Below are 46089 nucleotides of genomic sequence, written 5' to 3' on the forward strand. Positions count from 1 at the left end.
CCACACCATCACCGTCCGCGGCCTGGCCCCCGCATCAGGCCCGGCCAAGCTCGACAACTGCGTGAGCGTCACGGGCAACGAGACCGACCCCAACCTGCAGAACAACAACTCCTGCGTCACCACCCAGATCCCCGGCATCCCGCTGATCGACCCGGCCGTAGGCAGCGCCGCAGCAGGACTGCTCACCCTCGGCGGATTCCTCTACCTCCGCCGCCGCAACACCACCGGAGCCGCCCTCTAAAACAACCCCATAACCCACCTCGGCAACAACGAACGGTCCCTCCCGCGCAACCAGCGGGGGAGGGACCGTTCCCTTTGGGCGTGCGGGGCGGCCACCACCTGGGACCGGCCGGGATCGCCCACCGGCCAGGCGTTCCCACGGTGCCGCTGATGGCCCGGTCGACGAAAGGACGGCGCCTCGCCGCGTTCAAGGCGGACGCGGTCGCGTTGTACCAGTGCGTGGGCCAGGGCGACGATCAAGGCGTTCGCCGAGGACCTCGGGGCTCACACTGAGACGCTGCGCAACCGCATCCGGGCCGCTGCCGGACGCAGCCCCGGCGCTACTCCGAGCCGCCCGCCGCGATGCCCGGCCGGGCTCAGAACCCGGTGGACGCGGCTGATCCGCTGCCGTTGGGTTGGCGGCGTGCTTGCGTGCCGTGTTTACGAGTGTTCTTCGTCACACAAAAGGTTCGGGATATTTGCGTAACGGGGTTGGCTGTTCGCGGGTCCAACCGCCAGACAACAACGCGGCCGGTAGAGGAAGGGAAACCCGAGTTCCTGTCAGGGTCGCGATGCGGCAGAAATTACACCTGCCTGCACTCAAAAAATCCCGGTGATTCCCTGCATGCAGTGGATACCTGGCTCTTCTTTTCTACGCCTATGGAGTTATGACATGGCTGCACGACACAAAAGGATACGCAACCGTAACGTGGCAACGGCGGTAGCAAGCCGATATGCCGCAATTTCTCTGGGGCTTGCGCTTGGGGTAGGCGGCGCCGTTGGTGTAGCCGCACCGGCCATGGCTGCCGAGAAGAATGCGCCCGTCTCCACCCTTGGCGCGGACTCCGTGACGCCTGCCTCGGAAAGTATTGTCAGCGTCGCTCTTCCTCAAATCCCCCTCAGGCATCAAACTTTTACAGCGGCCGACGGGTCCAAGATTGACATCGGGATTGGCGCAGTCGACGCTTCCTTAGATTTTGGTTACCCGAAATTCGACCCGCCCAAGACATTTTGGGATTACGTAGGCTACACCTCGCCTATGTATACCCTGTTCAATAGCATGCTGCGTGGGGCTCACGGTAAGGTAGCAGTCGCGCCGGAGGTGAAGATAACGCGTCCAGATGGTTCAGTCATCCAGTTCTCGGGATTGAGTGCCAATACTGAATTTGACTGGAAGAACGGGGGCGGGCTGGACATCAAGGGTGAGATCGGCCTCAACCCGAGGGCCAAGATTTCCACCAAAGGCAAGAACGGCGTGGATCTCGAGCTGTCGGGTCTGAACGCGAATACTAAATTTGAGTGGTCTTCGGACACGGGACTGAAAAGCGTCGAGGGGACCGTTGGTGCCGAGCCGAAGCTCAAGGCGACCTACAAGGGTTATGGTGTTGACATATCAGGCCTGAAGGCTGGGGCCACGATCGGCTGGTCCGCAGAGAACGGACTGGAGGTCAAGGGCAACCTCGATGGCCATCCGTCGGCGATGATCAATATTCCTAAGGTCGGCAATTTCGAGGCCGCAGGGCCGAAGGCCGGTGGTGAATTCAGTTGGTCGGAGAAGCAGGGCTTCGCGGGCAATATTAAATTCGGGGTCGACCTGAAGGCGGCCTTCCCCCTTCAAGGCGTCAACATCAAGCTCGAAGGCGTGAACGTTGAAGGCAAGGTGTCGTACTCGACGAAGGATGGGGTCAAATTTGAAGGCGATGCCAAGCTCGAACCTCAGGCGACGTTCGGGACGATCAATGGTGAGGGACCCACAGTCACCGTCGCGGGAACGAACACCCATGGTCATGTGGAGTGGACTCCCGAGGGAGGGTTCAGAGTCACCCACCTCGATGTGGGAGGCGACGGGAAGTTAAGGGTGGAGCACGAAGGCTACGCCATGCAGGTCGAGGGGCTGGGCAGCCACCTCAACTTCGACATGTCGAAGGAAGGCGACGTAAAGGTCGGCGCTGACTCCCATTTCAACCCAAAGGTGACGTTGACGGTGCCTTCCCCTGATGGTCAGGGTGCATATACTGCCGAGCTTGAAGGGTTGAAAGTCAACGGCAACCTGGAATGGTCGCCGAAGGAGGGATTCAAGGTCGGAGCTGGTGTCACGTTTGCGCCGCACGCAAAGCTGAGTGGGCCCCAGGGGAGTCTGGAATTCGGCGGAGTGACGGCCGGAGTTGAAGTCAGTGGCTCGTCGAAGGAGGGGTTCGTGATCAAGGGGACGGCGGGTTTGCACCCTACCTTCACGGCGAACGATGTTGCTGGCGACAAGGCCGTCGTCGTGGGGCCGCAGTGGGACGGTAGCGTGAAGTACACGCCGCAGGGTGGAATCGAAGTCACCACCCCCTCTGGGACCCGGAAGTTGAATACCTTCGGGGACCTTGTGCGCGAGATGGTGCCGGAAACGCATGCTACCGATTCAACTTCGGCGGATTCCAGGAGAGCGCCCGAGCAGAAATCTGGAGAAGGGGCGTCGACTGGCGGCCAGGGTGCCGGCCACTCGGTGACGGAGCGGGGCAAGGAGACGAGGAAGGCCTCGGACAGTCTCGCGGATAGGTTCATCGAGATTCCCGTCGAGCATTCCGGCTATGAGCCCGACCGGACCAAGTCGCGGCTTCCCGATTGGGGGGCGAAGGAGGACGCCCATTCCAACGACGGCAACCAGTCTCAGCAGGAGGAACAGGAGCGTGAGCGGTCCAAGCGTGAACAGACCCAGCGTGAGGACCAGCTGCGTGAACAGTCCCAGCGTGAGGACCGGTCGCGTGAGAACCGGTCGCGTGGGGAGCGGTAGTCCTCTGCTTGGGCGTCCGGGAAACCGGTGACCGGTCGGCGGGTTGGTTGAGGTTCTTGTGGTACTCACCTGCTGCTGGTCATCTCCAGCGATCGTGGGGCTCGTGGCGGGAGCGAGGGGCGGCGCTTCCGCGACGGGCCCTTCTGACGGGCGAATCTCGGGCCCGTGAGCCCGGCGGACCTGGGCGCCGGAAGCAGACAGGTTCCCGTCATGGTCACCTCGTGATGCCGGGATTGCCGGCCGGCTCTGTGTATTGGGGGGCGTCGCTCCGCACAGAACAGGGTGAAGCCTTCGGCCAGGTCGGCCAGGTCTGGCAGGAGGGGAGTGAGGGCGTGTTGCCCACTTCCTGGTCGCAGGCTTTGCCAGCGTAGCGGAGTGTTCGCACCAGTCGGCCACGCGGGACTTGTACGCGGCGCAGCAGGGCTTCGCCGGTGCGCTTCTACGCGTCGCCTAGGGCGCGGAGCGAGCGCTGTCGCACCGCGGACGGAGGGTCTGCGGAGTCGACGTCGGGAGTTGATACTTGCCGGGAGGAGCGCTGGGGGCACAGGAACGAGGAGAAACCGTGATCCGAAATGGCGCGAGAGCTTTCACCCTCCTGTTATCCATGGTGGCCCTGTCCCTGACCGGAACCGCCCACGCGGGACCCCGCCCGGCATCCGCGTCGTCCGCCGCTCCGGCCGTGGGGACGGATTCCTATCGGGCAAGTCCGGGAGCCGTCGTCGGGGATTCCGCGTACGACTACGCGCCCACCGTCATGCTGGACGGCGTGTACAAGATGTGGTGGTGCGGCCAGGCCCCCGAACAGAAGGTCCCGGGCGACGACATCCTGTACGCGGAGTCGTCCAGCCTGGACGGTCCCTTCCACGCCCCGGGCAGTACGGCACCCCACCAGATCGTCTTCGAGGGAACCGGTAACGGCAGCTTCGACAACGAGCACACCTGCGACCCCTCGGTCGTGCGAGTCAATGGCACGTACTACCTGTACTACGGCGCCGAACGGCACGACGGAGAGCCGACCACGATCGGTGTCGCCTCCAGCCCCGACGGCATCCACTGGACCCGGCTGAACAACGACCAGCCGATCATCACCCAGGCCAACCAGCAGAACACGGGGAACACCTACGGTGCGGGTCAGCCGAGCGCGATCTATCTCAACGGCATGTTCTACCTGATGTTCACCGACACCACCGGTGCCGGGGCACTGGGCAACGGAGCCGGCCAGTTCGCTTGGCGCTCGCCCGATCCAGCTTTCCAGTCCCAGGTCGAGGTCTACACCGCCGCCGGCTGGCAGGCCAAGACCGATGCCAACTCACGCAGCTTCTCCATCGCCAACGCCTTCTCGGCGGACTGGCAGTACTCCGACGCCCTGGACGCGTTGATCATCGCCCACGACAACGCTCCGGGACAGACCACACTGACCTTTCTCGACCCCGGCAATCTCGCACGGCAAAAGTTTGCTGACGTGAACATCCCCGGTCAGTGGACGGAAGGACCGGGCATCGCCTCGCGCCCGGACAAACACTCCGTTGTCTCAGCGACCAATGACTGCGGACGGATCCCCGTGGACGTGATCCGCTCGACCATCACCTACCCCCCGCGGAAGCTGGCCCACATCGGTCTCGACCTGCTCAGCGGCACGAGCTGCGCGGCCATGTCGCCCAGCCGGATCGCCGCGATGTACGAAGGATACGGGCTGCAGTTCCCGGGGCTGCCCGCCGCTGTCGTGGTGAACGGCACGCGCCTGCAGATCCAGGACGTCACCGCCTACACCGACCTCACCCACAACGAGATGTTCGTGCCGAAGTCGATCTACTACACCATTCCCTACGGCGCGTCCCTGCACGTGAGCCAGACGGTACTCGGAGCATCCGGCCTGCTGGCGGCCTTCGAACTGGACAACAACAGCCTCTGGCCCGTCAGCTGCCTGCGGCTGATCACCGACAACCACTCGTCCATCACCATGGTGGACCGCGCAAACTGGCAGTCCCATCCACAGGGACCCAGCCTCTTCTGCCTCGACTCCGGGCCGGGTACCGGCTCTCGCATCCTCTACCGCTGCTACAACCCGGGCAGCGGCGACCACATGGACACGACCGATCTCGGCTGCGAGGGCTACCCCCGCCGGGACGCCCTCCTCTGGCACGTCTACCCCAGCCAACTCCCGGACACCGTGCCCCTTTACCGCTGCTACAACCCGGGCAACGGCGACCACATGGACACTACGAACCCCGGTTGCGAGGGCTACCCCCACCGGGACGGCGTGCTCGGCTACCTCCTGCCCCGCCAGGCGGAGGACACCGTTGCCCTGTACCGCTGCTACAGCCCCGTCAGCGGCGATCATCTCACCACCTTCATCCCCAACTGCGAGGGGTATCCGGTGGGGGACGGCGTCCTCGGTTACACAACCCCTTGAACGGGACACCATCGAGGCCGGGCGGCGAAGCCTTCGGGCCGGTACTGAACTTCCGTCCACGGCAGGGCGGATGCGTCAAGGCGCCGCATCTTGTGGGCGGGCCGCATTCATGAAAGGAGTGAGAGCGGCTCGAAGCTCGGATGCTTGTCTGGCACTGAGGGCGATCTCGTACGCGACACCGTCGAGTCCGAACGCCACGTTCCTCACGTTCTCAGCGCTTCGCTCGTCGTCCGTGCAGGCGGGAGTCTCCTGGGGCGCGGCAGCATGGCATGGGCAGTCGCAGGTGATGCCGCTCGTCGTTGCGATGGGACAGGAGTGGTGATGCCCCGTCATGCACCACCCGAGTCTGCTCAATATGCTCACCAGCCATGGGTAATCGGGTATGCCTGGAGCATACAGAGCAGCGTTCCGGCGCGGTTGAGGCCCCCGGACTCAGGTGGCTGCGCACAGCAAGCCGGGTGTGACGGGTCCGGGTCCCCGCGCGGGCGACGGCTGCAGCGGTGACCGGAGTTGCTCGGCTGCAGTTCCGGGGCGGAGCCTCGGTCGGCGCTTTGGTGCGGACACGAGGGGCCTGCCCCCGTGCGGAACGGTCGCGGGGGCAGGCTGGTGGGGCCCGGACGCCCCGGGAGTCAGGCGCAGATGCTGCCGACGCAGACCTTCACGTTGAGGGGCAGCAGTGTGATGCGGAGGTCCGCTAAGTAGGTGTTCACCACCGAGGTCTGCAGGTTGGCGAGTTGCACGGTGACGGACAGCGCCGCGCCGCTGCCGTAGATCTTCGCCAGCGCAGTCTGCAGCGTGATCAGCTGGGTGTCGGTGAGCACGTGGTCGTCCTTCACTGAGATGGTGACGATTTCGTCGGGAAGGATGTGGAGGGGGTCGACCGCGATCGGGCCGGAACATACGACGGTGTGGCCCGCTGCGGTGTCCTGGTTGGTGCAGGTGTAGGCAGGGGCCGAGTCGGCAGAGGCAGGAGTGGCTATGGCTCCGCCGGCGGTGATGAAGGCGATCGAAGCGGCTGCGGCCAGACGTGCCAGCTTGGACATGGTGTGTCCCTTCTTCAGATGATGAGTCACCCGACGGCTGACCGGCACACGGCAGCCCGCCGGGATGCGCTCGGCGGCGTAGAGCGAGATGTGACGGGTTCCACATACCGAATTCGCCCACGCCCACTGCACAGGGATACAGCACCTTCAAGAGGTTGGCATCTTGTGAGCTCCCCGATCCGTTAGGCCGCAGTCCTCGGCATCGATATCGCGAAGGTCCAACGCACGAACGAAAAAGGGCAATTCGGCTCGCCCGCCAAGGACGTAACCATGTCGGGGCTTGCGGGTGGCCATTTTTACCGCGGCGTCACCGACGAGGCGGTCGGCATTCGATGCGGACCGTCCGCGTCAACCCACCGAGGTCAGCAGCGGACGGGCCGTCTGGCCTGAGCCCGAGCGCTGGATTGCGCGGCAGAGCCGGCGGCATCAGGCTGTGGGCCATGGACATCAACGATTACGGCGGCGGTCAGGGTCCCGAGCCGGACGTGCTGGTCGTCACGACGAACGGCTTACCCGGATACCGGGTGGAGCAGGTGATCGGCGAGGTCTTCGGGCTCACTGTGCGCTCCCGGCACCTCGGCAGCCAGATCGGTGCCGGGCTGAAGTCGATGATCGGCGGCGAGCTGAAGGGGCTCACCAAGACCCTCGTGCAGACCCGCAACCAGGCCATGGAACGTCTGGTGGAGCAGGCACGCGCGCGTGGTGCCAACGCGGTGCTGGCGTTCCGGTTCGACGTGACCGAGGCCGCGGACGTGGGCACCGAGGTGTGTGCCTACGGCACGGCGGTGGTCCTCGTCCGAGAGTAGCCGCAGTAATGCGCCGGCCCTCAACCACAGGGCTCCGACCGCCCATGACCGAATGACGACCGGCCCGAGCAACTCCATAAGCGGCGGCATCGGTCGGCGCTGCTGCGCACCCGTACCGCTGGGCGTGGGCGGCCGTCAGGCACACGGGCCGTGCGTGCTCGTCACTAGCTCCGAGGCGAACTGCGCGTGAAACGACACAGGGGAATGGAGCTGTCGGCGCGTCCTTTGACCTCTGTTTCTCACTCGGGTTCCGCTGCGTTCAGATCGAAGAAGTAGCCGGGACAGTTGTTTCTCTTCACGAAGAGTACGAGCGGGCCCAGCCGGTTTGTGATCAGGGGAATGGAACCCGTCATTAAAGTGCCTTCGAAGGTCCGGTCAACCGGTCCACGCCATGTCCTGCCGCAGGCATGTGATCTGCTGCTGTCGCGACAAGCAAGGCTGGTGCGCACCGACGACACCGGCCCGGTCGACGCCCCGTCGGCCACCCTGCGCCTCCCGCACGCGGCGCGGGAGGGCGGCGGGGGCATACCTGGGGGCAACGTGTGATGTTCCTGCGGACAGTCCGGGGCCCGACGTCGTCAGATCAGTCCGTTGCGCAGGGCGTAGCCGACCGCGTGGGCACGGTTGCGCAGGTGCAGTCGCGTGAGGATCTCATGCATGACGTTCTTGACGGTCCGCTCGGAGTACGACGTCTTGCGGGCGATCTCCGCGGTGTCCAGCCCCTCGGAGACCAGGCGCAGCATGTCCGCCTCCCGTGTGGTCAGCGTGCCCATGGACGGACCCGGCGGGCTTGACACCGAGCGCTGTAGGCTGCCCACGTGGGTGAGCAGCTTGCCCAGCAGGTCGCCGGGCAGCACCCCCTCGCCGTTGGCTATCGCCAGGACCACTTGAAGCAGCCGGTCCTGGTCGGCTTCGGTGCGTCGCAGCACCGCCGCCACTCCGCACTCGATGACGCGTTGCAGGCCACCCGACCCGAGACTGCTGACCACGAGGCCCGTGCGGGTGCCGGAGTTGCGCCGCAGCCGGCGCAGTAAGTCGGCGACGTCGTCGTCGACGCTGTCCACGACCACCAGCGACACCTGGGCCCGCCGCGCCGCATCGGGTAAGTCGAGTATGTCGAGCTCCGGGCGCTGGCGCAGCTGGTGGACGACACCGACACGCAGCACCGGATCGGCCGCGTAGACAGCCACCGTCACCCGGTCCGGCCGGCCCGTGCACGACGCCCGGTGCGTGGAGCCGGCGCCTGCGGGGTCCGATGAGATGGCGGCGGACACAGCTTGTCTGTTGTGCGGTGTGCGGGGCATGAGGCGTTACCTGTTCATGATCTCTTGGACATGGATGTGCTTGCGGGCGAACACCAGAGGACGACGCCCGCGAGGTGGCGGCCGTATCTACATCTCGCGTCGGCACGTGAGTTGACCAGGCCTTCCTGGGCACCATAGCTGCCCGGACGGTGCCCTGATGCTTCTCGTGACGCCCCCGTGGTCACACCGGCACGACCGCTCTGACTGACCGCGACGGCAGTAGCGTCATCGAGGCGTACGGCCTGAAGGTCCTCGAAGGCCGCGTCCCGTGGACGTGGAACGCCGGGCGGACCTCTCCCGGATCCGAGGCGGCGTTGAAGACCGATTCGGGGAGACCGCGGGAAACGTGGATTACAGCAGGATCGAAGCGGAGGCAAGCGTCACTTGTCTGTCAGACATGAACGGTGATTGGGCCACACTGCGGCCTCTCGTTGACGGCTACTTCTCAGTAGCACCAGTCTGATCCGAGCCGATCGGCTTCACCATCCGGAAGCGCCCCTGTCCGCCCTGAGAACCCGCTTGCGCGAGGAGTGTCCTTTGTTCTATTGGTTACTCAAATACGTTCTACTGGGCCCATTGCTGCGACTGGTCTTCCGACCTCGCGTCGAGGGACTCGAACACGTCCCGCCGTCGGGGCCAGCCATCGTCGCGGGTAACCACCTCTCATTTTCCGATCACTTCTTGATGCCCACGATTCTCAAGCGCCGCATCACCTTTCTCGCAAAGGCCGAGTACTTCAACGCTCCTGGCATCAAGGGCAAGCTGACCGCGCTCTTCTTCCGTGGCGCCGGACAGATCCCCGTCGACCGCACGGGGAAGGACGCGGGCCTGGCCGCTATCCGGGAAGGGCTTGGCGTACTGCGCAAGGGCCAGTTGCTCGGTATCTACCCCGAAGGGACGCGCTCGCACGACGGCCGGCTCTACAAGGGCAAGGTCGGCGTCGCGGTGATGGCGCTCAGGGCCGGTGTCCCGGTGATTCCCTGCGCGATGATCGGCACCTTCGAGGCACAGCCCCCGGGCCAGGTGATCCCCCATGCGCACCCCGTGATCATCCGTTTCGGCAAGCCGCTCGACTTCTCCCGATACAGCGGAAGGCAGCACGACAAGGCGATCCTGCGGACCGTCACCGACGAGATCATGTATGCCATCCTGTCCTTGTCCGAGCAGGAGTACGTCGACCAGTACGCGGCTCTCGTCAAGAGGGAGCAGACGGCCACGATGGAGAAGCAAGCAAGGCCGTGATGAAGGAGCGACGGGCGACGGGCTCATACCGGGACCCGTAGGCGGCCCGAGCCCCCCGGCCAGGCCTCGTCACCACCCCCGTACGACGGTGACGCGACAAGCGCCTGGACAGCGGCCAGGACCCCATGGCGATGGCGGTCACGAGCCAGCCTGAGCGGCACCTTCAGCGGCGCGCTCCCCTGCCGGCGTCCCGTCCCCGAACGGGCGCGTGCGAGCCTGCAATGACAAGTACGGTTCCGCCGGTCATGTGGTGTCCGTGGCCGTGGCCTCATGCGGCCAGTGAGCTTCTTCAGAGTGGCCACCGATCGGGTTACGGGTGCTCCGCAGGAGTTGGCGGCCTGCGCAGGTAGAGGCCCCGGTCAACGGCTGGCGGCTGATCACTCCAGGGGGTGTCCGCTGAAGAGGCTCAGTGGGTTCAGCACCGACGAGTCGATTCTGCCCTCCAGCATCGCTCCGATGCCCTGGACGGCGCAGAGGTCGGGCCGGTCGGCGATGTGCACCGGAATGCCGGTGGCCTGCCGCAGCATCTGTTCGAAGCCGGGCAGCAACGCGGCGCCGCCGACCACCACGATGCCCCGGTCCGCCAGGTCGGCGACCAGGTCGGGCGGACATTCGCGCAGCACCTTGCCGATGGCATCGATCACGGCCGTGAGCGGGATCTGGATGGCGGCGCGGACGGCGGCGGTGTCGACCCGCACGCAACGGGCAAGCCCGGTAGCGACATCACGGCCGTGGATCTCGGTCGAGACGAGACCGTGCGGGATGCGACCGTTCCCGGACAGGGCGAGCTGGAGTGGCCGTACGCACTGGCTGGGCAGCATGAGCTCGTGCTCTTGCCTCAGATGCTGCACGATCGCGTGGTCGACCGCCTCACCCCCGACCGGAATGCGTTCGGCGGCCACGATCGAACCCAGCGACAGCACCCCGATCTGCGTTGCGGCCGCTCCGCACATCATGACCATGGTGGCCTCGGGCTGCCCGACCGGCAGCCCGCACCCGACCGCCGCCGCGATCAGCGTGTCCACCAACTCCACCCGCTGTGCTCCCAACCCGGCCAGCGTCTCGATGGCCGCCCGCCGGGCCACCGGGTCCGCGTCGTACGGGGTACAGGCGGCGGCCCGCAATCGGGGTCTGCGCCGTAGGGCACGGCGCATCTTGTCCCCGAGTAACTGACCCAGCATGCGCTGGGCCATCTCGATGTCGACGACAGTCCCACCGGACACCGGACGTACCACCCTGATGTAACCGGGCGTCCGTCCCGTCATCTGTTCCGCGAACTGGCCCACCGCGATCAACGCGCCGGTCCGCATGTTCACCGCCGCGACGGATGGCTGGTCCACGACCAGCCCCGAACCCTTGACGTACACCCGGGTCCGCGCCGCCCCCAGGTCGACGGCGAAATGACAGCGACGCACATGCTCCAGACTGACACTCATGGCACTTCCTCCCGACAGCGCAGACCGTGAAAGGCGCCGGGGCGGCGGCTTTCGAGTGCATCGTGCGCGGAGTGGTGGACCGGGCGCCTTCTGTGGATGGGCCGAACGGGGGATCCGGGTTGTGGGTGGCACTCAAGACGGCGCTGTCGCGGACGTGGCCGGCGAAGCCGGGGCGGAGCTGCTGGGCAGCGGTGAAAGCGGCGGCCAGCGGGCGGACGTCTAGACATCGACGAACATGTCACGTCACCAGTCGCGCAAACGGGTGTGCTGACAAGGCGCACTGGGTCAGTGCCTTGAACGTGCTTGGCCTGGCCAGATGTCGGTCGCGATCCGGGCGGCGATCGTTTGCGGAGACAGGCGGCCGGTGAGGGGGGTGAGGCCGGCCGGGATGGCGAGGTGGGTGCCGGTGGCGGGGACTTCGGCGAACAGGGCGACGGAAAGGGCCAGGTGGGGGTCGTACCGGGTGGCCCAGGCAGTGCGGTCCGCGGCTCCGCCTGTGTGGAGGGCTGGGGGACTGGCCGGGGCGAGGGGATGCCGAAGACCGGCTGCTGTGGCTTTCGTGATCGCAGGGCGGGTGGACGGACGCGCGGTGTAGAGGGTCCTGCCGTTGCGGGTGATCTTGGCGACGGTGTACGGCGTGGCGTAGCGGCCCTCGGCGGCAAGGGCGGCGTACGCGGCGGTCACCTGGACCGGAGTGGGGGTGGGGGTGCGCCGGAGCCGGTCCAGAGGGCGTCCGAGCCGGGCGGTGCGGAGGGGGTCCAGGGCCGTTCCGGTTTCGATGGCGCCGTGGAGGGCGTCGTTGAAGGGCTGGCGGGCGTAGTCGGCGCCGCCGTACAGCAGCCGGATCGCACCGTCGTCCGGAACGACGGCGGCGGCTGCGGTGTGCAGCCTGGCCTTGCGGGGTCTACGGCCGGTGCGTGCGGCGGCGTCGGCTCGGGCCTGGATGGTCCGGGCGGCGCTGTTCTGCAGGACCAGGTCGAAGGTCGTGTGCACGGTGTAGCCGGCGCGGGCGAGTTGGCCCGGACTGATATGGAGCCGACGGGCGGCCTCGGCAGCGGCGACGTCGAGCAGGTACTGGCGCTGGCCGTCGGCGCCGCCCGGCCGGTAGAGGCGGAAGGCGGGGAATACCGCTCGGGCCCGCTGACCGGCAGTGATGGCACCGGTCTGGGTCATACCGTCGAGCACCCACGCCCAGCGGCTGCGCAAAGCGGCGGTGACTTTCAGGTCGGCTCCGGCCCGTTCGTAGTACGAGGGCAGGTTGATGACGGCCGCGAGCGCGGCACCCTGCTCCAGGCTCAGCTGATGGGCGTTCACACCGAAGTAATTGCGGGCGGCTGCCTGGATGCCGGCTGCGCCGCGGCCGAAGTACACGGTGTTCAAGTAGCCCTGCAGAATCTCGTCCTTGGAGCGGACACGGTCGAGCTTGACGGCGATCAGGGCTTCCTTGGCCTTGCGGGACAGCGATCGTTCCGGCGACAGCAGGGCGTTCTTGACGTACTGCTGGGTGATGGTGGAGCCGCCCTGACGGGTGCCACCGGTGATCGTGGCCCATACGGCACGGGCGATCGCGGTCGGCGCGATGCCGGAGTCGCTTCGGAAGGAGCGGTTTTCCGCCGTGATCACCGCGTCCTGCACATGCCGCGGTACCCGGGAGAGGGGAACGTCCTGCCGGTCCACAGGGCCGCGCCGTCCGAGGTAGGCGCCATGGGCATCGAGGAAGACGGTGCTCTGCACCACTGCTTCGGGGTGTGGCCGTGGGATGTCCACCATTGCGCAGGCCAGCGCCGTCATCGTGCAGACCGTAAGGATCAGGGTCAGCATTGATGCCGCCATCGGCCGTAACCGTCGCGTCCGGTGGCTGCGGGAGGGCCGCGAGCGGTGTGTTCCGCGCCGACGCGTCGGCCCCGTCGCTCGTGGGGAGCGGGACGCAGGCACGCGGCGGCCCGCGGTTCGGGAAGGCATGGTGGGAGGCGGCAGTGCAGCGGAGCCGTCGGGATGGTGTGGCACGCTGAGATTCTCCAGCAAAGGACCATGAAAAGGAGCTATGTGTAGTCACGGTCGCTGAACGTGACGTGTGAGGAGTTCAGGGAATGCGGCCGGACCGGCGGGCACCTCGTGTCCCGTTGAGGTGCGGGCCGGCATCGTGTCTCCGGACGTGTGTGGGGGAGCCCGCACGATCGTGGAGGCCACCCCTGGCCAACCCGGCCGAGGCTTTTTCGGGCGCGCCGCGATGCGTCTTACCTCTGATCTTGGCCAGTGCTCCGCCCTTTAGGGCGGGGTGAAGGCCATCCTTGGGGCGGAGGCGCGAAGCGCCGTTGTTCGCTGCGTCTCCGCCGTGACGGTCAGACAGGCCATTTCTGGTTCTCGATGTACTGCTTGACCACGGTCAGCGGTGCGCCGCCGCAGCTCCCGGCGAAGTAGGAGCCGGACCAGAAGTGTCCGCCCCACAGATACCGCCGGATGTGGCTGTCGTACTCCTTGGGCAGCATCCGGGCGGACACGCCCTTGAGCGAGCTGACCAGCTTCGAGAGCTGGACCTTGGGCGGTTAGTGCACGAGCCGGTGTACGTGGTCGTCCTCGCCGTTGAACTGCTTCAGCTCGGCCTCGAAGTCGGCGCACACCTCCCGCATGATCTCTTCGCACCGGGTCAGCATGGCGTCGGTCATGGCCTTGCGCCGGTACTTCGTGACGAAAACCAAGTGGACGTGCAGGTTGTAGACGACGTGACGGCCCGTGCGAACATCGGGATTGGGGTTCCATCGTGGTGACATAAACCAAAGGGCATAGTGATCGACATGCAGCTTCGGTACAGCTTCCGCGTGTACCCGAGCACCGGTCAGCGCATGGTATTGGCGAGGGCGTTCGGGTGTGCTCGGGTTGTCTTCAACGACGCCCTCCGGGCCCGTGAGACCGCCCGAGCCGCCGGGCTGCCGTTCATCCCGTCCGGAGAGTTGTCCAAGCAGCTCACTGCCTCGAAGAAGACCCCCGAGCGGGCATGGCTCGCCGAGGTGTCGTCGGTGGTGTTGCAGCAGTCCCTCCGGGATCTCGACGCCGCGTACAAGAACTTCTTCGACGGCCTCAAGGGCAAGCGTCCCAAGATGGGGCCGCCACGGTTCAAGTCCCGCAAGGACAACCGGCAGTCGGTTCGGTTCACCGCCAACGCCGGATGGAAGATCACCACCGGTGGGAAGCTCCGGCTCCCCAAGGTCGGCGAGCTGGCCGTGAGGTGGTCCCGTTCCCTGCCGTCGGTTCCGTCTACGGTGACCGTGGTCAAGGACAGCGCGGGCCGGTACTTTGCCTCGTTCGTGGTTGAGACAGAGCCCGAGACATTGTCGGAGACGGACGCAGTGGTTGGCATCGACCTGGGCCTGACCCACTTCGCGATCCTGTCCGACGGAACGAAGATAGACAGCCCCCGCTTCCTGTGCCGGGCCGAGAAGAAGCTGAAGAAGGCGCAGCAGGATCTCAGCCGGAAGGCCAAGGGGTCGAAGAACCGGGCGAAGGCCCGGATCAAGGTTGCCCGCGCCCACGCACGGACCGCCGATGCGCGGCGTGAGTTCCACCACCAGCTCTCCACGAAGATCATCCGCGAGAATCAAGCGGTTGCAGTGGAAGACCTGGCGGTCAAGGGACTCGCCCGCACCCGCATGGCCAAGTCCATGCACGACGCCGGATGGTCAGCGTTCACCACAATGCTGGAATACAAGGCCACCCGGTACGGCCGGACCTTTCACCGCATCGGACGCTTCGAGCCCACGTCTCAGGTGTGCTCGCAGTGCGGCGTCAAGGACGGCCCCAAGCCCCTGCACATCCGAGAGTGGACATGCGGGGCGTGCGGGACTGCCCTTGACCGGGACATCAACGCGGCGGTCAACGTCGCCAAGGCGGCCGGACTGGTCGTTACAGCCTGCGGAGCGCGGGTAAGACCGGGACTCGTCCCGGCACGGCGCGAAGAAACAGGAACCCACCCGAAGGCGAGCTGGGGATCGGGCAGCCAGGCGGGGATCTCCGCCCTTTAGGGCGGAGAGGATGTCAAGTCCAGCGCATGCCGATGGCGGACAGCTGCTCGACTCGCGTCGGCGTCAGCGTCGCCGCCCTGCTGCGCTGATTCCCGATCCATGCTCCGAGCTTGACCTGAAGCGTCCGCCGGTGTTCGCTGTCATGGTCTATGGCGATCCGCTCGATGTGTCTGCGGGGGACTCGCAGGTGTCCCTCACGCTGGAAGTACTGTTGCGCGGCGGCGTAGTTGAGCGCCCATCGGTCGGTTTGCGTGCGGCGCGGCTTGGGCTTCTCGTCCTCGGTGGCGGGCTGGATGCCGAGGATGTGTTCGAGCATCCACTGCTGGCCGTTGCTCAGCTTGTCGAAGCCGAGTCGCTGCTGCCGTACCCATCGTCCGAGGTCTTCGCCTCGGTGCACGGTGTCGCCGGGCTCGGTGGGCAGCGTGCCGCCGGCCTCCAGGTGCTGTCGGGTGAGGTGGAAGGCGCGTTGCCAGTCGACGGGCCAGACGGGGCACCAGGCGGGGTCGATCTCGTCGAGCTGCTCACGCCGTTCCTCCGACAAGGCGCCGGCAGTCGACCGAAACGGTAGCCCCTCGGCGCTCCGCCGCTCGTTTTCGATGGCTTTGCGGGCTGCGGCCCGCTGGTTCTTGAGCCAGATACCGATCTTGTATCCCTGATAGGTCGCGTCGGTGGGAGCGAGCAGGTGACCGTTCTCTGCGGCCCAGCCGCGGGCCGCGGCGAGTCCCTCCTCCCACGCGGTGTCGAAGTGGGACCAGACCATGCCGAGTTTCTCCAGCTGCTGGATCCGGTCGGTGCCCATGTCGCCGCGGTTGCCGAAGCGACGGTTGTCCGCGATCCACTGCCCCAGCGGGAAGTTGGCGAGCGAGGGCGGCCAACCCGCCTCCACTGCCTCGGGCTCGGACGGGACACGATAGGTGAACGGCACTTTCAGGTCGCCGTGCCTGCGGGCATAGAGGGTGGCGGCTTCGATGCCGCGGCGCCAGTGCGCGTGTTCAGGGTTGAGGACGCGCAGGTTGATGAACGCGGCCAGGGCGGCGGGATCGCGGGGGGTGGAGAACTTCAGCAGTGCGCGTGCGGGGGCCGACAGTCCACGGTCGCTTCGGTCGCTCCCGGCAGCCTCGCCGTCCTGGCCTCCGTCGCGGGTCTGCACGCCTGTGGAGCGGCTTTGTGCCTGGGGCTCGGCGAGCTGTTCCACGATCCTGGCGTCATGCGCCCGCAGCGCCTCGAGCAGGAGGGCGAGACCGCCGTACGCACGACTGGTGAGCATGTGGTCGGGTGTCTCCGCGGGGCCGAGGAGGACGGGTACGACGAGAGAGGCGGTCTTGCCTTCACCAGGACGGATGCGCAGCGCGCGGCCGACGGCTTGGACGAGGTCGGGCATGGAGCCGCGCACGTCGGCGAAGTAGACGCTGTCGCAGTTGCGGGTGTCGACGCCCTCCCCGAGGACCTTGACCGAACTGAGGAACCCCTTTTCGACGACGGTGCCGTCGGAGGTGACGCCGATGGCGAACTCATCCAGCACGCGTCGGCGGTGGTCGGCACGGTGGTCGCCACAGAGCCAGTCGGCCCAGATGGTGCGCGGGTACAGCCCGGGATCGGTGGAGTGCAGCCGTTCGGCGACATCGGGGAGGCCCGCGGCGAAGGCCTCGGCCTCCTTGACGACGTGGTGGAAGACGAGGGTGCGCCTGAAGCCCTCCTCCGAGGCTGACTTGAGCAGCGCGGTCTGCAAGGCCGCGAGACGGGCCCCGCGGACGGCCGCGGAACGTTCGTCGGCTCCGAGTAGCCGGGCTGCCTGGAGCTGGGGGTCGGTGACGTCGACGCACACGACCTGGTAGGGCGCGCAAATCCGCCTGTCGATCGCCTCGGACAGCGTCAGCGTGTAGGAACGCGCCCCGAACGGCCCGTTCACATCGTCTTCCATCGACGCCACCAGCTCGCCCGGCACGCCCTCGCCCTGGTCCTCTTCCGGCTGCCACAAGCGGGGCGTCGCGGTCATGTAGAGCCGCCGCAGCGCCGGAATGCGAGTGTTGTCGTGGACCACCGCCCAGGGCTTGCCCAGCCGCCCGGACGTCCGGTGCGCCTCGTCCACCACGATCAGGTCCCAGCCCGGAAGGCCGGTCGCGTGTGCGCGCTCCAGCGTGCCCAGCCCGAGCGAGGCGTAGGTGGCGAACACGGTGACCTTGTCGAAGGGGCGCACCCAGGCGACCAGCTCGCCCACGTCCGTGGTGTTCGGGAAACCCACCTCGTCCCGGCGCAGCGACGACACTCCGATCACCGGGCCACCGCGGCCACCCTCACGCCATGCGGTCTCGGTCTGCGCGAGCAGGTCCAGTGAGGGCACCAGAACCAGCACACGGCCCGCACGCAGCTCCTCCGCGGTGCGCACGGCGACGAGGGTCTTGCCGGAGCCCGTTGCCATGATCACCTGCGTCCGCAGCCCCCTTTCAGGCACCCCTGATCGTGCGGGAAGTTCCAGTGCACGGAGAACCGCATCCACCGCTTCCCGCTGGTGGGGACGCAGTTCCTTGCCTGCCATTGCGTTCTGCTCCGATCTACCGTCGCCGGGATGTGCGCACCCCGGCAGACCGCCACCTTCTCAGAGTCTTCCATCGGGAACACCGTCACGTCGGCAGACATTGATGCGCCACGCCCATCACGCACGGGAACGTCGGGGGAAGCAGGTGGGCGACCGGGATGGGCCTCACCGCCCCCTAGCTCTCGACCGGTCCTGACCACGGCCCGCGCGGTGACCGGATTCTGCGCGGCCCGCTGGGAGTCCCTAATTTCCGGAATGAGAATTGGGGGTCTTTGGTGGCCCATCGGAGGCAGGACGGGCCACCAAAAACGAACTCGGACGAACGGGCCGGCTGCCGGAAGAAAACCGCCTGAGGGGAAGAGGCGGGTCTCACGGGGCTACCACATGATGGGCCCCTGATCCTTACCGAGCCGGTGCAGCCGGCACATTCTTAATACCAGGACGTGTAGCCGTCGCTGCCGCCGGCCCGGCTGGTTGTATAGCCGTTGACCATTCCTGTGTGCGCGGCGTTGCTCCCCGGAGGGACGTACTTCTGCTCGATGCTGCCGCTCCAGGTCTGGACCCATACCCAGGCCCCCGGGTTGGCGTTCGTGATCCGGGCCCAGTTCGCGTGACAGTGCGGGCTGTACCGCAGTTCCACAGTCCCCCGGGAGGTCGCGAACCGAGCGACGCCGGCGGAATCCCACGGTGTGTAGGCGCCGGTCAGACAGGAGTACCCGTCCAGGCTGCTCACGGCGCTCGCTGGGTCCAGGCCTGAGCAGGACGGCCCGTTGCAAGCGACCTGACCGCTGCCCTGCGACGCTGCACGGGGACTCGCGAGAGCGGAATCCATGCCTGTCAGTGGAATCACGAACAGCCCGAAGGCGGCTGCTACGGCTAACTTTTTCCGCATGTGCAGTCGTGCCTTTCTGTCGCGGATGGGTCACCTGCTGTTCTACTCCACCTGCGCTCCCGGGAACAGGGCCAGTCAAAACGCGACTGAAAACAACTGCATGGCGGTGCGGTAAAGGGCTTGCATTCAACTAGCCGAGCTGACTAAAAATTGCGAGACGTTCCCTGTGATCGTGAACAATTCAACGGATTATGATGATGTCGGCTTGCCACGCTGTGATGATTCCGGGCCCCGGATGCCGCGGCAGGGGAGCGACTGTGGGTGGACACACCGCCGTGGGACAGCCGGCCGGGGCGTTGGCGGCTGCCGCGCCGATCACACAACTGCCTTTGCGGTGTGGGCACCTGTCGGTCGGTCAGGCAGCCCTCGCTCAGCCACGGGACCCTGACCGGAGGGCCTGACGAACTTCGACGGGAGAGCCGGATGAGTCGTAAGGAGCGCCCCGGCCGGCCCGAGTCCGCGGTGAGTGTGCCGGGCAGTCCTCGATCGCGGTTGACCCGACCGTGCGCGATGAGGCCCTGCGATCCGGGTTCCAGGAACTGGATGAGGTGTCGCGGACCGGCCACCGGTTCAGCGGGATGATCTTCGTGGTGCCAGCTCCTGGAGAGTCCAGATCACCGACACCATTTCGGGCGGCTGACGCAGCCGTCTGCTCGACTCGGCCGGTGTCGACGATCTGGACGGTGATCTGCTCGATGGCGTCGGGGCGATCAGACCGGGCTCCGCCCTGTCTGATCGCCTTGCATCCGAATGCTCGAACGTGAGGCGCCGTGCGCCATCCGTAGACGCCGGCTGTCCGCATGCGTCTCGAACAGTCTGAACCAAAGGTCTTCCCCCGGCCTACGGGCTGATCGGATCAGGGCGCGAGACGCCCTCTCAGCCCTCACACGGGTAAGCGTGGTCCTCATGCCGGCGCCATTCCGGCACTGTCAGTGCGCGGCTTCGAAGGCCGCATGGATCTCTCTTGGAACCCGGCCTCGATCGTTCACTTCGTAGCCGTTCTCGCGGGCCCACGCACGGACCTCTTCGGCGCTCGGGCCGTCCGACGACGCCCTTCGCGTGCGCCCCGAACCCTTGACTCGTCCGGTCTTTCGGCCCTTTTCGATGAACGGACGGAGGGCCGCGTCTAGCTTGTCATAGTTTTCGGGTGTCAGGTCGATTTCGTACCAAACTCCATTGAGTGAGAACGTGTGCGTGGACACCTCGTCGGATTCCGCGCCGGTGAGGTCGTCTGTGTAGACAGTCACTACTTTCTGGGCCATGTGCGGATTGTACATCAATTCCCTGAAAAGTTCAGCCTCGTTTGCTTTGCCAGGTCGTGGAGGGTGTCCGCCCCTGCTTTCCCCTGGTGACATTCTCGATATCAACCTCCTTGGGTGCTGTGGCAAAAGGTGCTGTATTCCCCCAGAGATTCGAATCAACGGCGTCGCCTGCTGTCGCAGCCGTCGTGCCCGTCGGTCGTCGAGCCCCGCACGTTCCGCCAAAAAAGCGCTTGGGTGCGAGAGCCTTTCGACGCGGAAGACGCACTTCAACAGCCGGGAACGGAACGTCTGTGTGGTCCAGGAGTGAACGGGCCAGCCATCCACACGTGATTCCGGGGGGAACGGCAGGCCTCTCCTGGACCGCTGATGGGCGAGGTATCGCCAAATTGGGGCAATTCCGGCATGGTGCCGGTGAACACCCTCGCAGCCTGCGTCGGTCGCCGCGTGCACGAGCGCTTCGGTAAATGCCCTGGCCTTACGCAGCCACCACGTTCTCACCCGACGCCGGGCCTCCGGCTTGCTGCGTCACCGAGCGGCGGCAACCGCCGTGGTGTCACCCGGCTGCCGCTCTTGTTTCCTGGTGGACCGGTCTCTCCTGGTTGTTGCCGTCCTGGCAGGCCCGGAGACCTGCCGGACACATTCCTCGCAGACCGCGGCTGCGACCACGACGGGTGCCGCCGCCCGATCCAGCAGCGCGGAAGTCCCTCGGCGCGCACGCCCGCCTCCGCAGCCCGGCCGGGCAGAAGTCAGCCGAGCGGCGCTTCTCCTCGGCTAGCTGCGCCGGTAGAGGAGCGGGTAGTCCAGGAGCGCTTCTTAAGCCTTCGCAGTTGGGGACGCTGGTGATCAGATGGTCGCCGCCGGCTGGGTTGGAGCAGCGAAAGAGGGGCAACGCCCCGGGCACCTTGGCTGTGTGCATGTAGCCGACAATCAGCCTGCGTACGTGGGGTCCCGGGTCAGCGTCGAGTGCCGGCCCGCCCGGCACTCGTAGAGCATGGCGGTTCCGGGACGTGGGTCGCGCAACAGTTGCCAGGCCTGTTCGGGGATGAAGCCGGGCGGCAGGAGCCGGGACGAGGCTACGTGGCCCCGCTGGGGACTGTGGCCATGACGCAGCACCGTGTACGGAAGCTGCTGGAAGCCGCAGGACAGCCTGACGGGGGACTAGGCGATGATGCCGGGGGTTCCGAGGATGTTGCGGAATGGGTTGCACAGCCGGCGGGCATGGGCGGCTTCGCTGGAGTACGGCGGCAAGGAGTCGATGCCGCTCTCGGTGCGCCGTACGTGACGAGGGGGTAGTTATCGGCGGAGGAGTCCGGGCGGAGCAGGTGCGGCGGGTAGAGATGGTAAGCGACCCGCCACTGGCGGCTGCCCACGCGGGCAGCCAGTCCTTCCAGTACCGTCGGAAGCAGGCCCACCGATCACCGAACTCTTGCTACCCGCTCCCACACGGTGAACGTTTCATCCAGGGCTCCCAGTTGGCCCAGATCAGGTTCAGGTGCACCACGCCGGCGTTGCTCCCGGCTACCTCGGCTTTCGGAATCGTATCCGGGGCCAGACCCTTGATCCGGTAGTCCGAGAGCTTCGGGTACGGCAATGCGTGGACATCCTTTGAAATTGCCTCCGTTGCGTCCGGACTGAAATAAGTCGTCGTTGTTTGCACAGCCGACAGACCGTCGGCCGGACCGAGGCCCGTGGAGTGCATGGCTGTGCAGCATAACGCGAGAGAACCGACTGATAAGCACCGGCGTGCTCGCCGTCCCTGACTGCGCAATGATATCGGCGTGCGCTCTCGGGCGTGGGAGCCATGAGGTCTGTGGCGTTCCGGCACCCATCTCGCCGACTACGCAAGCGTTCAACGCGTTCACGCAGTGCGTGGCACGCGCGGTGCACGGTGGGGCGGTCGCTGAGGTCTACTGGTCGCAGATGCTGATTGACCAGGTATCGGGTTGGTCATGTGTCCGTCCGTGGCAGGGTTGTTCGGCCCTGGGGAGCTAGCGCCTGGCCGCGGGTGGTTGTGAAGACAGGGAAACTATGGGACGGCCTTCAGAGCGTGAGTGGTCGCGGGAGGGATCTTCCCGTGGAATTCATGAAGCGCCTCCACAGGGCCACAGGCAGCGTGGGCCATAGGCCACGGGCCATGGGCCGAGACGGCCCGAGGTGCGGTTTCCGGAGTTCCGGTGATCGCGAGGCGCTCGGTACCCGGCGATCGCGCAGCCGAGCATCGGTACCTGCGCCGAATGTGGACCACTGCTCGCCTTTGATGCGGGGATGCGCAAGGTGATCTTCACGGACCACGTGCCGGAGTGGCGTACCAGCGTCGCGGAGCGGGCTTGCAGCCGGGCGCCCTGCATCGGACTTCCGCTCAAAGGCGAGTAGTTGGTGACGGTCCAGGGAAGGTGGGAGTGTGTCCGGCAAAGCCAACACGCGCCTGGAGACATTGGTCCAGGCAGCGGGGCTGAGTCCTGCCCAGCTGGCGCGCGCGCTGCGCACACTGGCTGACGAGCAGGGCCTGTCCGTGTCCTGTGACTACACCACTGTTCGGCGGTGGCTGAAGGGTACTCAGCCCAGGCCACCAGCCCCCGCGCTGCTGCTGGAGTGTCTGGGGCGCCGCCTGGGCCAGCCGGTCACCGCGCAGGAAGCCGGCCTCACGCGCACCCAAGCCGTGGCGGTGGATCCGGCATGGGAGGCGGACCCATTGCGCAAACTGGCCCAGCTCACCGGCGCCGAGCTCGATCCCGCCCGTCAGTCCCTGTTGGGGGCCGAGGCTTTCAGCCTGGCCGCCGTGGCCATGCCCGAGCCGATCATGTCCTTTTCCGCGATGAGCCAGTCCGCGTCGGACAGGCCCGCCACTGGGTGTCCTGCGCCGATCGAAGCCGATCGTTGGCACGGCATGTCACACATGTTCCATGTAGCGGCCGAGAAATACGGCGGGGAGCCGGTAAGGGCCGCTCTGGCCGCATTCCTCGCACACCAGGTCGTCCCCGTCGTTCATTCCCTGCGGCGAGAGCCGAACCGCCGTAATGTGCTGTCCGAAGCCGCTCAGCTGACCCTGCTTCTGGGCAACATGAGCCTGGACAGCGGTCACGGTGGCGTCGCCCAGCACTACCACCGCACAGCTGCCCGCCTCGCCGCTGACGCCGGTGACCGCGCCACCCTCGCGATCGCCCTGCGAACCATGGCCGCGCACGCCCACGAACTGGGGCATCACTCGCCGGCCGTCCTGCACCTGAACGAACAGGCCGTGTTCCACGCCGGCGCAGCACCACCCGCGGTCCAGGCCTATGCGTACGCCAACTACGCGGTGCAGCTGGCCCACTACGACCGCCGCGCCGCCTTGGACGCCCTCGCCCGCGCCGAACGTCTGCATGCCCGCGCCGACGGGCCTGCGGGGCCGTTCACCGCCTACCCGGCCGGCGGCTTGTACTACCAACGCGCCGAAACACTCGGCATCCTCGACGACCACCATGGTTGCCTGAACGCCTTGAACACGTCCCTGCGCCTGCGCTCCGAGGCGGAATGCCGCGCTACGGCCCTCACCCGTGCCCGTCTCGCCGAAACCCACATGCGGGTCGGCCACCTGGAACAAGCCTTGACTCAGTGGCAATCCTTCCTTACTGCCTGTGCAGGTCTCGGCTCTGCCCGCGCCGTCCGTCACATGCGGACCATGAGACAGCAGCTCCGTCCGTACCAGCGTCACCCCGCCGTGCGTCGGCTCTTTTCCCAGGCAACCCTTCTCGAGTGAAGCCACATGGCGACGAGACCGTTTCCCGTCCGTGTCTGTCATCGGTCGGCGCTTTGAGCCGGGCATCGCCCACCACGACGCCGATGGTGCGTTCGATGTTCAGAGGCGGGGCTGGACGCGGCGTTCCTCGACCGTATGACGTGGCGGGCCGGCCCGGCGCTCCGCCCACTGCCGGACCAGGTGCCGCGGCGCGGAAGCCCTGCTCAGCCCCGGCGAGGCGTGCCGGCTTGCGGTGTGAGGGCTCACCCGCCGACACGGATGTGTTTCCCGGCTTCAGCAGGATCCAGCGGGGAACCCTGGGCCTTCAGACCCGGGAGGCAAGGCCAAGCGGGCAGGCCCCTGGTCTTCGTTGATCCCGCGTACACATCGCAGACGTGCGCCGACTGCGGCCACGTCGACAAGCGCAACCGTGTCGACCAGGGGCTTTTCATCTGCCGGGGGTGCGGGGCCGTTGCCCACGCCGACCGGAATGCTTCGCATAACATCGCCACCCGTGGCGAGATCGTGTGGCATGCGGGGCGTGAGTCACGCGTCCCTCCCACCCCATAGGGGTGTCTGGACGGAGGAGCCAACCCAGCAGCCAGTTGGGCGCTACCTCCAAACCCGGCCCTTTAGGACCGGGTCAAGTTGACGAAGCCGTGGGTCGAGGTGCCTCTGATGCTCCTGCGGACAACTGCTCTCAGGCCGGACAGACACCCCGCGCGTAGTCGACCGTCGCGGTCGCCTGCGAGTACTGCCATTCCGGGTTGAGGAGCTTCTCCTTGAGTTGGGCGGCGGCGGCTTGGCTTTCGACGATGTAGCCAAAGTCCTGTAGCCATGCCGGGTAGAGGTTCTTGGAACCGATGTAGAACGCCGAGTCGTCAACGGAGATCAGCTTGTGGTGCAGAGGGTAGGGGCGCCCGTCGGCCCAGTTCGGCTCCGCGGACTCACGGAACGAGGCCAGTTGAAGGTTGGCGCACATGGCGTGCCGGGCGGTGTCGGCGCTGCCGGTGATCACGGTGAGGCGGTCACGGAGAATGTCGCTGATCTCCGACAGTGACTTGATCTGGGAGTAACCCCCGCTGAGCCCACCGCGGTTGGCCGGGTCGCTGACGACAATGCGTACCTTCACACCTGCGGCGATCTTGGTTGCGAGGGCAGCGTAGAGACGCGAGTCGTAACGGGGCATCGGGGGACAGGTGGCATTGAGGTCCTGCTGGGAGATCTCAAGGTGGGTGCGGGCGCTGGCGACCAGCGATGTCAGGGCGGTCTCCTCCGGGTTGAGCGTGGCGTAGTCACGGTCGCTGTTGGTGTGGTCGCGCAGGCCCGGAGAGCAGCTGGTATCGGAGGCCGCAGGCGGATCGAGCGGCGTCGTCGGTGGATCAGCGTCTTGGATTCCAGCACCGAGGCCGCCGACGGCGATCACTGGAACAGTCCCCGCTGCCTCGGTCGGAGCGGGGTTCCCCTCCTTCTCAAGTGCCGGCATACAGGAGGCGTTCTTGGAAGACGCGAACCAGACCAGCAGGGGATTTGCCGAGTGATCGCAGGTCCAGGTCCACAGCGTGTCGAGGTAGTCGGCGGCGGAGCGGGCGGCGGGCCCTGCCAGCGCGAGATCGACGTCCACCACCGGATGTGCGGTGTCCGTGTAATAGGCCTTCCAGTCGTTGATACCACCCGTGATCACCGTGTCGGCGTCGACCACGAGAAGTTTCGAGTGGTTCCAGGAGACTGCCGTCTTCGATGTGGTCATCGACGCGATATTCAACGTAACGCTGTCGGCGGCGCTCCCGAGCTTGTTCACCAGATCGTTCCGGTACACCGCCGGTATCACGTTGGAGCGGTAGATCGGCGCGGCGCCCACAAGGAACCGAACGCGCAGCCTGTGTCCCTTCGCCACCGCTGCTTTGAGACCGGAGACGATTGCCTCCTCGAAGTCCCCGTCGGGGAACGGGGCGAGGGAGGAGATGTCGACAGTCCGGGTGGCCTTGGCGATACCGCTGGTCATCGCGGCGAGCAACTGCCGCGTACCGGCCCGGTCGCGGCACGAACTGTCACCCCAACAGCCGGGAGTCTGCAGGAGCCAGCTGTCCGTGCCGCCGGCTGACGCATCCATACGGTTGCCACTCGTACGCTGCCACACGGTGCCATCCAAGGATGGCGAGACGTGCCGGAGATCCCGCTCGACGGCGTCGAGGTGCGGTGTGGCTGAACTGGCGTGGGCGGCCGTGGAGTTCAGTGTTGAGAGCAGGCAGGCCAAGACGGTCCCGCACCGGGCCAGCGGGCGCGTGCGGCGTAACCGGGGGAGGTTCACTACGAGTTCCTTCACGAGCAAAACAGGCCGCCATCTGCGGTATCCGCGCTGATAGCGGCACAACGCAGCTAAACCTACCAGTCGGTAGTCAAGCTGCGGTCGTCCTCGACCGTGGTCGACGAGGCATGGATGACCGACCGGGCCGGGGGGCTCGCAGACGGACGCCCCTCCCCCCGAGGCACGCGATACGGGGACCAGACAATTGTCCGGTCCGCGTTCCCGCGAGCCGTATCCATGGGGCCGTCGAAGCACAGCACAGCCGTCATCGCGTAGCCCTGCCGGACAAGCGTCGATTCACCGCGCCATCCGGTGAGCCCCTGCGCCGGTGGAGCTCGCGGCGTGCGCGACTGCCGTGGCACCCATGGATACCGTTCGGTTGCACCGCAGATGCTCACGCCGCTTTCTCAGTGCCGCCGACGCCTGCGTTTCTCAAAGTGGCAGGCATCTGTCTACGGGCTTCGCAGGCGCGTTCATCGAGCGCCTGTGCCGCCTCTCGGTTAGGGTGGTGCTGCCCGCGAAGGGTTAAGCCCCCGGTGAGTTCGTGATCGCCGGGGGCTGCCGGGTTCATGGCGGACCTCGAATCAGGCCAGGTCGGGTGGATACCGTTCGGTTTAAATTGTTGTGTTCATCCCCGGTAATGGAAGGTGGCTTGGGCGAGCTCGGAACGGCTGCCCGCCGGGGCCACCTTGGCAAGGGGGTAACTCCACCCATGGGGCCGTTCGGCGCAGCGTGCCGCGCCGCGAGGACGTGTCGGCTGACCGGGTGGTGTGTGCTGTCTGACGCTGGTCGTTCAGGCCTCCGTCCGGGCAGCGGCCCTCAGTGTTGTCGTTTCGGGGTGGCCGAGGCCGGTCGCAGGGTTGCGGAGCCCCCGACGAGTCGGTGCGTGGCCGCGGGTGCGGCAGCGTTGCTGGTGGCTGCGCTGATCCATCTGTGGCGCCGCTTCCCGCCCGCTGTCCTCGCCCTGCTGTTCGGCGTCGACCGGTCCTCCATCACCCGGCATCGGCCAGTCTCATCAGGCGCGAGCCGGGCTGGTCGGGGTCCGCGCATCACCGTCGAACACGGCATCGCCCGCCAACACGGGAAGCAGCTCAACGGCTGGACGCATCGCCGCGCAACCCTGCCCGGCACCCACCGCGCTCTCGCCGACACGGTCTGCGACCGCACTGTGACCATGTGAACCACAGCCCTGAACAGGCCACCACGCTTCATCTGTCACGCACCCACCCGTCAGACCTCCTCGGCTTGAGTGCCGCAAGTCGTCTGTGGCGTGTTGGTTCCAAGCCACCTCACACACCACCGCTGCTGCTTCGGGTTCTCTGACGCGGCGTGCCTGGAAGCCTGCTGCAACTTGGGCCAGGTGGAGCGGTTCCGTCTCCAAGAGGCTGAAGATCTCGTCAGCTCTCCCGCCTTGCTCAGCTTGTCTCTCCAGTGGCCGCCGCCTCCAGAACGCGGTTGCCAGGGCTGCGCCTACCCCTATGGCGGCGAGCGGCAACTGAACGGCCACGAGGATAAGTTGAATAACTGACGAGCTCACGGCCGGATGTTAGTGACTCCCCCAACAATCTTCAAATCACAACTATTTATATGATTTCCATTGGTCGGAGAATAGTAATCCGCCGCGTGTTTCGAAAGCGGCTGGGTGCGGTCGGAGAAGCGGAGGGAAAGCGGCGAGTTGGGAAAGTGGCTCTATTGGTACCTGCCGAAACCAGACGCTCGTCACCGCGACGGCCGCCGGAGGAACCCTGCATGCCCCATGCCCCTCGAGCAGGGCAGTGAAGGCCAGGGCAGTGCGTCGGCGAAGGACGGGCTCTCGCGGCACTTCACGCATCCGCCGCGGCGGAGCTTCGTGGCGCCGTGCCGGCTTTCGGTGTTCGCGGCACGCCATGCCCGGCCCTCTGCCCTGCGTTTCACAGGCCACGGCAGTGTGGCGCAGAGGGGCCGTTCCTCCGTCTTCATCAGCAGGCGGGACGGTCTCTCGCCGTGCCAGTTCCCTGCGGATGGACCGTGGGTCCGGTTTGATTGCCGTAACGTCTTTGCGGCATCGGTCGTTCTTCTCACGAGGTTCCATACAGGCCGGCTGAGCATCCGGTCTGGGAGTCTTCGGCTGTTGACTCAATGGTCAGGTCTTCCCCGGAGTCGCAGTCGGTGTCACACACGGCCCGCACCCTGCTTTTCTCGGGGCTGGTGCGGGCCGTCGGCGCTTCCTACCCGGCCACCAGCAGCGTCCGCGTGGCCAGCGACAGCCGCCACTCCAGCATCCAGCTGCCGTGTTGCCGTAGCGCTTTCAGTAGCTGGCCGAACGGATCAGTCAGCGGCCGGAGCGGACTGCGCGGTGTCGGGCCTGGTCCGGCCCCTGGGGCCCGTCTGTAGGCTGGATCTGCAGACGTCGCCCGGCAGGCCCATGAAGTGATCCTTCCGTCTGAGCGGAACAGGCTCCCTGCACCAACCAGGAAGCGGTAGTTGTCGTCACTCCTTGCTGACCGGACATCGGGCCTTGCCCCAAGGCCCATCGTCCGTTCGTCGTCGAGGACCCGCTTTCGCCGTACAGGCTTCGCCTGGGTGAGCGGAGCGACGGTGGGTACCGGAAACCCCGGCCAGTGGAATCAGCCGCGCTCCCGACTCCCGCAGTCACCAGCACATCACCGGCAGGCCGCACGTCCTGCGGCCACACGACCGTTCGGGGTTGAGGGACATCCATGTCAGATCGTGCGCTAAGCCCCAGCGGCCTCCGATGATGCTTTGGCCTGGGATGATCGTACGGTGGGGCCTTCGCGAGTCGATGGTGTCGATCTCCGGAGGACCTGGTGGCGGTCGAGTTCCTGTCTCATCGACAGGCAGCCCGGTATGCGGCGGTCAACGGCGTGCCGTCACGTACGTTGGACTTCGGCATGGAACCAGCCGAGGCCGGAGTTCAGGTTTCCGAGCGAGTCGAGGAACACGTCCGCGGTCGCCCGGACGGTCAACGCCTTACCGGTCGGCAGCTGCGCGACGGTGGGACCGTCACTGCTGGCTCGCTCGGAGAAATGGGAACACGCCCGTCATGTGTTGGGCCCGCCGCGGAGATGAGGGCGACGGGCCCAACGGTTCCAGCGGCGCTGCGCGTTTCGTGCCGCCGGAGGTCAGAGGTCAGGGACAGCGCGGCTTCTCGCCCAGGCCTTCGCCGGTCCGGTGCCTCTTAACCTGTTTATAAGAGTGAATCCATCGCCCAGTATGACGGGCGCATCCTCAGGCCGGGCGGGCAGGCACGTGCCCACGGCGGCAGTCAGGAGCGCCGTCCCGGGGAAAGTGGCCGACGATGGACCCGACAGGCAGTGCCGGGACAAGCCGTAGTCGTTCGATGCCGACGCCACTTGCACGGGACTCTTGGCCCGGTACTTCGAGCCCACGGACAAGGACGCCGGATGCGATGGCGTGCCGCGTTGTCGTAAGCAGCTGGCAGTGCAGGGCAAGTCAAGGGGCCGTCTTCGCTCGCTCTGCTTATCGTCCTGCTACTGGTCGTGGTCGGCCGTCGTGCGCCGACGGTCCTGGGTGCCGCCCCGCGGCTCGCCACCCTCGGCCGCGGCCACGAGCTGACCGGCGAGGGCGATCCCGAGCGAGCCGCGCCGAGATCTGGGCCCTGCCTGACGGCCGCAACCTCCGAGATCATCAGCCTGACCGTCCAGAGGCCACGATTGCCAGAACCGCTCCGTGAGTGCTGAGTGAACCACCTGGCGGCCAAAACGGCCGGCTCCGCGCAGTCAGGCGTCTGCGGAAACCGGACCTCGCCCGGCCAGGTGCAGCTGCCAGAAGGGCCACAGCTCGCCGCGCGGAAGCGGCCCGTATTGGGGGCCGAGCCGTCAGCGCAACCGGGTTCGCCGATTCGCACAGCACGTCAAGTCCGCGTCCGACGCGACGTTCCTCGGAAGCCGCGTCCAGGGCACTCACCGCATGGTCTCCTACCGGCAGTCCTGCAAGGCGACCCGGCTCACCTTTGGCCTTGGCGCACCGGTGCCAGTCGTGGAGTTGAAGTGTGCGGCGGGCGTGAGTCGCCGACTTCAGCACGGGGCCCCGTGGTGAATGCGGGACGACTGAGCTCGTCGCGTGACACCGCTGTCCCTCACCAGCCGATGACCGGGCGTCCCGGGGCCCTCGCAGGCGGCGGTCCTCGCCGTAACACGGGTCCCTGGTCAGGAAGGTGAGGTTGGCGCGCCTTACGTCCTCACCTGACTCACCATTGTTTTCACAAACGCACAATGTTGCCAGGGGTGTTCCTTATTGCACATTCTGGCCAACTGCCGATAGTTGCCCCTTCATGATTTTGTATTGCAGGCCCGGGGCGCCGACGACGCACGGAGTTGGTGACGCGTGGTGGGAGTACGGCACCAAAGTCGTACTCATCGGGCTGCTCCCCGCGGCGGGGTCGCATGTGGATGTGAGTCGGTCCTGCCGGTCGCCGAACTGCCCAAGGGCTGTGCTCTGTCTGAAAGGCCACAAAGATGTCTGATCTCAGAACGATTCCGGGGGATGGCGGCGAACAGGCGTGGTGGAATCCACAGCAGCCGTCGCGTATGCGGGCGGCGCGTTATGCCCAGGCTGGAGCGGGCACCGCAGTGCGTTTGCCTGATCGCCGCTGGCCTGATCATGTCATCGGGCGTGCTCCGTTGTGGGCGTCGGTGGACCTGCGGGATGGAAACCAGGCGTTGCCCAGCCCGATGGACCCCACACGTAAAACGGCCATGTTCGATCTTCTCGTGCGGTTGGGGTTCAAGGAGATCGAAGTCGGCTACCCCGCGGCCAGCGAGGCGGACTTCTCGTTCGTGCGAGATCTGGTCACGCAGGACTGGATCCCGGACGACGTGACCATCTCGGTGTTCACACCAGCGCGACCAGATCTGATCGAACGCACCTTCGAGTCCATCAAGGGTGCGGAGCGCGCGATGGTGCACTTGTGCATGGCAACCGCGTGCCTGTGGCGAACGGTGGTGTTCTCCATGACCCCTGACGAACTGCGGGAGTTCACCGTTCAAGGAGCGGAGCACGTAGCGCGCCTCGCTGACACGATGCCGGGGGCGCAGCTGCGCTTCGAGTACTCTCCCGAAACCTTCAACGTCACCGAGCCGGAATACGCGCTGGAGGTCTGCGACGCGGTGACGTCGGTGTGGGACGCGTCCCCCGACCGTCCGGTGACTTTGAACCTACCCACAACGGTGGAGACGGACTCGCCCAATGTCTTCGCTGACCAAGTCGAGTGGATGCACCGGCACCTGGACCGCCGCGAGTCGCTCATCCTGTCGGTGCATCCGCACAACGACCGGGGCACGGCGGTGGCTTCGGCGGAACTGGCCGTGATGGCCGGCGCGGACCGGATCGAGGGCACGTTGTTCGGCAATGGCGAGCGCACAGGGAATGTGTGCCTGGCGACACTGGCACTGAACCTGTTCAGCCGCGGCGTTGACCCCCAGCTGGACTTCTCGGACATCGACACGATCCGCCGCACGGTCGAGCGGTGCGTCCAGATGCCTGTCCACGCACGCCACCCGTATGCCGGTGACCTCGTCTACACCGCTTTCTCCGGCACCCATCAGGATGCCATCGCCAAAGGCCTCAACGCCTTGGAGGAAGAGGCCCAGCGCGCTGCCCGAGCGGTGGCAGAACTGCCGTGGCAGGTGCCCTACCTGCCCATCGACCCCAAGGACGTCGGCCGCACGTACGAGTCCGTGATCCGCGTCAACAGCCAGTCGGGCAAAGGAGGCGTCGCACACATCCTGAAAACCCACTACGGTCTGGACCTGCCGCGCGCCCTGCGCGTGGAGTTCGCACGCCGTGTTCAGGAGATCACCGATGAGACCGGCGCCGAACTCCACTCGCGCCGCCTCTGGGAAATCCTGACCGACACCTACCTCAGGCCGCATCGAGGGCTCGAACTGAAGGAACTCCGCGAACAACGGTACGACGAGAGCACCCTGGTACACACGACGCTGGCAGCGCCCTGCGACGGGGACACTCAGGAAGAGTCCCTCACCGGGAGCGGCACGAGCACTGCCGAAGCCATTCTCGACGCCCTCGCCCGAGGTGGACACTCCACCCAGCTCCACGACCTCAGCCGGCACCCCATCGACGGCCGCCACGCCCCGAGCACCGCAGCCTATGCCCATCTCACCACCCATGGCGTCACCGCCCACGGCATCGGCATCCACACCGACCCCGCCACGGCTACCGCGACAGCCCTCGTCAACGCCGTCAACCGAGCCTGGACCCGCAGCGGCCGCACAGGGGGCGACATGTGGCACACCGAGGCAGAGGCGGCAGCGCGATGACGACCCACTCGGCTCCTCGGGCGCTCGACCGCGGAACGCACCCCGCAGTCCCGCAATCCGTGGCCACGTATGTGGTGCATGCGCTGGTCCGTGCCGGCGTCACCCATGTCTTCGGCGTGCCCGGTGGTCCGCTCATGCCCCTGTACGAAGCGTTGGAGGATTGCCCGGGCATTGAGCCGGTGCTGGCAAAGCACGAGGAGGGAGCGGCCTTCATGGCTCTGGGATACGCCCAGGTCACTGGCCGGCTCGCAGTCGTGTGCGGCACGGTCGGGCCCGGGGCCCTGCACGCCCTGACCGGTGTGGCCAGCGCGACCGCTGACGGCGTGCCCGTGCTCGCGCTGACCGCGCAGGTGGATACCTCGTGCTTCGGGCGGGGCGGGCTCCAGGACAGCAGCGGGGGCAGCTGGAGCGTGGACACCGTCGAGATCTTCCGGTCCGCGACGAAGCTGTCGGCGCTGGCTGCGAGCCCTGCGCAAGTGCCGAGGCTCCTGGCGCTCGCCATGCGTACGGCATACGTGGGACGACCGGGAGGCGTGCACGTGAGCCTGCCCGCCGATGTGCTGGCCGGGCGCATCAAGGCAGACACACCGCCTGAGATTCGCCGACCCACCGCCGTTCCCCCTGATCCGTCGGCCATCGCTGAACTGGCGGGCGCCGTCCAGGCCGCCCGTCACGGGGTCGTTCTGGCGGGCCAGGGCGCCAAGCTTTCCGGAGCCGGCCCTGAACTGGTCAGGTTCGCCGAAGCGCTGTCCTGGCCGGTGGCCACCACGCTCAAGGGCAAGAGCGTCTTCCCCGAAGACCACCCGCTGTCCGCCGGTGTCTTCGGCTTCGGCGGGACGGCCCGGGCCCACGAGACGCTGCTCGCCGCCGACGTGGACACACTGTTCGTGGTGGGCAGCGCACTGGGGGAGTTCGCCACGAACGGCTGGGAGCCTCGCCTGGTGCACGGGCGCCGTCTGCTTCGCATCGACATCGATCCGCTGCGCGCAGGCGCGGGTTTCGAGGCGGACCTGCACGTCTCCGGCGATGCGGCTACCGTGCTGGACGCCTTGTCGGACGCACTCCATGCCCCACAGGCGTCAACGGCTACCCGCGACCCCCTGCCCGCACCGGCAGTGATCCTGCACGATCACCGTCCCTTGCGCGCCTCCGCCGTCATGGCCCTCATGAGCCGGCTGTTGCCCAGGGAGGCCATCGTGTTCGCCGACAACGGCAACTGCCTGAGCTGGCTGGGACAGAACTTCGTGAGCCGCACTCCAGGCGCCATTCATGTCTCGCTCAACGTCGCTTCCATGGGCAGCAGCGCGGGATCCGCCATCGGAGGACAGATCGCCGCGGGGGGCCGTCCCGTAGTGGCCTTGACCGGCGACGCTGCTTTCGCCATGGCCGGTATGGAGATGCACACCGCTGCCGAACTGGGGCTTCCGGTGACATGGGTGGTCCTGAACAATGCGGGCAACGCCATGGTCCACAACATCCAGCAGGGGCTGTTCGGACGCTCCGTCAGCTCCATGTACCACACCCCGTTGGATGTCGCCGCGATCGCACGAGCTCTGGGAGCGCAAGGCGTCGTCGCCCGCTCGCTGGCGCAGTTCCAAGAAGCCCTGCTCAACGCCCTGGCCTCGCCCGGCCCCACCGCGATCGACGCACGGGTCGACCCCGACGAGGTCCCTTGGGCCCTGGCCGGGAGGATCACCACGCTACGCAACGCGTTCGACGGTACGTCGCGCAGCTCCAACGGCACGAAAGGCGCCCCCCGATGACCGACGCTCCGGGGACACCCACCGGTACCCCGGCCGGCATCCTGGGCTGCGGATACTCCCTGCCGTCGGCCACACGCCACAACGACGACCCCGTCTTCAGCCGACTCCGCAGTGACCCGGCGGACGCAAACGCGTTCGATACCCTCGCCTTCTTCACCGGCTCTCGTGAGCGGCGTTGGCTGTCGGACGGAGAATGCATCGAAAACCACATGGCCGACGCCGCTCGTACCGCCCTTGCGCAGGCCGGCATCGGTCCGGAAGCGGTGGACCGGCTCTACGGCTACGCAGCTGTGCCCGAGCACGCCACGCCCAACTCCCTCTACGAGGTCCATCGCATGCTGGCCCTGCCGGACCGCACCCTCGTAGTCCCGGTCAACAGCGAATTCTCCAACTTCCTGGCCGGCCTCGTGCTTGCCACGGAGAGCGTCGTGGCGGGCGGTGCCCGGTACGTGCTGATCGTGTGCGGATCGAACTGGACCCGGCATGTCGACTACACGAAGGGCCACGCGTACGCCGTCGGTGACGCAGCAGCTGCGGCGGTCGTCGGCCCCTCCGGCCCACTGCGGGTGGTCGATCACACTACCCGGACACACAGTGACCAGTACCTGAGCATGACCATGGCCGTACGACCGGTGGACGTCGATGGCCGCGCGCACCTGCCTGTGGACGCACGGGGACTACCCATGCCCGTATACAGCATGGACTCCGCCGGCAGTGAGGTCTACCAGACCTTTCTCCAAGACGGGTTGCCCGACCTGGTGAACGGGCTGCTGGCCCGCAACGGCGTCCCCAGCCACCAGGTCTCCCTCATCACGCATCAAGGATCCCGCCGTCTCCTCGACCACTGGGCCGAGCGGATCAAGCCAGGCAGCTATCTGGAATCGCTTGAGGAGCTGGGCAACATGACGCTCGCCACCTATCCCGTCAACCTCGCCCGCCATTTCACATCGATCTCCACTCCATATGTGGTGTTGGCGGCGGTGGGGACGGGATGCCATCTCACCGCAATCCTCCTGGAGAACATCCCGGGAAAAAGCCGGGGTTGAAGCGTATCCACACGTCGACCAAGCGCACACGCGACGGTGAAGGCGCTTGCCCGGCGCTACGACGTCGCGTCCAAGTCCAGCTGCAGAATACGCGGTCGGCCCGCCCGTGAAGTCGGTGACCTCCCTGACCAGTTCGACGGCGAGGCCACCGATACCGAGGCACAATAGCGGGAGCGCGAGATCGAGCAAATCGCAGGCCGGCCGTCACAGGGCAGCGTCGGCGCTCCGGGGACGCTACCTTAGGTAACAGGCTGACACCGACTCGGGAGGCATTGGCCCTGGATGCAAGCCGACGGATCCTCAATCAAGATCGAGGTCAAGGAGATCGTCCCTCGGCAAGGCCGATCCACTCGTGGAACTGTGAATCCTTAACATAGGCTTTCTGGCAGGTGTAGGGGATTCACATATGGCGCAGCGCGGCCGATACGGTAAGACTAGGCGCGCAGATCAGGAAACAGAATTCCCCAGGACCCATTTCCCGGCCGAGGGGGCGCACGGAGCTTGTGTGCGCTGACCGGGCGTCATTCGGTAGGAATCGAGAATTGAGAACCGTATTGACAGGTCGTCCGCTGCCGTGCGCGCTCCTTGACGTGCAGGCTGGGCGTGTACGGGAGCACAGCCCCACCAGCGCTATCGAGTCCGGAGCGGCGCCCAGCGCGAGTGGAATTCCTGAAGGCTACGGTAGAGCCATGCCCCCCTGCTTGCTCTCGTAGTGCGGATGGGGCATCCGTGCAGGTCGACAAGCAGCAGACGCCAAAGGCCCATTCTGGCGCGCCCGGCGCGTTGACAATCGATTCAATCTGTAATTCAGGTCGATTTCGATAGCTGTTTTCAGCTGACGTCGACGATCCGAATTGGAAGCTTGAGTCGTGCGCGCCCTCCTTCTGTCAACACGCCGATCCGACCAAGACCGAGCAAAACCCGCTCACACAACAACAGTATGACGCGAGTGCGACAACGGAAAAGGACGAAGATGACCAGCCAGAGGAAGCGGTACGGCCGGCACCGCTTGGCGAAGCAGGCCAGCAAGAAAAGCCGTTACGCCATGAACAACAGCGTCCTCCCCGCGATGGTCGCCACCCTCGCCGTAACCGGCGGCATACAGATAGCAGACGCCACCGCCAGCGCTGCCATGCCGCGTCCCATCGGCGGAAAAACCACGGTCAAGAAATCCGATGGCCGTATCTATTACGACCTTACCGGCCTCAATCCCCACACGCAACAAGTCTTCAGGCAGGCTATCAAAACCTGGAACGACAAACTTGTAGGAGAAGAGCATAGGTTCCTCGGGGTCTGGGACGATCTCTCCCCTGCAGAAAGGCAGAAGTTAGGAGGACAGGCGCAAATAAAGGGCGTATATCACGATTGGACGCGCGGCAGCGTGCGCAATGGCACATTGGGCATGGCAGGCCCTGATGTGTATCTGATGCAGCTCGACGCAGCCTCATTCAATGATCAGGCAATCCAGAACTACTGGAACACTCATTACGGTCCGCGTTTTGGCTATTACCCCATGATCAAAGGGCTGGACGCTCGTAGTGGCCAGCCCAGCTGGCGCATGGTGACCAGTTTTGATGAATGGAGGAAAGATATATGGCAGGGGAATCTGAATACGGTCCTCCATGAAATGGGCCACACCTTGGGGTTGCATCATCCACAGCGGCCGGTGCGTCCCGGCGAAGTGATGCGTACGGGTGACGAGAATTTCCCTCAGGTCGACCTGGGAGGCGCTAACTGGCCGGATCCGGTTGAACCGGACCCTGGCGAGGTGAGTTTCGTAAAGAATCTCTACAGTCGGGAAATAAAGAACATAGACGAGCGGGATCGGCTTCAGCATGAGCAGGATCCGCAGCATGAGCAGGACAAGCCAAAGCCCTCCGGCGCCAGCCGTCGACCGGACGACCCGGGCCTACCGCGTCCGACTGTCGACTGGAAGCAGGGCTGGGACCCGGCGGCCCAATCGTGGGTGCCGTATGCGGAATGGAATGCCAAGTACGGCTCAAAGCCATACCTTAGCGCTGACGGGGCATACGGCTATGACCCGAGTACCCGCAAGTGGGAGCTGCGCAATATATGGGACAAGAAGCTCATGTCGCCCACCGACCGGCCGTCGGGGCAGAAACCTGATTCCCCGGACTTGCCGCGTCCGACTGTCGACTGGAAGCAGGGCTGGGACCCGGCGGCCCAATCGTGGGTGCCGTATGCGGAATGGAACGCCAAGTACGGTTCAAAGCCATTCCTTAGCGCTGACGGGTGGTATGTCCACGAACCGAAGACAGGGTGGGTGCGGAGCAGTAAATGGAATGAGAATGCCGCGCAGGCGGCAGAACGCCAGGCACCCAAGGAAGCGGAGCCGGTGTCCCAGGACCTGAAGCAGGCCGAAGGTGAAAAGAAGGATCAACCCGCGGATCACCGGCTTGAGCAGGAGCAGTTGAAACCTGAGGATCTGCAGCATCAGGCTGAGCAGCGTTCTGGGTTGGATCGTCAGGCTGAGCAGCGTTCTGGGTTGGATCGTCAGGCTGAGCAGCGTCCTGGGCTGGACCGTCAGGCTGAGCAGCGTTCAGAGCTGGATCGTCGGGAGGAGCAGCGTTCAGAGTCGCAGCGTCAGGCTGAGCAGCGTTCTGGGTTGGATCGTCGGGAGGAGCAGCGTTCAGAGCTGGATCGTCGGGAGGAGCAGCGTTCAGAGTCGCAGCGTCAGGCTGAGCAGCGTTCTGGGTTGGATCGTCAGGCTGAGCAACGTTCAGAGCTGGACCGTCGGGAGGAGCAGCGTTCAGAGCTGGACCGTCGGGAGGAGCAGCGTTCAGAGCCGCAGCGACAGGATGAGCACCGGGAGGTGTAGTCGCCCGGCGTTATGGGATGAGGCTCGGGAACGGGCACGGCACCATCTTGCAGGGGCTACCCGTTTCCGCCCGAGGTGATCGGTCACGCTGTGTGGCTGTCTGGTCGGCAAGGATGGCGTCCCAGTGGGCAGTCTCCTTGCCGACCCGCTCACACACGGGTGCCTGCTTGGTCCAGCTCGTAGTAAACACCGCCAGGCAGGCGCCAGCCTCACCACTGCGCCCGAAGAGGCACAGGAAACCCCTGCCGCTGCGTCGTATCGCGCAGGCGTCCCGGGCTGTTGCCCCGCCCTGGCTCCCACAACTGCCTCTCGCGCGGCTCTCCCTCGCTCAGAGCCTGTAGGTCGGCGGCCTCGAGCCCGGAGCGGTTCTCGGTGGATGTCTCCCACAACAGAGCAGGCGTGCAAGCGCGATCTGCCTGCACCGGTTCGGAAGCCGTCAGACACACCCCCCGAGCCACGAACGACGGCACAGTCACCCGAACCCGGGTCCAAGGACCGGCTTCGCGGATCTCGCACCCGCAGCCGCGAGCCAGGGGTTCAGATCCTGGGGACGCCCGGATTCCGTCTCCGCTGGGCTCCAAGTCCTCGTCGCTGTACTCCCTCTTCGTGGGCTCCATGGCACATCCCGCGGTGATCGCGGCTTCTCGTACGCCGCGATCGGTACGACCCTGCTTTCACCACGGTGCGGGTCGCACAGCTCCAGCGCCCAGTTCGGGTGGGGAACTTTAGGGCGGGGGTGAGTGGACGTGCAGGTTGTAGACGACGTGACGGCCCGTGCGAACATCGGGATTGGGGTTCCATCGTGGTGACATAAACCAAAGGGCATAGTGATCGACATGCAGCTTCGGTACAGCTTCCGCGTGTACCCGAGCACCGGTCAGCGCATGGTATTGGCGAGGGCGTTCGGGTGTGCTCGGGTTGTCTTCAACGACGCCCTCCGGGCCCGTGAGACCGCCCGAGCCGCCGGGCTGCCGTTCATCCCGTCCGGAGAGTTGTCCAAGCAGCTCACTGCCTCGAAGAAGACCCCCGAGCGGGCATGGCTCGCCGAGGTGTCGTCGGTGGTGTTGCAGCAGTCCCTCCGGGATCTCGACGCCGCGTACAAGAACTTCTTCGACGGCCTCAAGGGCAAGCGTCCCAAGATGGGGCCGCCACGGTTCAAGTCCCGCAAGGACAACCGGCAGTCGGTTCGGTTCACCGCCAACGCCGGATGGAAGATCACCACCGGTGGGAAGCTCCGGCTCCCCAAGGTCGGCGAGCTGGCCGTGAGGTGGTCCCGTTCCCTGCCGTCGGTTCCGTCTACGGTGACCGTGGTCAAGGACAGCGCGGGCCGGTACTTTGCCTCGTTCGTGGTTGAGACAGAGCCCGAGACATTGTCGGAGACGGACGCAGTGGTTGGCATCGACCTGGGCCTGACCCACTTCGCGATCCTGTCCGACGGAACGAAGATAGACAGCCCCCGCTTCCTGTGCCGGGCCGAGAAGAAGCTGAAGAAGGCGCAGCAGGATCTCAGCCGGAAGGCCAAGGGGTCGAAGAACCGGGCGAAGGCCCGGATCAAGGTTGCCCGCGCCCACGCACGGACCGCCGATGCGCGGCGTGAGTTCCACCACCAGCTCTCCACGAAGATCATCCGCGAGAATCAAGCGGTTGCAGTGGAAGACCTGGCGGTCAAGGGACTCGCCCGCACCCGCATGGCCAAGTCCATGCACGACGCCGGATGGTCAGCGTTCACCACAATGCTGGAATACAAGGCCACCCGGTACGGCCGGACCTTTCACCGCATCGGACGCTTCGAGCCCACGTCTCAGGTGTGCTCGCAGTGCGGCGTCAAGGACGGCCCCAAGCCCCTGCACATCCGAGAGTGGACATGCGGGGCGTGCGGGACTGCCCTTGACCGGGACATCAACGCGGCGGTCAACGTCGCCAAGGCGGCCGGACTGGTCGTTACAGCCTGCGGAGCGCGGGTAAGACCGGGACTCGTCCCGGCACGGCGCGAAGAAACAGGAACCCACCCGAAGGCGAGCTGGGGATCGGGCAGCCAGGCGGGGATCTCCGCCCTTTAGGGCGGAGAGGATGTCAAAGCGGCCTGAACGCCACGGTGCTCTGGATACGCGCGCACGCGCAGTCCTCACCGACGATCCGGACGTCCGCATCGCGCCGGATGTACACCCTGTGCTGCTCTTGCCCCAAGAGAGGCGAGTTGCTCCACAAAACAGTCCTCGTGGCTGCGCAGGCCCTGCAAAACGGCGGCGAGAGGAAGAAGCCCATAACGCGGCTTTCACACAGGACGCCATGCATGCGTCACGCTTCGCTGGACCCGTCTGGCGCTTTGCCCCGGTGCCGCGAGACGAAGCGCCAGACGGGGCACGGACGATGCTGGGGGCACGGGCACAGCCGTCGCCGACAGCGGAAGCCGAACAGGTCCGGAGAGCCCTGTGTTTGACCGCTGGGCGGACGACCGCGGCCGCACGGTCCGGTTGCTCACGAAGGTCATTGGCTTCCGTTGTCCAAGCTGCGGCAGGTCCTCGTGGGCGGGCAGGCGTACGCGCCCCGGCCCCGCGCCGGCCACGGAGACCAGGTCCCGCCAGTTCCCGCGGGACTGGACCATGACGCGCCTGGTGCCTCACACAGATCACGTCGACTCTTGGTACTGCTGATATCGGCGGCGTCAGCACGACATTGAGCCTCAGGGCTGACGCCAGCGCGGTCCCTCTCGTCCAGCGGTTTTCCAACCGCCGCTCGTAGGCGCCCATCCACTTGGCCCTGATGGAGCGTCATCCCCTGTCTTCCACGGCAGCCCTCGCAGCTGACCCGGGGAGTGCCTCCTACGTGGCCTCCCGAATGGCTGAGCAGCACGGTCCCCGTCCGGGATGCACGGCGGACTTGTCTCGGGTCTGCTGCATTCGGGTGTCGTACCGGGGGGCGCTCATCATACTGCCGTCATATTGCATTGCCGTATTTATCTACTTCATACAGGCACTTCATAGACGCGTGCCCGAACGCCAGCCGTATGAGAGGGATTTCATGGATAGGCAGTATCGCCGGCAGCGAACTGACAGATTGTCATTAGTATTATCTTCAGCGTTATCCGTGACGCTCGTGGTGACCGGGCTTGCTGCGGTGGTGGCACCGGCGGCGGCTGATACAGGAGACGGAACCGCGCTCGTCCGCGTGGTGCAGGAGGTCAACGCCAATGGCACATGGGACCAGGCACTGGAGCCGGGCATCGCCGGAGTGACGGTGACACTGACCGACGCCGCCGGGCACTCGGTCACCGGGACCACGCAGGCGGACGGTACGGTGCAACTCTCGCCGGGCACCACCCTGACCGGGGGCAAGTATCGCATTGAGGTGAAGAATCCCAAGCCGGGCGCGCTGTTCCCGGGGTTCGCTTCCCCCAAGGACGATCTGAGCAACCCCACCGCGCTTTCGTCCAATGTGGAGTTCGTCAACCTGTCGGGTGGCAGCAATGTCGAGATGACGACCTCGTTCTGGAGACCGGAAGACTACTGCCAGAAGAACGCCACCCTGGTCACGGCCTGCCAGAACCCCACGATTCCGACTCCGGCGCCGGATTCCAACCGTACGCTGACGGCGTTGCCGTACAACGCGCGCGGTAGCTACAACCAGCTCACCGACCTGGCGAACAATGGCGACGTCGGAACGGTGTGGGGTATCGGCTACAACAAGGTGACGAAACAGCTCTTCTCCGGTGCGTATGCCAAGCGGGGCACGAAGTACGGTCCTGGCGGCCCGGGCGCGATCTACCAGACCGACCCGGCCACCAAGCAGACTCACTTGTTCGCCACCGTCCCGGACCCCGGCACCACCGCACACAATCCGGGCGCTCTGATGGATGAGGCGTTCGGTCCGGCGGTGGGCAAGGAATCGCTGGGTGACGTCGACGTCTCCGAGGACGGCAAGGATCTGTACGTCGTCAATCTGCACGACCGTAAGCTGTACCGCTATGACGCCACCCAGTCCACCGCGGCCGCGCCGAAGGCGTCGTATGCCATCCCGGATCCAGGTTGTGCATCAACGGACGACTGGCGCCCCTTCGGCCTGGGCCACAAGGACGGCACGGAGTACGTCGGTGGCGTCTGCTCGGCAGAGTCCACCGGCAGCAAGGCCGATATGCGCGCGGTCGTGCAGACCTTCGCCCCGGCCACCGGCAGCTTCACTGGCAAAGTCCTGGACCAGCCGCTGAACTTCCCCCGCGGCGGGGTCGGCTCCACCAGCCCCTACCTCTGCACGGGTCACAGCTGGTATCCGTGGACCAATGGGCGGCCACTGACCCAGGACGGCAAGGGCTGTGTCTTTCCGGCCGAGAACCCGACCGGACAGGTCCAGAACCCGGAGCCGGAGCTCAGCAACATCAAGTTCGAGACCAACGGTGATATGGTCCTCGGCTTCGGTGACCGATTCCCCGACGTCTTCGGCGACGGTCTGCCCGCAACCCCCAACTACCCCGCGACAAACGTATTCCCGGGCGGTGACATCAACCGGGCCTGCCCCGGCGCGGGCGGCATGTTCGTCCTGGACGGCAACGGCGGCTGCACCAACAACGCCACCCCCGCCAACGACGGCGGAGAAGGCACGGACGTCAAGGAGTTCTACCCCGGCGATTTCGCCTTCCAGGGCATCCACCAGGAGATCAGTTCCGGTGGTGTGGCCATCGACAAGGCGGAGTCGACCCTCGCCTTCAGCGGGGTCGACCCCATCCGAGTGACGGGCGACGGCGTGGTGTGGGTGGACCGCACCGCAGGCACCCGGAACGACCAGACGGACGGCGACCTCCTGAGTACTGTCTTCGGTAAAGCGCGAGGTATCGGTGACCTCGAGGTGCTGTGTGACCAGGCACCCATGCAGATCGGCAACCGGGTCTGGTACGACAAGAACAACAACGGCATCCAGGACCCGGACGAGCAGGGTGTGCCGGGCGCCACGGTGAACCTGTACGACGCCGCCGGCAAGAAGATCGGTACGACCATCACCAACGCGCGTGGTGAGTACTACTTCGACGCCAGCCTGGTCAAGAACGTCAACCCGGCCGACTGGGTGCCCGGGCGCACGTACACGGTGAAGATGGACAACCCCACCGACTACGCCAGTGGCCCGCTGGCCGGATGGAACCCGACGAGCGCCAACCAGGGCAGCGACCCGCAGCTCGACTCCGACGGAGTCATGTCATCGGGCAGCCAGTACCCAAGCACCACGGTGACTTTGGGCGGTCCCGGACAGGACGACCACAGCAAGGACTTCGGCTTCGGCCAAGCGGCAGACCTCTACGTGATCAAAGTCGCCGGCCCCTCCTCTGAAGTCGCCGAAGGCGGCCAGGTCGACTACGACCTCATCGTCACCAACAATGGGCCCTCACCGTCATCGGGCTGGACCCTCACCGACCCGCTGCCGACCGGTCTCATGAACCCCACAACCACCAGCGATGGCTGCACCATCGCGGGCGGCACCCTCACCTGCCACGGTGGCCCGCTCGCCGTCGGCGCAAGTCACATCGTCAAGGTCCGTGGCGTCGCGGGCCGTACCGACGGCAACTGCGTCAAGCTGGACAACACCGTCACCGTCAGGGGTAACGAACCCGACCCCGACATGAACAACAACACCGACAACGCCGTCACCACGGTCAACTGCATCCCCATGATCGACCCGGCTATCGGCAGCGCAGCCGCCGCAGCCGCCCTCGGTCTCGCCGGTCTCCTCTTCCAGCGTCGCCGACGCACCGCCGGCAAGGCGATGTAAATCGCTCTCACGCCCTCTCTCGAGGGTGAGGATGCTGGTCAGTAGGCCTTCGTAACGAGACGAGGCTCCTGGTCGAGGCGCTGGTGCTCTTGCGCACCGCGCTTCGGCCGAGGAGCCTCGTCTGCCTTTCGCATCCTGAGTGCTCGACGGCTGCTCGAGTCCGTGGAGCATGTCTCCTGCGTGCCGAAGCCCGAAGGCGTGAACGGACATATGAGGAATCGCTCGTTCAGCCTGTCTGCTCGTCGTGCGGGGAAAAGAAAATCCGGTCAATGGCCCGGCCCGGGCGATGCGCCGCAGACGGGGACAGAGTGACGCGGTGCGGGAGCCTTCGAGGGAGTGTCCCCACCTCAGCTCATCGTCCGGTGTGCAGCCGGCAGATCGCACTCTGGGCATCCGCAGGCGAGCCAGGCAGGGGACGAGGCGCGGTGCGTACGCCCGCCCAGAGGTAGCTGCGCCCTACTGACCAGCACTTTCGTCCTCAAGAGAGCGGATGAAAGAGGTTCACTGGCCGACGACGACGTCCGTGAAACGTCGACTTCGCAAGATGCCTGTGCATGTAGCTGAGGCCGGGCCGTCTCGTCCCCCATACAGGTGGTGTGATCGTCATATAAGAGTCACCGTAAGCCTCTTATTCACGGACCGCCATTCCAGAAGGAAGGTCTCCCCGAGGAGCGATACGTGAGAAAACAGATATCGGCGTGCAGGCACAGGCCTTACAGCCGCGAGCAGCACCGCGGAATCCGTCGCTTCCCAGGGGACTCGCAGGCCGCGGTAGCAGCCAACTTCACCAGCCGGCACCGGGTCGCTGAATCGTCACCCTCTTCTGATCCCGGATCGGGATTCCAGGTCTTCCGGATCCGACATGACCACTGCGCCGGTTGGCTACGACCAGGAGAGGGGGCCACCAGACGTGTGCTCGTCCGGATGATGCCGGCCTGCCGGCTCGGACAACTCGACATCCCATGGTTGGCACTTCTTGAGCATACTGCCGATTCTCCCCAAGAAAAGGAGAGCAATGATGTTACGTCACCGTTGCTATAGACATGCCTCTCGCTATTTCAAGCTACTCGCCGTGTCTGTGGCCGCCGCGTTGGTGGGAGTTCTGCCCGCTGCGGGCACCTCGTTCGCGTCCGAACCGCCTTCCCCGTCCAAGAAAGTCGCCGATGTCCGGGACTGCGGTGCCGTGGGCGATGGCACGACAGATGACACCGGCGCCTTCAAATGCGCCATCGCACAGTCGACTGCCTGGAAGATCCCGGTCTACGTCCCATGGGGAAGATACAGGATTACCGACACCCTCACGCTGACACAGCAGCTGATGTCCGGGCATATTGGTGGTACCTACACTTCCGACTATCCGACGCTTCCCACGATCGTGGCGACGGATCCTTCTCACAGCGCGATCCGTCTCCGGGACGGCGGTGCGGTGAGCGGTCTGAACTTCGACTACCCGCAGGACGAGTCCTCCGCTACTCCCACGCAGTACGCCACGACCATCCTCCTCGATGGGGTGGGTACCCGCGTGAGCAACGTGAGAATCTCGCACGCCTGGAAGGGGATTGAGTCGGTCGGTGCGAACACGGGCCGCGCAGTGATCCAGGATGTGTTCATCTCGTCAGTCGCCAAGCTGGGCATGCGTCTCGACACCGGGTACGACACTACGACGATCTCCAACGTGGAAGTCTGGACTCCGCCGAGTTCTTACAAGGGTGCTTTCCTGAACAGCGGCGTCGGTATCGAACTGGACCACCTCGATGCGTACCACATGAGCGGCGGCTTGGTCTTCGGCGCGCAGACCGGTGTGCTCCTCCAAGGAAGTGCCAGTGGCTTGGCCTGGGGGACCATCGACGGTCTCACCACCGACTTCTGCGTGACCGGCGTGAAGGTCGCAGACAATGCCCACCTCACCCTCACGAACACAACTCACCGAAGCCACGTCCATGCTCTCGAGATCGACGGAACAAACAGCACGGTAAACGTGTCGGGCAGTCAATTCCGCTCCAACGCCGCAGCGGCGCTCTACGTCCATGGCGGTTACATCGTGACGGTCACCAGCTCAGAGATCGAGGCGGCGAACCCGGCGCTGGAAATTGACGGTGGCGGCAAGGTGACCATCACGGGGAACGACATTTCGGGAGTCACAGCCGGTGCGAAGATCGACCCGTACAACGGCGTGATCCTGTTCTCGAACAATCTGGTGGTGGCGAACACTCACGACGGTGCTCTCATCAACCATGCAAGCAACCCATTCACCCGCGTCGACGGCAACATCATCTATCCCTGACCGGTGCCAGAGAGTGAGGCCCTGATGCCGTGTCCGGGCGAACGCCAGTGCGCTCACCCGGACACGGCACCACCTTGCGGGCTTTTGGAAAAAACCGATGAGCGGTCCCGGGGCGCTGGGTTTGTGG

Annotated in this window: 26 protein-coding genes and 2 pseudogenes; 16 read left to right on the forward strand and 12 right to left on the reverse strand. The window is 65.9% G+C overall.

The features are described from left to right. From ACZ7HQ_RS40135 to ACZ7HQ_RS40145, 3 genes are all read left to right on the forward strand, one after another. Window positions 1-241 (forward strand): hypothetical protein (locus ACZ7HQ_RS40135; RefSeq protein WP_471001037.1); only part of this gene is annotated, 241 nt, incomplete at its 5' end. A 651-nt stretch (window positions 242-892) separates the two neighbouring features. Then, on the forward strand, window positions 893-2998 hold the full coding sequence (locus ACZ7HQ_RS40140) for a translocation/assembly module TamB domain-containing protein (RefSeq protein ID WP_471001040.1): 2106 nt from the start codon (window positions 893-895) through the stop codon (window positions 2996-2998). Between the two features lie 604 nt (window positions 2999-3602). Continuing rightward, on the forward strand, window positions 3603-5411 hold the full coding sequence (locus tag ACZ7HQ_RS40145) for a glycoside hydrolase family protein (protein WP_471001043.1): 1809 nt from the start codon (window positions 3603-3605) through the stop codon (window positions 5409-5411). 75 nt (window positions 5412-5486) lie between these two features. Here the strand turns inward: ACZ7HQ_RS40145 and ACZ7HQ_RS40150 are convergent, their stop codons facing one another. Both ACZ7HQ_RS40150 and ACZ7HQ_RS40155 read right to left on the reverse strand, forming a co-directional pair. Continuing rightward, window positions 5487-5744, reverse strand: a complete 258-nt coding sequence (locus ACZ7HQ_RS40150; protein WP_471001046.1) for an Lsr2 dimerization domain-containing protein — start codon at window positions 5742-5744, stop codon at window positions 5487-5489. A gap of 296 nt (window positions 5745-6040) precedes the next feature. Continuing rightward, window positions 6041-6454 (reverse strand): preprotein translocase subunit TatB, encoded by a 414-nt coding sequence (locus ACZ7HQ_RS40155; RefSeq protein ID WP_471001049.1) that lies wholly within the window; start codon window positions 6452-6454, stop codon window positions 6041-6043. 440 nt (window positions 6455-6894) lie between these two features. On the opposite strand from ACZ7HQ_RS40155, the gene ACZ7HQ_RS40160 reads away from it, so the two are divergent. Then, window positions 6895-7260, forward strand: a complete 366-nt coding sequence (locus ACZ7HQ_RS40160) for a YbjQ family protein (RefSeq protein ID WP_471001051.1) — start codon at window positions 6895-6897, stop codon at window positions 7258-7260. A gap of 578 nt (window positions 7261-7838) precedes the next feature. Here ACZ7HQ_RS40160 and ACZ7HQ_RS40165 read toward each other — a convergent pair. After that, window positions 7839-8564 (reverse strand): helix-turn-helix transcriptional regulator, encoded by a 726-nt coding sequence (locus tag ACZ7HQ_RS40165; protein WP_471001054.1) that lies wholly within the window; start codon window positions 8562-8564, stop codon window positions 7839-7841. Window positions 8565-9101: 537 nt separating this feature from the next. On the opposite strand from ACZ7HQ_RS40165, the gene ACZ7HQ_RS40170 reads away from it, so the two are divergent. Beyond that, window positions 9102-9806: a lysophospholipid acyltransferase family protein gene (locus ACZ7HQ_RS40170; protein WP_471001057.1), complete on the forward strand. Its 705-nt coding sequence runs from the start codon at window positions 9102-9104 to the stop codon at window positions 9804-9806. Between the two features lie 377 nt (window positions 9807-10183). Here the strand turns inward: ACZ7HQ_RS40170 and ACZ7HQ_RS40175 are convergent, their stop codons facing one another. The 3 genes and pseudogenes from ACZ7HQ_RS40175 to tnpA all read right to left on the reverse strand — a co-directional run bounded on the left by ACZ7HQ_RS40175 (window position 10184) and on the right by tnpA (window position 14013). Next, window positions 10184-11242 carry a rod shape-determining protein gene (locus ACZ7HQ_RS40175; RefSeq protein WP_471001060.1) on the reverse strand — a complete coding sequence of 353 codons (1059 nt, stop codon included), beginning with the start codon at window positions 11240-11242 and terminating at the stop codon, window positions 10184-10186. Between the two features lie 285 nt (window positions 11243-11527). Further along, window positions 11528-13033: a transglycosylase domain-containing protein gene (locus ACZ7HQ_RS40180; RefSeq protein WP_471001063.1), complete on the reverse strand. Its 1506-nt coding sequence runs from the start codon at window positions 13031-13033 to the stop codon at window positions 11528-11530. A gap of 551 nt (window positions 13034-13584) precedes the next feature. Beyond that, window positions 13585-14013 (reverse strand): annotated as a pseudogene (tnpA, locus tag ACZ7HQ_RS40185) (IS200/IS605 family transposase). A 24-nt stretch (window positions 14014-14037) separates the two neighbouring features. Between tnpA and ACZ7HQ_RS40190 the strand changes: the two are divergent. After that, window positions 14038-15261, forward strand: a complete 1224-nt coding sequence (locus ACZ7HQ_RS40190; RefSeq protein WP_471001066.1) for an RNA-guided endonuclease InsQ/TnpB family protein — start codon at window positions 14038-14040, stop codon at window positions 15259-15261. A gap of 13 nt (window positions 15262-15274) precedes the next feature. Here the strand turns inward: ACZ7HQ_RS40190 and ACZ7HQ_RS40195 are convergent, their stop codons facing one another. The 4 genes from ACZ7HQ_RS40195 to ACZ7HQ_RS40210 all read right to left on the reverse strand — a co-directional run bounded on the left by ACZ7HQ_RS40195 (window position 15275) and on the right by ACZ7HQ_RS40210 (window position 21650). Continuing rightward, a complete protein-coding gene (locus ACZ7HQ_RS40195; RefSeq protein ID WP_471001069.1) occupies window positions 15275-17797 on the reverse strand; it encodes a helicase associated domain-containing protein in 2523 nt (840 codons plus the stop codon). A gap of 430 nt (window positions 17798-18227) precedes the next feature. Next, the gene (locus ACZ7HQ_RS40200; RefSeq protein ID WP_471001072.1) at window positions 18228-18689 is read right to left on the reverse strand and encodes a DUF2690 domain-containing protein; all 462 of its coding nucleotides are present in this window, start codon (window positions 18687-18689) and stop codon (window positions 18228-18230) included. Between the two features lie 929 nt (window positions 18690-19618). Next, window positions 19619-19951, reverse strand: coding sequence for a histone-like nucleoid-structuring protein Lsr2 (locus ACZ7HQ_RS40205; RefSeq protein ID WP_471001075.1), 333 nt, complete (start codon window positions 19949-19951; stop codon window positions 19619-19621). A 1429-nt stretch (window positions 19952-21380) separates the two neighbouring features. Next, the gene (locus tag ACZ7HQ_RS40210) at window positions 21381-21650 is read right to left on the reverse strand and encodes a hypothetical protein (RefSeq protein WP_471001078.1); all 270 of its coding nucleotides are present in this window, start codon (window positions 21648-21650) and stop codon (window positions 21381-21383) included. Window positions 21651-22352: 702 nt separating this feature from the next. Between ACZ7HQ_RS40210 and ACZ7HQ_RS40215 the strand changes: the two genes are divergently transcribed. Both ACZ7HQ_RS40215 and ACZ7HQ_RS40220 read left to right on the forward strand, forming a co-directional pair. Then, window positions 22353-23690 (forward strand): hypothetical protein, encoded by a 1338-nt coding sequence (locus ACZ7HQ_RS40215; protein ID WP_471001081.1) that lies wholly within the window; start codon window positions 22353-22355, stop codon window positions 23688-23690. A 258-nt stretch (window positions 23691-23948) separates the two neighbouring features. Beyond that, window positions 23949-24239: a zinc ribbon domain-containing protein gene (locus tag ACZ7HQ_RS40220; RefSeq protein WP_471001111.1), complete on the forward strand. Its 291-nt coding sequence runs from the start codon at window positions 23949-23951 to the stop codon at window positions 24237-24239. A gap of 130 nt (window positions 24240-24369) precedes the next feature. On the opposite strand, the gene ACZ7HQ_RS40225 is transcribed toward ACZ7HQ_RS40220, so the two are convergent. Continuing rightward, window positions 24370-25674, reverse strand: coding sequence for a phospholipase D-like domain-containing protein (locus ACZ7HQ_RS40225; protein WP_471001084.1), 1305 nt, complete (start codon window positions 25672-25674; stop codon window positions 24370-24372). A 1189-nt stretch (window positions 25675-26863) separates the two neighbouring features. Here ACZ7HQ_RS40225 and ACZ7HQ_RS40230 point away from each other — a divergent pair. The 5 genes from ACZ7HQ_RS40230 (at window position 26864) to ACZ7HQ_RS40250 (ending at window position 37924) form a co-directional block, all read left to right on the forward strand. Further along, the gene (locus ACZ7HQ_RS40230; protein WP_471001087.1) at window positions 26864-27157 is read left to right on the forward strand and encodes a hypothetical protein; all 294 of its coding nucleotides are present in this window, start codon (window positions 26864-26866) and stop codon (window positions 27155-27157) included. 3298 nt (window positions 27158-30455) lie between these two features. After that, window positions 30456-32276 carry a 2-isopropylmalate synthase gene (locus tag ACZ7HQ_RS40235; protein ID WP_471001090.1) on the forward strand — a complete coding sequence of 607 codons (1821 nt, stop codon included), beginning with the start codon at window positions 30456-30458 and terminating at the stop codon, window positions 32274-32276. Window positions 32277-32335: 59 nt separating this feature from the next. After that, window positions 32336-34039, forward strand: coding sequence for a thiamine pyrophosphate-binding protein (locus tag ACZ7HQ_RS40240; RefSeq protein ID WP_471001094.1), 1704 nt, complete (start codon window positions 32336-32338; stop codon window positions 34037-34039). Continuing rightward, entirely contained in the window at window positions 34036-35085 is a 1050-nt protein-coding gene (locus ACZ7HQ_RS40245; protein ID WP_471001096.1) for a 3-oxoacyl-[acyl-carrier-protein] synthase III C-terminal domain-containing protein, read from the forward strand. The genes ACZ7HQ_RS40240 and ACZ7HQ_RS40245 overlap by 4 nt, the downstream gene beginning before the upstream one ends. Window positions 35086-36058: 973 nt before the next feature. Then, on the forward strand, window positions 36059-37924 hold the full coding sequence (locus ACZ7HQ_RS40250) for a zinc metalloprotease (RefSeq protein ID WP_471001099.1): 1866 nt from the start codon (window positions 36059-36061) through the stop codon (window positions 37922-37924). 740 nt (window positions 37925-38664) lie between these two features. On the opposite strand, the pseudogene ACZ7HQ_RS40255 reads toward ACZ7HQ_RS40250, so the two are convergent. Further along, window positions 38665-38736: pseudogene (locus ACZ7HQ_RS40255) on the reverse strand (IS200/IS605 family transposase); the annotation flags it as partial. Window positions 38737-38760: 24 nt separating this feature from the next. Between ACZ7HQ_RS40255 and ACZ7HQ_RS40260 the strand changes: the two are divergent. The 3 genes from ACZ7HQ_RS40260 to ACZ7HQ_RS40270 all read left to right on the forward strand — a co-directional run bounded on the left by ACZ7HQ_RS40260 (window position 38761) and on the right by ACZ7HQ_RS40270 (window position 45962). Next, window positions 38761-39984: an RNA-guided endonuclease InsQ/TnpB family protein gene (locus ACZ7HQ_RS40260; protein ID WP_471001066.1), complete on the forward strand. Its 1224-nt coding sequence runs from the start codon at window positions 38761-38763 to the stop codon at window positions 39982-39984. Window positions 39985-41011: 1027 nt separating this feature from the next. Continuing rightward, window positions 41012-43678 carry an SdrD B-like domain-containing protein gene (locus tag ACZ7HQ_RS40265; protein WP_471001102.1) on the forward strand — a complete coding sequence of 889 codons (2667 nt, stop codon included), beginning with the start codon at window positions 41012-41014 and terminating at the stop codon, window positions 43676-43678. Window positions 43679-44750: 1072 nt separating this feature from the next. Continuing rightward, complete coding sequence (locus ACZ7HQ_RS40270) at window positions 44751-45962, forward strand: right-handed parallel beta-helix repeat-containing protein (RefSeq protein ID WP_471001105.1); 1212 nt, start codon at window positions 44751-44753, stop codon at window positions 45960-45962. Window positions 45963-46089: the final 127 nt, after the last annotated feature.

The organism is Streptomyces sp. NPDC037290 (genome assembly GCF_055603245.1).

Coding starts and splice junctions, on each gene's coding strand:
- ACZ7HQ_RS40140 (WP_471001040.1), top strand. CDS start 893: ATGGCTGCACGACACAAAAGGATACGCAACCGTAACGTGGCAACGGCG.
- ACZ7HQ_RS40145 (WP_471001043.1), top strand. CDS start 3,603: ATGGTGGCCCTGTCCCTGACCGGAACCGCCCACGCGGGACCCCGCCCG.
- ACZ7HQ_RS40150 (WP_471001046.1), bottom strand. CDS start 5,744: ATGACGGGGCATCACCACTCCTGTCCCATCGCAACGACGAGCGGCATC.
- ACZ7HQ_RS40155 (WP_471001049.1), bottom strand. CDS start 6,454: ATGTCCAAGCTGGCACGTCTGGCCGCAGCCGCTTCGATCGCCTTCATC.
- ACZ7HQ_RS40160 (WP_471001051.1), top strand. CDS start 6,895: ATGGACATCAACGATTACGGCGGCGGTCAGGGTCCCGAGCCGGACGTG.
- ACZ7HQ_RS40165 (WP_471001054.1), bottom strand. CDS start 8,564: ATGCCCCGCACACCGCACAACAGACAAGCTGTGTCCGCCGCCATCTCA.
- ACZ7HQ_RS40175 (WP_471001060.1), bottom strand. CDS start 11,242: ATGAGTGTCAGTCTGGAGCATGTGCGTCGCTGTCATTTCGCCGTCGAC.
- ACZ7HQ_RS40180 (WP_471001063.1), bottom strand. CDS start 13,033: ATGACGGCGCTGGCCTGCGCAATGGTGGACATCCCACGGCCACACCCC.
- ACZ7HQ_RS40190 (WP_471001066.1), top strand. CDS start 14,038: ATGCAGCTTCGGTACAGCTTCCGCGTGTACCCGAGCACCGGTCAGCGC.
- ACZ7HQ_RS40195 (WP_471001069.1), bottom strand. CDS start 17,797: ATGGCAGGCAAGGAACTGCGTCCCCACCAGCGGGAAGCGGTGGATGCG.
- ACZ7HQ_RS40200 (WP_471001072.1), bottom strand. CDS start 18,689: ATGCGGAAAAAGTTAGCCGTAGCAGCCGCCTTCGGGCTGTTCGTGATT.
- ACZ7HQ_RS40205 (WP_471001075.1), bottom strand. CDS start 19,951: ATGGCCCAGAAAGTAGTGACTGTCTACACAGACGACCTCACCGGCGCG.
- ACZ7HQ_RS40210 (WP_471001078.1), bottom strand. CDS start 21,650: ATGCACTCCACGGGCCTCGGTCCGGCCGACGGTCTGTCGGCTGTGCAA.
- ACZ7HQ_RS40220 (WP_471001111.1), top strand. CDS start 23,949: ATGTGTTTCCCGGCTTCAGCAGGATCCAGCGGGGAACCCTGGGCCTTC.
- ACZ7HQ_RS40225 (WP_471001084.1), bottom strand. CDS start 25,674: ATGACCAGCGGTATCGCCAAGGCCACCCGGACTGTCGACATCTCCTCC.
- ACZ7HQ_RS40235 (WP_471001090.1), top strand. CDS start 30,456: ATGTCTGATCTCAGAACGATTCCGGGGGATGGCGGCGAACAGGCGTGG.
- ACZ7HQ_RS40245 (WP_471001096.1), top strand. CDS start 34,036: ATGACCGACGCTCCGGGGACACCCACCGGTACCCCGGCCGGCATCCTG.
- ACZ7HQ_RS40250 (WP_471001099.1), top strand. CDS start 36,059: ATGACCAGCCAGAGGAAGCGGTACGGCCGGCACCGCTTGGCGAAGCAG.
- ACZ7HQ_RS40260 (WP_471001066.1), top strand. CDS start 38,761: ATGCAGCTTCGGTACAGCTTCCGCGTGTACCCGAGCACCGGTCAGCGC.